At 45.5% G+C, this 57,671-nt stretch carries 48 protein-coding genes (1 of these 48 running past the window's edge); 21 read left to right on the forward strand and 27 right to left on the reverse strand.

Annotation, left to right across the window (positions count from 1 at the left end; genetic code table 11):
• From QUA70_RS14920 to QUA70_RS14935, 4 genes are all read left to right on the forward strand, one after another.
• Positions 1–457: adenylate/guanylate cyclase domain-containing protein (locus tag QUA70_RS14920; RefSeq protein ID WP_333348222.1), on the forward strand; the 457-nt coding region annotated here is incomplete at its 5' end.
• Positions 458–666: 209 nt separating this feature from the next.
• Positions 667–1,650: a GntR family transcriptional regulator gene (locus QUA70_RS14925; RefSeq protein WP_333324068.1), complete on the forward strand. Its 984-nt coding sequence runs from the start codon at positions 667–669 to the stop codon at positions 1,648–1,650.
• 121 nt (positions 1,651–1,771) lie between these two features.
• On the forward strand, positions 1,772–2,446 hold the full coding sequence (locus tag QUA70_RS14930; protein ID WP_333324066.1) for a nitroreductase family protein: 675 nt from the start codon (positions 1,772–1,774) through the stop codon (positions 2,444–2,446).
• A gap of 159 nt (positions 2,447–2,605) precedes the next feature.
• Positions 2,606–4,495, forward strand: a complete 1,890-nt coding sequence (locus tag QUA70_RS14935) for a hypothetical protein (RefSeq protein ID WP_333348219.1) — start codon at positions 2,606–2,608, stop codon at positions 4,493–4,495.
• Positions 4,496–4,554: 59 nt separating this feature from the next.
• Here the strand turns inward: QUA70_RS14935 and QUA70_RS14940 are convergent, their stop codons facing one another.
• Positions 4,555–5,193: a Uma2 family endonuclease gene (locus QUA70_RS14940; RefSeq protein ID WP_333348216.1), complete on the reverse strand. Its 639-nt coding sequence runs from the start codon at positions 5,191–5,193 to the stop codon at positions 4,555–4,557.
• A 159-nt stretch (positions 5,194–5,352) separates the two neighbouring features.
• Positions 5,353–6,132 (reverse strand): ABC transporter permease, encoded by a 780-nt coding sequence (locus tag QUA70_RS14945; protein ID WP_333348213.1) that lies wholly within the window; start codon positions 6,130–6,132, stop codon positions 5,353–5,355.
• Between the two features lie 127 nt (positions 6,133–6,259).
• Between QUA70_RS14945 and QUA70_RS14950 the strand changes: the two genes are divergently transcribed.
• From QUA70_RS14950 to QUA70_RS14965, 4 genes are all read left to right on the forward strand, one after another.
• On the forward strand, positions 6,260–7,417 hold the full coding sequence (locus QUA70_RS14950; protein ID WP_333348210.1) for a DegT/DnrJ/EryC1/StrS family aminotransferase: 1,158 nt from the start codon (positions 6,260–6,262) through the stop codon (positions 7,415–7,417).
• Positions 7,418–7,822: 405 nt separating this feature from the next.
• Entirely contained in the window at positions 7,823–9,499 is a 1,677-nt protein-coding gene (locus tag QUA70_RS14955) for an AarF/ABC1/UbiB kinase family protein (RefSeq protein ID WP_333348207.1), read from the forward strand.
• 211 nt (positions 9,500–9,710) lie between these two features.
• On the forward strand, positions 9,711–10,085 hold the full coding sequence (locus QUA70_RS14960) for a hypothetical protein (RefSeq protein ID WP_333410484.1): 375 nt from the start codon (positions 9,711–9,713) through the stop codon (positions 10,083–10,085).
• A 193-nt stretch (positions 10,086–10,278) separates the two neighbouring features.
• Positions 10,279–11,229 (forward strand): NAD-dependent epimerase/dehydratase family protein, encoded by a 951-nt coding sequence (locus QUA70_RS14965; protein WP_333348201.1) that lies wholly within the window; start codon positions 10,279–10,281, stop codon positions 11,227–11,229.
• Between the two features lie 14 nt (positions 11,230–11,243).
• On the opposite strand, the gene QUA70_RS14970 is transcribed toward QUA70_RS14965, so the two are convergent.
• The 10 genes from QUA70_RS14970 to galE all read right to left on the reverse strand — a co-directional run bounded on the left by QUA70_RS14970 (position 11,244) and on the right by galE (position 23,173).
• On the reverse strand, positions 11,244–12,266 hold the full coding sequence (locus QUA70_RS14970) for an Npun_R2821/Npun_R2822 family protein (protein ID WP_333324049.1): 1,023 nt from the start codon (positions 12,264–12,266) through the stop codon (positions 11,244–11,246).
• A 157-nt stretch (positions 12,267–12,423) separates the two neighbouring features.
• Positions 12,424–13,296, reverse strand: a complete 873-nt coding sequence (locus tag QUA70_RS14975) for an Npun_R2821/Npun_R2822 family protein (RefSeq protein WP_333348199.1) — start codon at positions 13,294–13,296, stop codon at positions 12,424–12,426.
• Positions 13,293–14,267, reverse strand: a complete 975-nt coding sequence (locus QUA70_RS14980; protein ID WP_333348197.1) for an Npun_R2821/Npun_R2822 family protein — start codon at positions 14,265–14,267, stop codon at positions 13,293–13,295. The genes QUA70_RS14975 and QUA70_RS14980 overlap by 4 nt, the downstream gene beginning before the upstream one ends.
• A gap of 160 nt (positions 14,268–14,427) precedes the next feature.
• A complete protein-coding gene (locus QUA70_RS14985; RefSeq protein ID WP_333348194.1) occupies positions 14,428–15,375 on the reverse strand; it encodes a glycosyltransferase family 10 domain-containing protein in 948 nt (315 codons plus the stop codon).
• Positions 15,376–15,482: 107 nt separating this feature from the next.
• Positions 15,483–16,697, reverse strand: a complete 1,215-nt coding sequence (locus tag QUA70_RS14990; RefSeq protein WP_333348191.1) for a glycosyltransferase family 4 protein — start codon at positions 16,695–16,697, stop codon at positions 15,483–15,485.
• 77 nt (positions 16,698–16,774) lie between these two features.
• Positions 16,775–18,778 (reverse strand): ABC transporter ATP-binding protein, encoded by a 2,004-nt coding sequence (locus QUA70_RS14995; RefSeq protein ID WP_333348189.1) that lies wholly within the window; start codon positions 18,776–18,778, stop codon positions 16,775–16,777.
• A 92-nt stretch (positions 18,779–18,870) separates the two neighbouring features.
• Positions 18,871–20,022, reverse strand: coding sequence for a glycosyltransferase family 4 protein (locus QUA70_RS15000; RefSeq protein ID WP_333348186.1), 1,152 nt, complete (start codon positions 20,020–20,022; stop codon positions 18,871–18,873).
• A gap of 280 nt (positions 20,023–20,302) precedes the next feature.
• Complete coding sequence (locus tag QUA70_RS15005; RefSeq protein WP_333348183.1) at positions 20,303–21,139, reverse strand: glycosyltransferase; 837 nt, start codon at positions 21,137–21,139, stop codon at positions 20,303–20,305.
• 29 nt (positions 21,140–21,168) lie between these two features.
• Positions 21,169–22,092, reverse strand: a complete 924-nt coding sequence (locus QUA70_RS15010; protein WP_333348180.1) for an alpha-1,2-fucosyltransferase — start codon at positions 22,090–22,092, stop codon at positions 21,169–21,171.
• Positions 22,093–22,171: 79 nt separating this feature from the next.
• Positions 22,172–23,173: a UDP-glucose 4-epimerase GalE gene (galE, locus tag QUA70_RS15015; RefSeq protein WP_333348177.1), complete on the reverse strand. Its 1,002-nt coding sequence runs from the start codon at positions 23,171–23,173 to the stop codon at positions 22,172–22,174.
• A 625-nt stretch (positions 23,174–23,798) separates the two neighbouring features.
• Here galE and gloB point away from each other — a divergent pair.
• Complete coding sequence (gene gloB / locus QUA70_RS15020) at positions 23,799–24,572, forward strand: hydroxyacylglutathione hydrolase (protein WP_333324031.1); 774 nt, start codon at positions 23,799–23,801, stop codon at positions 24,570–24,572.
• Positions 24,573–24,574: 2 nt separating this feature from the next.
• On the opposite strand, the gene QUA70_RS15025 is transcribed toward gloB, so the two are convergent.
• A complete protein-coding gene (locus QUA70_RS15025; protein WP_333324029.1) occupies positions 24,575–25,414 on the reverse strand; it encodes a glycosyltransferase in 840 nt (279 codons plus the stop codon).
• 641 nt (positions 25,415–26,055) lie between these two features.
• On the opposite strand from QUA70_RS15025, the gene QUA70_RS15030 reads away from it, so the two are divergent.
• The 3 genes from QUA70_RS15030 (at position 26,056) to QUA70_RS15040 (ending at position 34,695) form a co-directional block, all read left to right on the forward strand.
• Positions 26,056–31,155 carry a PAS domain-containing protein gene (locus QUA70_RS15030; protein WP_333348174.1) on the forward strand — a complete coding sequence of 1,700 codons (5,100 nt, stop codon included), beginning with the start codon at positions 26,056–26,058 and terminating at the stop codon, positions 31,153–31,155.
• A 262-nt stretch (positions 31,156–31,417) separates the two neighbouring features.
• The gene (gene rplI / locus QUA70_RS15035; protein WP_006634794.1) at positions 31,418–31,876 is read left to right on the forward strand and encodes a 50S ribosomal protein L9; all 459 of its coding nucleotides are present in this window, start codon (positions 31,418–31,420) and stop codon (positions 31,874–31,876) included.
• Between the two features lie 206 nt (positions 31,877–32,082).
• The gene (locus tag QUA70_RS15040; RefSeq protein WP_333348171.1) at positions 32,083–34,695 is read left to right on the forward strand and encodes a replicative DNA helicase; all 2,613 of its coding nucleotides are present in this window, start codon (positions 32,083–32,085) and stop codon (positions 34,693–34,695) included.
• 94 nt (positions 34,696–34,789) lie between these two features.
• Here the strand turns inward: QUA70_RS15040 and QUA70_RS15045 are convergent, their stop codons facing one another.
• A complete protein-coding gene (locus QUA70_RS15045) occupies positions 34,790–35,377 on the reverse strand; it encodes an FKBP-type peptidyl-prolyl cis-trans isomerase (RefSeq protein WP_333324024.1) in 588 nt (195 codons plus the stop codon).
• A 278-nt stretch (positions 35,378–35,655) separates the two neighbouring features.
• Positions 35,656–35,982, reverse strand: a complete 327-nt coding sequence (locus QUA70_RS15050) for a phasin family protein (protein ID WP_006634797.1) — start codon at positions 35,980–35,982, stop codon at positions 35,656–35,658.
• 215 nt (positions 35,983–36,197) lie between these two features.
• On the opposite strand from QUA70_RS15050, the gene QUA70_RS15055 reads away from it, so the two are divergent.
• Entirely contained in the window at positions 36,198–36,554 is a 357-nt protein-coding gene (locus QUA70_RS15055; RefSeq protein WP_333324022.1) for a zinc ribbon domain-containing protein, read from the forward strand.
• Positions 36,555–36,758: 204 nt separating this feature from the next.
• On the forward strand, positions 36,759–37,724 hold the full coding sequence (locus tag QUA70_RS15060) for a BadF/BadG/BcrA/BcrD ATPase family protein (RefSeq protein WP_333348168.1): 966 nt from the start codon (positions 36,759–36,761) through the stop codon (positions 37,722–37,724).
• On the opposite strand, the gene QUA70_RS15065 is transcribed toward QUA70_RS15060, so the two are convergent.
• Positions 37,714–37,878: a hypothetical protein gene (locus QUA70_RS15065; protein ID WP_333348165.1), complete on the reverse strand. Its 165-nt coding sequence runs from the start codon at positions 37,876–37,878 to the stop codon at positions 37,714–37,716. The two genes, QUA70_RS15060 and QUA70_RS15065, sit on opposite strands and share 11 nt — an antisense overlap.
• Positions 37,879–38,031: 153 nt before the next feature.
• Between QUA70_RS15065 and QUA70_RS15070 the strand changes: the two genes are divergently transcribed.
• Positions 38,032–38,688 carry a hypothetical protein gene (locus tag QUA70_RS15070; protein ID WP_333348163.1) on the forward strand — a complete coding sequence of 219 codons (657 nt, stop codon included), beginning with the start codon at positions 38,032–38,034 and terminating at the stop codon, positions 38,686–38,688.
• A gap of 103 nt (positions 38,689–38,791) precedes the next feature.
• Complete coding sequence (locus tag QUA70_RS15075; RefSeq protein ID WP_333348160.1) at positions 38,792–39,193, forward strand: MgtC/SapB family protein; 402 nt, start codon at positions 38,792–38,794, stop codon at positions 39,191–39,193.
• A gap of 681 nt (positions 39,194–39,874) precedes the next feature.
• On the opposite strand, the gene QUA70_RS15080 is transcribed toward QUA70_RS15075, so the two are convergent.
• Positions 39,875–40,087 (reverse strand): hypothetical protein, encoded by a 213-nt coding sequence (locus tag QUA70_RS15080; protein ID WP_333076781.1) that lies wholly within the window; start codon positions 40,085–40,087, stop codon positions 39,875–39,877.
• A gap of 50 nt (positions 40,088–40,137) precedes the next feature.
• The gene (locus QUA70_RS15085; RefSeq protein ID WP_333324015.1) at positions 40,138–40,368 is read right to left on the reverse strand and encodes a hypothetical protein; all 231 of its coding nucleotides are present in this window, start codon (positions 40,366–40,368) and stop codon (positions 40,138–40,140) included.
• A 374-nt stretch (positions 40,369–40,742) separates the two neighbouring features.
• Here QUA70_RS15085 and QUA70_RS15090 point away from each other — a divergent pair, with 374 nt between their 5' ends.
• Together QUA70_RS15090 and QUA70_RS15095 are read left to right on the forward strand one after the other, a co-directional pair.
• Positions 40,743–42,494, forward strand: a complete 1,752-nt coding sequence (locus tag QUA70_RS15090; protein ID WP_333348157.1) for a hypothetical protein — start codon at positions 40,743–40,745, stop codon at positions 42,492–42,494.
• Between the two features lie 738 nt (positions 42,495–43,232).
• Positions 43,233–44,084, forward strand: coding sequence for a hypothetical protein (locus QUA70_RS15095; protein WP_333348155.1), 852 nt, complete (start codon positions 43,233–43,235; stop codon positions 44,082–44,084).
• Positions 44,085–44,101: 17 nt separating this feature from the next.
• On the opposite strand, the gene QUA70_RS15100 is transcribed toward QUA70_RS15095, so the two are convergent.
• From QUA70_RS15100 to QUA70_RS15140, 9 genes are all read right to left on the reverse strand, one after another.
• Positions 44,102–44,578, reverse strand: coding sequence for a hypothetical protein (locus tag QUA70_RS15100; RefSeq protein WP_333348153.1), 477 nt, complete (start codon positions 44,576–44,578; stop codon positions 44,102–44,104).
• A gap of 180 nt (positions 44,579–44,758) precedes the next feature.
• Positions 44,759–45,643: a PhzF family phenazine biosynthesis protein gene (locus QUA70_RS15105; protein WP_333348150.1), complete on the reverse strand. Its 885-nt coding sequence runs from the start codon at positions 45,641–45,643 to the stop codon at positions 44,759–44,761.
• Between the two features lie 104 nt (positions 45,644–45,747).
• Positions 45,748–47,295, reverse strand: coding sequence for an anthranilate synthase component I (gene trpE / locus QUA70_RS15110; RefSeq protein ID WP_333348147.1), 1,548 nt, complete (start codon positions 47,293–47,295; stop codon positions 45,748–45,750).
• Positions 47,296–47,315: 20 nt separating this feature from the next.
• Positions 47,316–48,176 (reverse strand): GNAT family N-acetyltransferase, encoded by an 861-nt coding sequence (locus QUA70_RS15115; protein ID WP_333348144.1) that lies wholly within the window; start codon positions 48,174–48,176, stop codon positions 47,316–47,318.
• A gap of 164 nt (positions 48,177–48,340) precedes the next feature.
• Entirely contained in the window at positions 48,341–48,766 is a 426-nt protein-coding gene (locus QUA70_RS15120; protein ID WP_190737724.1) for a photosystem I reaction center subunit II PsaD, read from the reverse strand.
• Between the two features lie 299 nt (positions 48,767–49,065).
• Positions 49,066–49,566 carry a peptidoglycan-binding protein gene (locus QUA70_RS15125; protein ID WP_333348140.1) on the reverse strand — a complete coding sequence of 167 codons (501 nt, stop codon included), beginning with the start codon at positions 49,564–49,566 and terminating at the stop codon, positions 49,066–49,068.
• Between the two features lie 590 nt (positions 49,567–50,156).
• Positions 50,157–52,145 (reverse strand): DICT sensory domain-containing protein, encoded by a 1,989-nt coding sequence (locus QUA70_RS15130; protein ID WP_333348137.1) that lies wholly within the window; start codon positions 52,143–52,145, stop codon positions 50,157–50,159.
• A gap of 473 nt (positions 52,146–52,618) precedes the next feature.
• A complete protein-coding gene (locus QUA70_RS15135) occupies positions 52,619–52,930 on the reverse strand; it encodes a DUF2973 domain-containing protein (protein ID WP_333348134.1) in 312 nt (103 codons plus the stop codon).
• Positions 52,931–53,537: 607 nt separating this feature from the next.
• Complete coding sequence (locus QUA70_RS15140; RefSeq protein ID WP_333348131.1) at positions 53,538–53,867, reverse strand: DUF2605 domain-containing protein; 330 nt, start codon at positions 53,865–53,867, stop codon at positions 53,538–53,540.
• 438 nt (positions 53,868–54,305) lie between these two features.
• On the opposite strand from QUA70_RS15140, the gene QUA70_RS15145 reads away from it, so the two are divergent.
• The 3 genes from QUA70_RS15145 to QUA70_RS15155 form a co-directional block, all read left to right on the forward strand.
• The gene (locus QUA70_RS15145) at positions 54,306–54,434 is read left to right on the forward strand and encodes a hypothetical protein (protein ID WP_333348129.1); all 129 of its coding nucleotides are present in this window, start codon (positions 54,306–54,308) and stop codon (positions 54,432–54,434) included.
• Positions 54,427–56,256: a threonine--tRNA ligase gene (thrS, locus tag QUA70_RS15150; protein ID WP_333348126.1), complete on the forward strand. Its 1,830-nt coding sequence runs from the start codon at positions 54,427–54,429 to the stop codon at positions 56,254–56,256. Before QUA70_RS15145 ends, thrS begins: the two co-directional genes overlap by 8 nt.
• A gap of 133 nt (positions 56,257–56,389) precedes the next feature.
• Positions 56,390–57,671, forward strand: partial view of an AIPR family protein gene (locus QUA70_RS15155; RefSeq protein ID WP_333348123.1) — the 5' portion only. The gene runs 503 nt beyond the window's last position; the window shows 1,282 of its 1,785 coding nt (coding positions 1–1,282); the start codon lies at positions 56,390–56,392; its stop codon lies off the right edge, out of view.

Below are 57,671 nucleotides of genomic sequence, written 5' to 3' on the forward strand. Positions count from 1 at the left end.
TATTGACAGGATGTTCCTTTATATCTTGCCCTTTTTGTCAAGTACAATTTATACCAAATTAGATGAGCTTACCCTGCCCATTGAACGTCCAGACCACGCAGAGGCGATCGCCGAAATGGCGCTGGATATGCTAGCAGCAATTAAGGAATTAAATGTGAAGCTAGACGCGAAATTTGATCTCCGCATCGGGATTAATAGCGGGCCGGTGGTAGCGGGGGTAATCGGCACTAAAAAATTCATTTACGATTTGTGGGGAAATGCCGTGAATACAGCCAGCCGCATGGAATCTCACGGCATACCAGGTCGCATTCAAGTCAGCCACTATACTTATGAGTTGCTGCAGGATAAATATGAATTTGAAGATCGTGGCGAGATCGAGATTAAAGGTAAAGGGGAAATGCAAACTTATTTCCTGATGGGCCCAAAAACAGCAAGCGATCTCAAAATTGCAGAGTAAATAAAACTAAGACTTGAAAGTACCTAATTGTTGAGGGAAATTCCCGAGGCTGCGATCGATCGCCTCGCAGGCGCGATCGCCCTGTGGCAGAACGGCTGCTGCAGATCAACCAAATAAGATTATGCTATAGACAGAGATATCGGAGCAATCCTAGGCGCGGTACTCGACGTTATATAAATACTAAGTTGAAGTCGTCGGAGCCTTTAATAATGGTTCAATTTCATATTCAAACAGATAGCGATATTCCAGCATCCACCCAACTATTCAATCAAATCAGGTTTGCGATCGCCTCGCGACAGTTTCCGCCCGGACACCGCTTGCCCAGCACCAGACAGCTAGCCATGCAGACAGGTTTGCACCGCAACACCATCAGCAAAGTATACCGCCAGCTCGAAAATACCGGACTCGTAGAAGCCCAAGCAGGATCGGGCATTTACGTCCGCGCTCAAGGCCACGAAGGCGGCAGCAAACTCAAATCCCCGATCCTCGAAGAATATCCCCTTGCCAACAAAATAGTGCAAGAAAGTATGGATCAACTGCTGGGACAAGGCTGTACGCTCAACCAAGCGAGGGAATTATTTTTGGCCGAAATTGACTGGCGGCTCAGGTGCAGCGCCCGCGTGGTCGTCACAGCCCCCACAGAAGACATCGGCGTGGGTGAGCTGATGGCGAAAGAACTCGAACAAGCTCTTCGCATTCCCATACAGTTGGTGCCGATGGAAGAGTTAGGTACTTTTCTGGATCAAATCTCTTCGGGAACTGTGATTACCAGCCGGTATTTTATCGGAGAAGCAGAATCGATTTCGGCACCGCGTTCGGTGCGAGTCATTCCTGTAGACATCTACGACTATGTTCAGGAGATACAGTTAGTGGGGGGTTTGCCGAAAGACAGTTATTTGGGCTTAGTCAGCCTGAGCCCGGGTATGCTGCGATCGACCGAAGTCATCATCCACAGCATCCGGGGAGAGGATTTGCTGGTGATGACGGCATTGCTGTCAGACGCCTACAAGATTAACTCGATCGTGCGATCGGCCAGAACAATTTTTTGCGACCAACCGAGTTTTGCTACAGTAAAAGCTGCCATCAATGCGGCTAGAGAAGATATTATTCGTCCCCCGCAACTGATATGCTCCGAAAATTACATCGGCTCTAAGTCGATTAATTTGCTCAAGCGCGAGTTGGGCTTGGGGTAAGTCAGTTGACAGTTGACAGTTGACAGTTGACGGTTGACGGTTGACCGTTTGCAGTTGATAGTTGTTGTTCTAATTTCCAATAACCAATTCTAAATTCTCGATTACCAATTACCAATTATCCATGACAATTGAAATCCAACCTTCAATTAATGTTAAAACCGCGATCGAGAGCCGCCGGGCCGCCCGCAGCTTCAAACCCGATGTCATTCCCCCAGCAATATTGGCAGAGATTTTGCGGTTGGGAGTGCGATCGCCTTCCGGTTACAACTTGCAGCCTTGGCGGTTTATCGTACTTCAAGACCCAGCCAGCAAGGAAAAATTAAAAGCTTGCGCTTTCGATCAGCGCCAAGTAGTAGAAGCCCCAACAGTATTAATCTGCTGCGGCGATCGGCGCGCCACCCAACCCGAAAACACCGAAGCCGTCATCGAATTGGGCAAAACCGCAGGCGGAATGAATGACAATTTAGCCGGTTATATGCGGCAAGCAATCCCGCAATTGTTCGAGAACCGCCCGTGCTTCGAGTCCCTAGAAACTTGGACAAACAGGCATACAATGCTCGCAGTAGCTCACTTAATGATTGCAGCTCAAAGCTTTGGAGTAGATAGTTGTCCGATGGAAGGTTTTGTGGCGGCTTCGGTGAAAGAAGCCTTTCAAATTCCCGCAGAAGTAGATGTTTGCTGTTTGCTGCCGCTTGGTTATGCAGCAGAACCTTTCAAACAATACGGCGGACGTTTTGACGTGACTCAAGTGTATTACAGCGAAAGTTATGGACAGACCTTGCAAGTTGAGATTTGAGAGTTAAGATTGTTTGGAAAATTGAATTTTAAGAGTTAAGATTGGGAATGAATCGGGGCCCAAGTTCAAACAAATCAAAAATCCCGACTCTTCTGCAATCTAAAATCTAAAATCCAATAATCTAAAACCGAAAGTGGTGATATCAGACAGAGGAAAAGTATGACAGTAGCAGCGCGACAAAGCAACGCACAAATTCTCGAAGTTGAATTGCAGAAGCACTTGCAAGCAGCCGGATTTAAAAATTTACCGCTTTATATCAGTTGCGATTTTCGAGATGACTCTTTAACGGTTGTAGGAGAACACCCGCGCAGTTTAGTTCTCAAAGCTAAACCGACTTTTGCGGTGCTAGAAGCAGCAATTATCGAAATAGAACCAGAATCTATTCAACAGATTGGACTTTGCCTAAAAATTACCGGGCAAAAACAGCCTTATGCTTTCCATTCTTTTACGATGCACCAGCCTGTTTTGTCAAGACCAAAAACAGTGCAGTTGTTCAAAAAAACAGAGAATATCCCCGCAGAAGAAACCGGGATAGTCTTAACAGAAAATGTGGCCCAGGCGGCGGATGTAGAGGAGGAGATACCGTTAGAAACGGATGGGAAAGATGCGTGGGATGAAGAATATTTCCCCAATTTGTCTGAGAGTTCCAGCAATTCCGATCCGATCGCCTTTAAGGTAGCTGCAATCCCGGCAGATATTGCAGACAATCCCTTCAATCCGCTGGATATGGAAGCGGTAACAGTTGCCCAAAAACCCAAGCATTCACCGTTTGCGATGCTGGCTGCAGCAGGAATCATCAGTGTTGCCGCGCTAGTTTTGGCAGGCGCTTATTATATGCTGAGCCGGCCCTGCGTCATCGGAGGATGTAGTGCTTTAGCTAATGCCAAACAGTTGAGCGAGAATTCGACGAAGACGCTGAAAACGTCAAAAGTTGCCAACAGCCCCCAAGAAGGGCAGCGACAGTTAAAACAGGCGATCGCCCTTTTAGAACCGATTCCCTCCTGGTCAATTCATCGCGGTGAAGCTCAAAGCGCTTTGGAAAGCTACCGTTCGCAAAATCAGAATTTAAACTCTGCGATCGATGCAGCGCGCCTCGCACAGTCAGCAGCCCAGAAAACCCAAAATCCGCCTTATTCTGCTGAGAACGGGCAGGAAGCGCAAGCTCTGTGGCAAAGTGCGATCGCCGAACTCGGAGAAATCCCCACAGACAGCCCAGTTTATCCGTTTGCTCAGAGAAAGACAAAAGAATACGGGAAGAATTTAGCAACTGGAAATCGGCAGTTAAGCACAGAGAAAAAAGCCGAAAAAACGCTGCTCGCCGCCAAAAGTACAGCTCAAATAGCAGAAGCTCGCGAAGCAGTAGCTCAGACAGCCGAGACTTGGGCTCAAGTGCAAGCAGGTTGGGAAGAATCCCTCGACATCCTATCAGAAATTCCCACGAGCACGACATCTTACCAACAAGCTAAACTGCTAGTTCCCAAATACGAAACCAAACTTTCACAAGCACGCGAGCGCAAAAGTGTCGAAGGAATTTCCGAAAATGCGTATACTCAAGCTGTGACTTTAGCAGCGGAAGCTCAAATTTTTGAGGGCAAAAACGCCTGGTTTAAAGCATCTGAATCCTGGCGAAGAGCTTTGAGTTACGCGGAGCAAGTGCCGGCGGCAACTTCCTATTCCCAGAAAGCCCAACCGCTGCTCGCTTCCTACAAAACTTCATTGCAGCAAGCAGAAGTAAAGTTGCAGGAAGAAAGGAACCTGCAAAAAGCCCGCACCGATTTAGATAAAACTTGCAAAGGCAACCCCAAGATTTGCGACTATACTGTTAGCAAAGGTTTGATTGCCGTGCAGATGACTCCAGGTTACGTGCAGAAATTGCAACAAACTTTCATCCAAGCAAACAACAACAATGCTGTGAAGAATCGCCAAGCTGTAGAACAGCACGTTCAAACATTGCAAAAAGCTTTGGAGGCGATCGCCGAAAACGCCAAAATCCCGATGCAGGTGTACGATGGCGAAGGCAAGCGGATTGGGAGTCACGAACCGAAGTAGTTGTAGTTGTAGGGTGCGTGAGGGCGAAAAATCTGTCAGAACGATCGCAATATTTACACTCACGCATCGCCAGCAATTTTATCCGCAGTCAATCCAGCTTGAAAAACTTGTTGCGCCGTCAAATTCAACTCTGGAAAAGTTGGCGACTCAATCCTATCATCTCCCCGAAACTGACTAACTTCATACTCACCATCAACCAACCGATAAATCGAGATCGTCGGTTGTTTAGGATTGCCAATAAACCTGCGGCCACCCAAACCGAGATAATCCACAATCCAGTATTCAGGAATCCCGATTAGTTCGTATTCGCCCACCTTCCTGATGTAGTCATTTTGCCAATTCGTGCTAACTACTTCAATAACCAGCGGAATTGATGCGCCTTGACTCACTGTTGAGCATTTTTGCCACAGAGGTTCTGATCCTAAATTTGGGCGATTTAAGATCAGAATATCGGGCGAATAGGCTGATTCGTTTTCCGGCGGCTTAACTAATGCTTGTTTTGGGATTAGGTACGGAAGGTTTAGCCTGACAAATTCAAGAGTTAATTTCGAGGCTAAGAAACCGATAACTTCTTCATGTTTTCCCGGTGGCTGAGCGATTTCAATAATCCCTCCGTTGTGCAGTTCGTAACGTCGGTTTTCTGGTTTCCATTCGACAAATTTTTCAAAGGTTACTGGTTGATTTGGAGTTGGAATCATGGCTATTTATCCTTGATGACCAGGGCGGGCTCTTCGGCCCACCCCACAAGAAAACTCACTCTTTGTGGAACAGGGATCTTGCCTGTTCATAAAAATAGTGCAAAATGTAAGTTATTACCTACATGATATTAGCAATTACCAATTACCAATTCCACATTATTACCATTTGATCAATTGTGCATCTTGATTGAAAAACTTCCGGGACAATCCCTCAGTCAAAAGCAGAGTTGCGATTACAGTTGCCAGCGCTAACACAAACATAATCAAAATCTGGTAAGATGCTGCATCGAGAGGATTGACACCGCTCAGCATTTGACCTGTCATCATTCCGGGTAAAGTCACGATTCCTACCACCGTCATTGTATTTAAAAGCGGGATTAATCCAGCTTTGATGGCATCTTTGCGGTACTGCTTTACTGCTTGCTGCGGCGTCGAACCTAAACTTAAATGGGTTTCTATTTCTAACTGGCTGCTATTAACTGTACTCACAAGTCTTTCGCCCGCGATCGCCCCGGAGTTCATGGCATTACCCAAAATCATACCCGCTAAAGGAATCAGGTATTGCGGTTCGTACCAAGGGTCAGGTTGCAAAATTAGCAAGTTTGTATAAGCGAGAGTCAAGGCCGTACTGATAAAAATTGAACCCCAAACTAAGGGCAGTAAGTTCTTGATTTTTTTGCTGATGCGGTTACTGGCAACCATGCTAGCTGTTGTCAGCATGATCGCTAAAACTGCTAAAACCAGCCAAGGATTTTTCCCCTCGGGATCAAATATGACTGCGAGCACGTATCCGACTAAGATTAGCTGGATCAGGGTGCGCCCGGAGGCGATCGCGATCGCCCCCTCCAATCCCAATCCCTGCCACGCCGAAAGCCCGATCGCGATCGCCACCATCCCCAAAGCCCAACCCAAATCTGTAAAATCTAGCTCAATTAACACCGGGCCACCCTTTCGATAACGTGATTGTTTGCCTGTCCAAATATAAGATATTGCAATAAAGGTTTCTGGAAAACAGTTTTGCTGCAAGAATTTGCTTTGATAATGCTTGAAATTTATGGTGTGAAGAGTGAATAATGTTCCCCCCCTCGATTTAACCCGCCAATACGCGCAGATTGGCGACGAGATAACCGCTGCGGTGCAAAAAGTTCTTGCCTCTGGCGGCTACGTAGGCGGCCCCGCCGTGAAGAGTTTTGAACGAGAGTTCGCCGACTACACTGGAGTTTCCGAGTGCGTTGGCTGCAACTCCGGCACCGATGCCCTGATTTTGGCCTTGCGAGCTCTCAACATTGGCCCCGGCGATGAAGTGATTACCACTCCTTTTACCTTTTTTGCTTCGGCTGAGACAATTAGCGCCGTCGGCGCCACTCCAGTATTTGTGGATATTGACAGCGAGACTTTTAATCTGGATGTCGAGCTCCTCGAAGCGGCAATTACCGACAAAACCAAGGCAATTATGCCAGTGCACATCTTCGGCCAACCGGTAGACATGACTCGGTTGATGGAAATTGCGACTCGACACAATTTAGCCGTAATTGAAGATTGCGCCCAGTCTGTCGGGGCCGAGTGGCAGTCTCGAAAAGTCGGCAGCATTGGCCATGTCGGCTGCTTCAGTTTTTATCCAACCAAAAATTTAGGCGCTTGCGGTGACGGTGGCGCGGTGACGACAAATGATCCAGCCCTCGCAGCTTCGATGCGAGTGCTCAAAGAACATGGACAGTCTTCTAGATATTTCTACGAAGAAATCGGCTACAACAGCCGTTTAGATGCCCTGCAAGCGGTGATTCTCAGCATTAAATTGCGGTATCTCGACAGTTGGAACGCGCAGCGGCGGGAGAAAGCGGCACTTTACAGCGAATTTCTCTCCCGCGTGCCCGGAGTTGCCGTCCCCAAAGAATTGCCGGAAGCAAAAGGAGTTTGGAATCAATACACGATCCGGCTGACAAGTCCCGAAGACGCGCAAAATCCCTCTGGCGATTTTCGAGATTGGATGCGGGCTCAGTTGCAGGAATGCGGCATCGGTTCGATGGTTTACTATCCGTTACCTTTGCACCTGCAACCTGTTTACAAATCTTTGGGCTATATTGTCGGTCAGTTGCCACAGGCTGAGCAAGTTTGTCGCGAAGTCTTGTCTTTGCCGATGTTCCCGGAACTGTCGAGGGATCAACAAGAGCGGACGATTTATGGTCTGAAAGATTGCTTGGCAAAGGCCGATCGCATCCGGTAGCTTTGGCGCGATGGCATCAGCGAGGGAAAAGCAGGAGGAGAAAAGAATTGCAGGGTTGCAGTGCTGTAAAAATATGCACCGGTCAGGGAGAGCCGTTAAGTATTTTGACCGATCACTTGTACTTTTATGTACTATATTTAATGAAAAGAAACAAATTTAGGCTAGCAATCCGCATCGAACGGGTGCATTTTCCGCTCGCCTAAAACTTGCGATCGGTCAATGATGAAGAAGGAAGAAGGAAGAGGGAAGAAGCCCGATGGAAGTCGGAAGAAGGAAGAAGGAAAAATAAAGAATGTTTGAATTTTCGACTTCCCATCCCCGATGCCCGATGCCCGATGCCCGATGGCCGATGCCCAATTCTCAATTTAACCTGTAATTTTCAGAAGATAAGAGGAAAATAAACGAGTGCCTCAGTATCAATTCACTCAGGCTAGACGCTACGATCCACAAGCGATCGCTCAGTATTACCGCAACCGTCCTTGGAAAGCAATTTGGCGCGCAATTACCGTTATTTGGTCTTTTGCGGGCTTCGTGCTGGGGATGCTGTGGGACAGTTGGCAGCACGAAGTCGCAGTACACCAGCCAGAACGAGCCACCCACCTGCGACAAATACTCACTCGCTTGGGCCCCACTTTCATTAAAGTCGGCCAAGCCCTTTCTACCAGACCGGATTTGATCCGCAAAGACTTTCTCGAAGAATTGATCAAACTTCAGGATCAATTGCCGCCGTTTGACTCAGTGCGCGCTTTCGAGATTATTGAAGCGGAACTCGATCGCAAAATTAGCGAAACCTACAGCGAAATCTCCCCCGAACCTGTCGCCGCGGCAAGTCTGGGTCAAGTCTACCGAGCTCGCCTCCTCACCGGGGAAGCAGTAGCAGTCAAGGTTCAGCGACCGAATTTGCTGCCAGTCTTGAGCCTCGATCTTTATTTAATGCGCTGGGCGGCTGGATGGTTGGGCCCCTTGTTGCCGCTGAATCTCGGTCACGACCTTTGTTTAATAGTCGATGAATTCGGTATCAAATTGTTCGAGGAAATTGATTATATCAATGAAGGCCGCAACGCCGAGAAATTTGCTACAAATTTTGCCGACGACCCGACGGTAAAAGTTCCGAGTATTTACTGGCGTTATACTTCAAAATGCGTTCTCACTCTCGAATGGATTGAGGGCATCAAGCTGACAGATATAGAACGTGTTAAAGCCGCAGGTTTGGATACCGATAGTTTAATTGAAGTCGGAGTCCGCAGCGGTTTGCGACAGTTGCTGGAACACGGATTTTTTCACGCTGACCCCCATCCGGGAAATCTGTTTGCCTTAGCGGACGGCCGCATGGCTTACATTGATTTTGGGATGATGGATCAGATGGAAGAAACAACTAAAGAAACTTTGGTTGATTCTGTCGTTCACTTGATCAACAAAGATTACTTAGAGTTAGCTAAGGATTTTGTCAAACTTGGCTTTTTGACTCCAGATACAGATATTATGCCGATCGTTCCGGCGTTGGAATCTGTACTAGGCGATATCGTCGGCGAAAAGGTGTCAGATTTTAACTTCAAGACGGTTACAGACCAGTTTTCGGAGTTGATGTACGATTATCCTTTCCGAGTGCCGGCGAAATTTGCCTTAATTATTCGCTCTCTGGTGACAGAAGAAGGTTTGGCGCTGACGTTGAATCCCGATTTCAAGATAGTTGAGGTGGGGTATCCTTATGTAGCGCGGCGTTTGTTGAACGGAGAATCTCCGGCACTGCGGCGGCGTCTGATTGAGGTATTATTCAAAGATGGCAAATTCCAGTGGAACAGGTTGGAGGACATGATCGCGATCGCTAGGTCCGATCGTAGTTTCGACCTGCTACCCACAGCACAACTAGGCTTGCAATTCTTGCTGTCCGAGGAAGGGTCGTTTTTGAGACGCCAGCTAATGTTAGCTTTGATTGAGGACGATCGCCTCCACACCGAAGAAGTTCGCAGCCTGTGGAACTTAGTCAAGGAAGATTTGCAGCCCGGTCGCCTGTTCAACGTTGCTCTAGGCGCTTTAACGGATTTTTCCACAGCAGGAGCAGCGGCGTTAACTCGATTTTAATTAGAAGGAAGAAGGAAGTTCGGCAACGGATTAGCAAGGGCGGATGTAACGGATGTAACGGATGTCAGGAAGAAGGAAGAGGGAAGAAGGAAGAAAAATAATTCTACTCTTGCCAATTCCCAATTCCCAATTCCCAATTCCCAATTCCCAGATCTCAATTACCCACTTCCAATTCCCAATTACCCAAATTACCCCAATTAAGGAATTATTCGTGTATTATTTTCCAGAACCTCCCTATTTTTTAATGTCGGCTGGATTACTAGCAGGTATGGCCTCCGGTGTAGCATTTGAAGCAACTCTCAAACAATCCGTACAACAGTGGTCTAAAAATCGTTCTACTCGCACCTTGGCTAACCTGCCAAGGCTGCAATTGGTCATACCTTTTCTGGGAATGGCGGCCGGAATTTGTGTATTTTTAGCTTCGGGGATGGAGATTTTTGGCTTCCCAAAACTACTTTCTTATGCCCTAGCTTTGCCACTGACGTTACTCACTGGGTGGCTGGTTTGGACTCAGTTGGGTAAGCTTTTGATCGAGTTAGAACGGGGAGGTTCCCAAGCGCTGGATTTAGATTCTTTTGAACAATGAAAGTTAACTATCAACCTCTTTTTATCAGAAGGAAGGGGGTTGATAGTTCTCTAGTTATCTAGGATTATCCTAATTTGAGGCTTTTGGAACCGCCGAGAACGCAGAGGAAGAGAAAGCATAAAATGACAACTTAGGCAATAATTTGTGTAAAAGTTTTAAAATCTAAAATCTAAAATCTAAAATCTAAAATCGAATGAGTATTTTAATTGTTACGGGTGCGGCGGGGTTTATTGGTTCTAACTTAGTAGAAACTCTTTTAAATCGAGGCGAGACGGTGATCGGTGTTGATGAGTTCAACGATTATTACGATCAGGATCTCAAGCGCAAGAATATTGCACGATTTGAAAAGTATCCGGGTTTTGAATTGGTGGAAGGCGATATTGTGTCTCTAAATTGGCGATCGCTTTTATCCGATGCTAAGGTAATATTTCATCAGGCGGCGCAAGCAGGAGTTCGTGCTAGCTGGGGTGACGGTTTTCGCAGCTATACGGAACGCAATATTAACAGCACCCAAGTATTGTTAGAAGCTGCAAGAAATGCGCCCAGATTGCAAAAGTTTGTCTATGCTTCTTCTTCTTCTATTTACGGCAATGCTGAATCTTTTCCCACGAATGAAAACGCTTGTCCGCAGCCGGTTTCTCCCTACGGAATTACGAAATTAGCCGGTGAACGTTTGTGCGGGCTTTATTACCAGAATTTCGGCCTTCCGACTACTTCGCTGCGCTATTTTACTGTTTACGGGCCGAGACAGCGCCCCGATATGGCTTTTCACAAGTTTTTTAAGTCGATTTTGTTTGACGAGGCAATTTCAATTTTCGGCGACGGATTGCAAACGCGAGATTTTACGTTTATCAGCGATTGCGTTGCGGCGAATTTAGCGGCGGCTGAGGTTCCGGAAGCTGCGGGGGAAGTTTTTAATATTGGTGGGGGAAGTCGGGTAGTTTTGAAAGAAGTTATTGATACAATAGAGAAAATTGTCGATCGACCTATTCGGATAGATTTTACTGAAGCTGCGAGGGGAGACGCGCGGCACACTAGCGCGGATGTGTCTAAAGCCAAGAAAATCTTAGGTTATCAGCCGCAGGTTGCTTTAGAAGAAGGTTTAAGGCGCGAATGGGAGTGGATTCAGTCTGTGTACAGTTAGAGTACAGTTAGATGCTATCTATCCCAGAAATTCCGCAGCTTAAATTGAAAATTGTTAACTTTTTGACTTCCCCAACTTTTGAGATTTCTCTGCAAGCAAACCAACCAATTTGGAGGCGCGAGTTTTGGCTGTGTTTCCGGCGAATTCAAATATCGGTAGTGCAGAAATACGTCTCGGTAGGGAATCTCAACATCTTCGCCAGCACACAATCGAGTAAACTTTGCAGCAGAAATACTCATGTAGTGCAAGTAAGTCAACCGCCGCCCTTTATCGTATAGAACATAATCTATCACATCAAATTGAGAAGACCAATGATTGCCCGTTACCTGTGCAGGTTGATGATAAGCAAAGTTATAACAAGAGATGCCGCTGCGGGCGACTAAATAGTTAAATAAAGGTTGGTCAGTTCCCCGCAAAGACAAAGTTTGTGCTTCTCCTGAAGTCAATTTATCTAAAAGTTGGCTTGAGTTATTTCGATTTAAAATACCTTTTTTTGAACCAAACCAACCAGCACAAAAAATATGAGATTGTAGTTGACCAAGATTGAAAATTTCGGCTAGTTTGGGAGATGATAAATCAAATACATAATTGAGGTCAGATTTGTATTGAAAATCGTTGGCTACCCAATCAAATTCATCAAGTTTTTGATAGATGTAATCCAGAGAACCCATTAGCAGAGTGTCCGCATCAAAATAGACAAATTTATCAAAAGGGCCGTCAAAACAGCAAAATTTTCGGTGCATTCTCAAACAGTGAACTTGCTGCCAACCTTTGGCTTGCCAAACTTTTTGAGCCTTGCGGTGAGATGTCCAAACTTGAGTCGCAAAGTCTTCCCAGAAATGGATGGAATCGGTATTTTCAAACAGGGTGACATTGTGTAGGGTAGAAAAGTGCGATCGCACTTTTTTCAAGTTATCATCGTAGGGAATGATGCAAACAGGAATATTTTTGGCCCCATTGACTTCGAGACTGTTCAATAAAGCGACTAAGTGGTCAAAAACAACATCGTTTGCTAGAATATAAATGCCATCAGCCATCGGATTTTAGATTTTAAATTTTAGATTTTAGATTGAATAATTCTACTCGTTACTAGGCCGGTATGGAAACCAGTTAATTTATTACTCCGCGTGGAGTTGGTTTGTGTGCTTGCGTTGCTAGAGATTTCAATCGCTGTGTGAGTACAAACAATATTATTTATCCATGCCAATATCGAAATATTTTTTGCACTAAATTTGGTTGTTCCTCATTGAGATAACGATAATGTTTCCAAAGTTTCCAATAAGGACTACCGGCTTTAATTGGTATTCCAGCCCAGTGAAGATATTTTAACCTTTTGCCTTTGTCATAAAGAACATAATCTATTTCTTGAAAATGCTTGGAACCAGCCCAGCTTCCAGGTTCGCTTGGTGAAGCTTTAACAAGATTGCCGCGCTGGGGAATCAGCTTAAGAATAATATAATTTAGTATAGGTTGGTCTGTGACATTTTGAGTGAAGTCAAAATATTCTCGATGCTGCGAACATTCTCGCAAAATCTCATACATTTGCGATTCTGTAATAGTTCCTTTTCTAGAAGCCCAAAAACCGCTGTTGAATACATCTTGAAGCTGTGAGTCGGTAAAGATATTCTGTTCTTTTACAGCGGGTGAAAATACATTTCGCAGTTTTTCGCTGAGGTGGTGATAGTCGCAGCAAAAAAAGTCTACTTCTGATAGTTTGTTGAGGTTAGCTGCGATGTCTTCAAAGACGATGATATCGGTATCGATGTACAGAAATTCGTCAAGCGGGCCAAACCAGGCGGCGAGTTTTCGCATTTTGTTGGGGAGGGCTAAAAAGTTGCGATCGAACATTTGGCCAATTTCTCTGGTAAACTGTTCCACAAACTCCAGATTTGGGAACAATCGCACCCCGTGGAGACGGCTGAGGGCGGCTGCGACTTGCTGATAATTGTCGTCGAAGGGAATCAGAAAAACAGGTACTTGACAATTGTACAGACGTATGCTGTTTAAAAGTGCGATCGCACTTTCGATCACCTTATCATTCGCAACAATATAAATACCGCAACTCATACATTTATCCTCAACCTTCTCAATACCCTTTTTAACAAATTCGGCGCAGAAACCTCAGTATAAGACTTTGGGGCTTGGGCAAAAATCGGACGCTTGGACGGTTCGCGGAGATAGCGGTAATGCAGAAACAAATCGCGATAGGGAAACTCAATATTTTCGCCCGCACAAACTCTCCGAATTAAATCCGGCGGCACACCAATATAATGAATGTAAGTAAGTCGGTTTCCCTTGTCGTACAAAATCCTATCTTGCTCTTCAAAATGTTTAGAAGTGACGCTACACCCAGTTTTTTCGCCATCCGGGAGGCTATAAGCAAAATTATAGCTATTCATCCCCATTTTCATCACCATATAATTGAGCAACGGCTGTTCTCCCGCACCTTCATAGAGAATTTCCGCCTCGCCAGATTGCAGTTGAGCTAACAGCCATTCCCTAGTCTCTGGCTCAAACACTCCTTGCTTGCTGGCGTAAAATCCCGAACAAAATATTTCCGAGTCTAGCCGATTTTGCTCAAAAACTTCGAGCAGTTTTGGTGACTGAATATTGTATACTTTAGTTGGGGATAGAAATTGAAAATCATAAACCACAAAATCCGATTCCTCTAACTTCTGAAAAACCGCATCAAGGGAATTCATCACCAAAGTATCCGCATCCATGTAGATAAACTTGTCAAACGGGCCGTCGAAAGCGCAAAAGCGCCGGTGTGCGCCGTAAAGCCGAAATTTTTTGCGGTTCAAACGCTCTGGTGCGGCTGCTTGCATGAATTTATCCCATCGCTGAATAGATGCGCTATCTTCATAAACAAAGACGTTGGGGCGGTTGACAATTTCTGCTTTGATTTCTTGTATTTGGTCGTCGAAAGGATAAATGCAGACAGGAATATTTGAGCCTAAGATAATTTCAATACTGTTGAGTAAGGCAATTAGGTGGTCGTAAACTGTATCGTTGGCTAGGGTGCAAATTCCATTCATATCTATTAGTCTCTTAGAGAGGGACTTGGTTTATCTAGTTGCGGTTTCAACCGCCGAATTATCTAAAGGGTAAAATGGTAGAGAAGAGTCTGGCGGGAAAATTAGGATATGGGAAAAACCGACGCTAACGCAACGCGAAAACCCCTGAATCCCCACCCATCTACCCAAAGTTAGACAACCACTGGAGCAAGTTTAATTCATGGAGAATGATTTGTCGGGCTTCGGCAATTTTCTCCCTCGCTTCATGCCAATAATCCGCACTCGCAGTAACCTCTTTAATAAATTCTACTCCTTTCTCATCCAAACTCGGCAGCCTCAGAAAACTCCCCGCAGGCAACAACTTATCCGCCGCCGAACCGCCGTAATAAATCGGCAAACACCAAGCTAACAAAGCATCCCAAAGCTTCTCGCTGACATACCAATCGTTTTCGGCATAATTTTCTATAGCTAAGTTGTAATAGTATGGTGCGACGGCGTGCCATTTATTGTTCACAGTGCCGTTCCCACGCGCCCAAATTGGCAAGTTTCGCCCGTAAAGGTCAAAATCCAATTTTTGCGATTGCAGCAATTTGATAAAGTCTAATCGGCGTCGGTGATTGGCAGTGCGACTAACACCTGAAGTAATCCAAGAACAGGATTTAGTTTTCGGCGGCGCAGGCATTTCATCTAGTTCTCGAAACGAGTTAGAGTGATACCAAATCGCGGGCATATAATCTGGTTTTGGGGCGAAATCGTCGGGCCCGGAAACGTAACCGCAATAAAGTTTGGCTTGTTCGTAGTTGGCTTTGGTAATTTCAATAACTTCTGGTAATGGTGGCTCGCGGATCAGGTATATTATGCGTTCCTTGGGGACACCGCGCAATTTTTCTCGAATGTCGTTTTCTAGATTTTGATGCCTGTAGCGACGTATTTTATCAAGCCACGATTGCTTTTTGGGCTGTTGGGGAAAGTCGAATTGATACATGAGTAAAAAGTCGGGTTCGGGGTGGTTGGCGAGCATTTGAATGTTGCCCCATTTGCCGAAGTTTTGGGGAGTTTGTTGCCACAGCCAGTCGCTTTGGTTCATGCCTGGGTAGGTGGTGATTGTGCCGATAATTTTTTGTTTCATAATTAGTAGTATGTAGGGTGCGTCAGCTTGGGTGATTTTCGCAATAAGTGATAATTTAAAAGCTGACGCACCGCACAGTTAATGGTGCGTCAGTTTTGATAATTTTATCAATTGTCTGTCGCCTCCGGACTGACGCACCCTACCAATGACTCATCCACATAACTCAAAATTCTCTCTATCCTATTTTCCCACGAAAATTGCTTGACAAAATCCAGTGTTTCTGCATAGCCTTCGCTTTTCCTCGGATATTGGGTTAAACAATCTCGAATGCTTTGCGCGAAATGGTGCGGGTTATCCGGTTCGCACCAAGTTGCTGCTATATTTCCCGATTGAAATTCCATTAAAGATGCAATCTCCGTCGCTACAATCGGAGTTCCCGATGCCATGTAATCAAAGAATTTTAAAGGAGATGTGAACGTCGCGGCCTCTGTCAAACAGTGCGGGTGAGTCAAAACATCGGCTGCTTGCAGCAAGCTAGCCAGTTGATTTTGAGGGAGGTAGCCGAGAAATTTAATGTTGTCAACTTGCTTGGATTTGGCTAACTGCTGGTAGGCTGTTACTTGGGATGAATCACCGCCCGCGATCGCAAATTGAACCAGCGGCAACTCCTTAGCCACATCCACCAACATATCAACACCTTTAAACGGGTAAAGTCCGCCTGCATAAACTGCTAAATGCCGTCTGTCATCTTCTAATAATTGCTGTCGCCAATTCTGGGAAGCTTCTGTTTGTCTGGCGAGAAACAAATGGTTAAAACCGTTATGCAGCGTAATTACTTTTTCCGGCGGCATCCCATTCAAAATCATGCTGTTTCGGACAGTATCGGCAACAGTTACACCAATTTGAAATAGAGGATTGCCAACGATTTCTGGTTCAAAATTTTTGTCTTCGTGGTGGTGCTGTTCGTAGATAGCGGGAATTCCGTTTTTAACTGCTGCTTTGACAAAGTTCCAGTCGCGGGTGTGGACAATTTTAGTGGATTTAAGCAGGTGAATTGGTAAATAGTATTTTGATACTATTGTACTCGCATTCGTCCACTTGCTGTCCCAAAGGTCGATCGGCCACGGCATCGGTAAATCTGCTACTTTTAATTTATCTTGAATATTGTAAATTTTGGCAAGTTTGTCATCCGGTTTCTTCGGTTGAAAAGGAAAAAGCAAATCAACCGGGTTCAAAGCACTCCAGCCTTTACGGAGGTATACCAAAACTGCTGGATAACCGAGATTGGCTGCGGCATTTGCAGAGTGTGCAACTTGAACTAAGCTCGCTACATTGGGTTGTGGTAAGATATTTCTGGTAAAAAATACATAATATTTAGACATGGTAATTGGCAGTTGGTAATAGGTAATTGGTAATTGTTAACTATGTAGACTGTGGACAACTGACAACTGACAAATGACTACTTTTTTACAGCCTGACGCTTAATAGTCTTTTCTATAAATTCTAAAGTTGTGAAAATATTAGCCGCCGAGTGAAATGATTCTCTAATTAACTCGTCTCTTTCTTCGGGAGAGTCTACCATTTCATCTACTAGCAATTTGAGGTAAGCTATCATGGGAGTCAGGCGAGTGCGAATTTCGTAAGAACCTCTAATTAGAGCTTCATCGCGAGCGGTTTCTTCGGCAAATTGCACTGAATACAAGCGAGTGTAGTAACCTCCTTTTGCTAGCAATTCTTCGTGGGAGCCAATTTCTACTACTTGTCCGTGATCGATCACGGCGATTTTGTGGGCTTTTTGGACTGTGGAGAGGCGGTGGGCGATTACCAAGGTTGTGCGATCGCAGCTCAATCTCTCGATCGCCGCTTGCACGTACCTTTCCGAAACCGTATCCAGCGAACTCGTTGCCTCATCTAAAATTAAGATTTCCGGGTTTTGCAGCAAAGCTCTAGCAATTGAAATTCTCTGACGCTGCCCTCCCGATAATATCACCCCCCGATCGCCAATTTGAGTATCCAACCCATCCGGCAATAGTTGGATAAACTCATAAGCATTCGCTCCCTTCGCCGCTTCCACAATTTCTTCCTCAGTCGCTTGAGGCCTAGCGTAAGCAATATTTTCGCGAACTGAAGCATTAAACAAAAACGTATCTTGGCTAACAATACCCATCGCTTGCCTGAGACTTTTCACCTCAAATTCGCGCAAATCCCTGCCATCGAGCGATATATGACCTTCAGTAGGATCGTAAAATCTCGGCAGTAAATCTGCCAAAGTTGACTTGCCAGAACCCGAAGTTCCTACCAAAGCCAAAGTAGTGCCGTGAGGTAGAAATAAATCAACTCCTTGAAGAACTAAATTTTTGTGATTGGGATAACTAAAAGATATTTTATTAAAATGAATTCCCGATCTCAAATGAGTGTAAGGCACAGAACCGTTCAACATAAATGGCTTGTCATCGCAGCTCAAAAAATTATTAACCACCTCTACACTAGCCGACGTATTAGCAAATTGACTGCGCCCGGTATTCAACTGAGAAATTAAAGGAATTAACCGAAAAAGTACCAATAAATAGGTTAATAAAATTGTCGAAATAGACTCTATCTCATTCGCAAATATTGTGCGACCTATAAATACAATCAAAATTATAACTATCAAATTAACAACTTCGTTAATTGGGGCGATCGCCGCATAATTTACCTGAGCCTGAAAATCCGCTTGTTCTCGCCTGTGAATTAAATGCTTGATCCGCTGATACTCCCTTTCCTCGTTCCCCGTTGACTTGACCAGCCGAATCCCAGTAATGGTTTCCAGCACCCTAACCGAATAATCTTTCGACATTTCAGAAAGCAGGTAGCCAAAATGCTTGGAACGGTTAATAATATATTGATTTGTCCAAGCAACTAACGACAGCAAAACTGTAGCTGTCACCGTCAGTTTCCACGAGATCGAAAGTAGCAGACCCACAAACACCAAAACTGTTATTGAGGTAGTAAACATTCCGATCGCCGTGCCAACTGCACTAGCAGTCCGACCAATCTCTCCCCCCAATCTATTAATTAAATCCCCCACTTTAGTTTTAGAGTAAAAATCTAAATCTACTTCTAACAACAGCCGTAAACCTGCTTCTCGCAAATCAAAAGTCAGAGATCGCGTCAGAGAAGTAGCTACTAAAGTATTGATATAACTCGCAACATTTTTTAAAAAAATTGCCAGCACAACCGCCCCGGTCATCAACATTAAACGCTGATTTCCGGGCATTCCCTCAAAGGGATACATCAAAGTTTTAATTAGAGGTGGAGCACCACGCAGCTCGATAGCTTCCTCTAAAAAACTTAAAAGCACTGGTACAATCAGAGTAGTGCTGATACCGTTGAATAAAGCGCCAGAAAAACCCAGCATCACAGTTAAGAGAATCCTGCCGGGATATCGTCTGGCAAATTTTAGGAGTAGCTTATTGGCAGACATGAAGCATTCCCAGCTAAACAGTACGGCATCTCAAAATATTCTTTAATAACAGCCAGTTTTTCTTCCTCCCGTGAGTTGTTTTAAAATAACCTTTACCTACCTGCGATTATATCTGAAAGTATCGGTTTTATTGCTTGAATACTATATTTTTTCACACATCTTTCCCGAGCTTTCATTCCTTGTAAATTAGCCGCTGTCCAATTTTGAAATATCCATTGAATTTTTTGTGAAATTTGAGCGGGAGAACTCGGATCGACTAAATAACCCGTTCCCCCTAAAATTGCTGGAATATCCCCCACTCGCGTAGACAAAACAGGCTTAGCCATTGCCATGCCATCTGTCAGCTTGAGCGGAAACTGAGCCACGGCTGTGAGAGTTTCTCGCTGAGGAACAACGACAACATGAGCCGCCGCTACAACCGACGGCATCATCTCCACTGGAAACCTTGGCAGTTTAATAATCCAACGCCCCCATTGTTTCACAAGTTTATCATCATAATCATCATAAGGACTCCCGCCGACGATCGCTAATTTTAAATCCGGCTCATTTAACTGTTCAAGGGCCATCAAAACATCCTCCACGCCTTTATGAGGTCGCGGTGCCCCCGGAAACATCAGAACTCTATACCCGGACAAGCCGTAACGCTGTCTGCTCAATTCAGGATTGTATTTAGCAGGGTCGAACATTACAGTATCCTTACCATTCGGCAAATATACACCACCAAAACGCTGTTTTAAAAACTCCGTATGAACAGTGACTGCATCAGCACCGTGGATGAGACTTTCCATCCACTTTACATAGAGGGGATTATCTGGTTCTCTCAATTGACCATTGTGTTTAAAAATATCTCGATAAAGTTGTTTAAAAGAAGGACGGTATTTCCATTCATCTCCGCCGTACCAGCTCAGTTCCCAGTCGTCTATATCTAAAATTATAAAGTGGTGATTAGCCAGTTTTTTTAGCAGTGATAACCCAAAGCTTGTAGGTTTAGGTTTGACTGCATAAATAATATCCCCATCTATTTTTTTCCAAAGTTTTTGAGCATCCATCAAAAACCCCGGATAATTTTTACCCGGTATCGCACATACCGGGATGTCTCTGGGAGGAGTAGCATAAAATTCCTTGCCAAACTGAAATCCAACAACTTCTACATCACATTTAAGCTCTATCAAGACTTGAGCTAAGAAAAAAGCACGAATTGCACCTGCTCCTGACAAATCGCTCACTACTAATGAAACTTTCACTAAGTATTTTGTTTATAACATTTGTTTGATTTTCCTGCTTAACCGAGCTTTTGTCAAGGCGATGGGGACTCACGCACTCCCGACCAAAGCAACCGGGTTTTTAACCATGGCAAAGGGCAGCAACGAAGTATTTTGGTAAAAAAAACCCAGTGATGAATCCAGGACTGTTATTCACTCCAGCAATAATTCTCCTAGGTAAATTTTCGGATATGTTGAGGCTATTTTTTTTATTGTGGGCTGAATTTTGTTGTTTTTGATGCAGTTTACCCACAAACTTTAATTATTTTAAACGCCAGGGATTGTTAAGTTGATTTGGTAAAAATATTTTAGCCGTGCGATCGACTATTCTAGTAAAGAGCGATCGCGTCACGTTCTTGGCGTACTGAGGGCGGTAAGGATAAGTGCAGTGCATTACTTTAATCGGTTTGTCGATCGTATAAACATCTTTCCACTTATCCAAGTAGTTGTAAACCGGGGACAAAGTTTTCATTTTCGGCTTCACAGATTCAAAAGCCGCCGCAAAAGCGCCCTGGTCTTTTAAGAGTAGCACATTTTGATGCGCAACTACCATCTCGAAATATTTCTTAAAGTTTGTGAACAATTCCTGAGTTTTACTGGTTTTCGTAAAAGCGATAAATCCGCTATTGTATTGAATGCTATTTTCATTTAGCGGCAACCCGACAGACTGCAAAGTTGACAGAATATCCTGCTTGACTCTTAATAAATTTGCAGCTTTAGCAATCGCAGGCTGCACATCTTCCGTCACCAACAAATCCACCCCGTCAAGAAAATCAAAAACCTCATCTATTGGCGACAGCAAACAAATATCACAATCCATATAAATAGTTTTCTCAAACAGAGATTCCCGGTACAAAGCCAGCTTAGCTAGCCGCGACGCTAAAACAGGATTTTCGTGAGACGGTGCAGGTTTCAATATGACATTTCCGAACACCAGAAGTAAAGGATATAAAATTTGAGGAACTCTATCTATTAAAACAATAATGGGTTCACGGTGAAACTTCCTGACAGACGCCAGAAAATGAACGCAATCTTGGAAAGAGTAAAGACCGGTTAAAATAGTAATAAATCCCTTAAGTTCTAATTTATTTGAATTCATTGATTTAATTATTGATGTACTTATTTCCCTCAGTGTGTCCACTCCCAAAAGCTCTCACTCCAGTCATCTCGACCGTGAAAAATTCCTTGCCATTCATAAAAAGGTACAAAATCTTTCAGGTTAATTGTTTTATTGACATTGCGGATCATATAAAGAGGTTTATCTCCATAAAAAGAAGCCCACATAGTATAACTGCTAGGCGGCCCGACAACATAGTCGCACTCAGCCAGAGCATACATATCTTCTATTAAATGGCCGCTGCCAAATCCCCAGTTAAAATTATCAAATAAACTCGGATTTTGCGGAATATTAGAACAAATCAAAAACTTGATTTTTTTTCCTTCAAATAGCCTTACCACAGAATTCATGACTTCTAAATATTGCTCAGTGGTGTAAAAGTATCTTCCCTTTTGATGCTGAGCATAATCCCCTTGACGGATGTGAATTCCGACGAGCATATCAGAGTTATTTTTTAAATTCAATATCAAACGCTCTACATTGATTCTATATCGCTCTAATGGTTCAAAGTAGGCTCTAATCGGGTCGGCGTACTTGTGTAACTTTGGCACATCATCTACAAACCAGCCATCTCGAAATAGCCAGCCTTGAAAACAAACAATTGAACCGTGCTTGATTTGTTCGATATCCTGATCTTTAACCCAACTAAAAGGTTGTTTTCTGGTTATTTCTTGCGTTTTTAATATTTTTTTGTTGCTTAAATACTTAATAAAATTATAATATTTACTTCGGACAAACTTGTTACCTGCTGCGGTAAAAGATGGAGGAGGATAACAACACAAAAAATCCCCAGCCGTTCCCACAAAGAATTCTGCATATTCCTCAAACGCCGGATTGAGAACAGTCAAATTATGCTCGATCGCCCAAGCAATGAAATTAGCAAAAAGCAGCAGTCGGTTGCCGAGTTGTCCCGATTTAGCAGATATTATTAGCATACTCGCTGTTTTTTTTTAATGTCAGGTGCTTAGGGCGTACCCTACACAAGGGTAAGGTGCGCCCTAAGCACGCTACAGACTAAGAGTTGTGGCGTTTTTGGTGCCACTGCCAAGCATGGGAGATAATGTTCTTAATGTCGGGATATTCTGGAGACCAACCCAAGGTTTTGATGGCTTTCTCGCTGCTACCAACCAAAGAAGGCGGGTCTCCCGGACGCCGTTCACGCTCAACAGCCTTAATCTCTTTTCCCGTCACTTGGCGAGCCGTTTCTATCACCTCTTTCACCGAAAAGCCGCCGCCGTTGCCCAAATTAAAGAAATCAGATTTGCCACCATTTAGCAAATATTCTAATCCCAAAATGTGAGCCGATGCCAAATCGTTAACGTGAATGTAATCCCGAATGCAAGTACCGTCAGGAGTATCGTAATCCGTGCCAAAAATCGCGATCGAATCTCGTTTCCCCAAAGCAGCAAACAACACCAGCGGGATTAGGTGAGTTTCTGGATTGTGATCCTCTCCTACCAACCCGTTAGGGTCAGCCCCAGCCGCGTTAAAATAGCGGAAACAAACAGACTTGAAATCGTACGCAGCGTCAAAATCCGACAAAATCCGTTCTACCATTAACTTAGTAGCACCGTAGGGATTGATCGGGTTTTGTGGGTGGTCTTCTGTGAGCGGAATTTTCTGCGGTACGCCGTAAGTCGCGCAAGTAGAAGAAAACACCAATTTATTCACCCCAGCACCAATCATTGCTTCCAAAAGGGTAATAGTACCGATGACATTGTTGCGGTAATATTTAGCTGGGTCGGTAACAGATTCGCCCACGTAAGCGTAAGCAGAAAAGTGCATTACCGCAGCAATATTGTGCTTAGCGAACAGGTTGTCAAGAAGAGTGCGATCGCTCGTATCGCCAACTACCAACTCCACCTGCAAAGCCCGATCTACTAAATCTCTGTGACCGTAAACTAAATTATCCAAAATCACCACACCGTAACCGGCGTTTTTCAGCGCTAATACCGCATGAGAGCCAATATATCCAGCTCCGCCAGTCACCAAAATAGTTTGTTTTTCTGCACTCATTGTATTCTGCCTGTTTTTGTAGCTGGGATTGCCAAGAGCCTTGTTAATTTGAGACTGCCACATCTGACGCTTTCACACTCGGCGTGAGCCGGAGGATTCAAGCGAAATATATAGGCTTTGCTGTGCGGGGCGATCGCACTCCTAAAAAAACGCTTTTTACACTCCAGATAGATGCTGAGTGTGCAAGTCTTTCTGTTCAATCGATAAACTTGAGGCGACCAATTTGGATATAATCAAATATCCGATTAATCTGATGTCGATCCTCTTCTGAAATTTTATCATCTGACAGGATAGCAGAAGTCAAAACTAAGTGTTCCCGGCGAGTGATCTTGCCAGACGCTACAATCCGGTCGACCATTTGAGAAATTGTTAAGTTCGATTTGTTGTGAGATGTTCGCATTTATTCGACCGCTTGTATGCTAAAATAATTAAAGCGGATTGCACTTATTGACCCAAAAATAATGCGTACCCGACCGTAAATCAATTTGCTCAACAGCAGAAATAAGGTATCAGAGTTTTACTTCCAAAGATAGATATGCGGACTTAATAAATCTGCAATCAGCCTTCGGATAGCGTTCAGAACTAATTTAATTATATAATATTTTTCCTAGAGAGGCACTTTTATATGCAGGTTTATCGGCTTCCGGTACTGTCAGACAATTACATTTTCTTGCTGCACGACCCCGATCGCCACACTGCAGCCGTCGTCGATCCAGCACGATCGCAGCCAGTATTAGAGCAACTGCAAGCACTCGGAGCCGAATTAACAGCAATTTTCAATACCCACCACCACCGCGACCATATAGGTGGCAATCAGGAACTAATCGATCGCTTTCCCCAAATTAAAGTTTACGGGGGCGCAGAAGATAGAGGCAGAATTCCGGGACAGCAAGTCTTTTTACAAGCGGGCGATCGAGTTTCTTTCGCCAACAGAACCGCCGAAGTCTTCTTCGTACCGGGCCACACAAAAGCTCACATCGCCTACTATTTCCCCCCCAGCAACCCCAGCGAAATCGGCGAATTGTTCTGCGGCGACACCTTATTTGCCGGAGGCTGCGGCAGGCTCAAAGAAGGCACTCCCACCCAAATGTTAGCCTCTCTGGGACAACTGCGAAACTTGCCCGACAATACCAGAGTTTGGTGCGCCCACGAATACACGCTGAACAACTTGCAATTTGCCTTGACTGTAGATGGCGACAATCCCGATTTACAGCAGCGCTTCGCCGAAGTCAAGGAAGCGCGCAGTCGATCGCAACCTACAATACCATCATCGATCGGCATCGAAAAAAGCACAAACCCATTTTTGCGCTGGGATTTTCCCAACCTCCAATCAGCCGCCAACACCCGTGATCCAGTGCAAACCTTCGCTCGATTGCGTGGCATGAAAGACCAATTTTGACCTTAAAGTTTTTGTTTTTTCAGATAACTCTTAAACTTGAGTATTGGTTCGCTCAACCACCTGTCAAGTCTTTTGTATTTTACCTTAAAGCTAGACAGCCCCTTAAACTTATTTGGAATTTTTTCCAGTTCGTCCTTAAACGGTGTCTGAGACAACATATCGAGCCATAATTGATTGGGGGCGGAGCTTTCCCAGGGTTTCGGTCTTGATATAAAGTGCATCACTTTACTTGACATATCATCAGTCTTGTGGTTATTCCATCTTTGGTCTAAGTGCTTCCACCTTCCCACTAAAACTGAATTTAATGCACCTTGATCGCGATCGCCCCAAACGTGAACCCTAGCATTTTGGAGCAGCTTTTCCGACAGTTGCTCTTCCTCCCAAAGCTTCATGTTGTAAACTAAAACACCACTATTGAAATAAGGGTTTAGATCGTGATAATTGTTGGGATTTCCCCAGACGTTGGCTGCGGCTGCTATCGGCAGAGTTTGAAAATCTAGGTTCCACAGCGGCTCTAAGCTCCCCAGAACGATCGTATCGCTGTCGAGCCAAATCAGCCTTTCTGTTTCTTTGGTATATTTTCGCGGCTCCAATTTAACGTAAGGAAGTTTAGAACCTGATACCGAAAGAAGTTGGTCGTAATTAGATTGCAATTCTTGCCATTCAATCTGGTATTTGCAGCAATTCTGTAACTGTTCCTTTTGCGGTGAATATATCCTGGTAGATACAACGCTAATTTTGACCTGCTCCTCCCCAGATTGGCTAACATTGAGATCTACAGACTTGAGAAGAGCTGCTAACCCCAGAATATAGGTGCGATCGGCTGCTGTGAATATGTGCATAAAATTAAGTTTGTGAGATGAACAGCAAAAAGGCGCACGGTCAAACGTGACACAAAGGCTGCGACTGCAGGAAGCAGCCAGCCCTGTATTGAGGTAAATGCGATCGCCCGTTTACCGTTAAGACGAACATACTCTTGCCTAAATTTCTGATCGCGTTTACACAAAGAAACGGGGTTTCTAAGTAGGTAGGCGCGAATAAAGTTTATAATGTAACAGAATGTAAGGCGGGCGTAACAAGATCGATCGCTTCGTTTCATTCGCTCCCAGAGAGACCTTATGTATTTTCAATCTTCATCCACTTATTTACCGGTGCACAAGTTTCATCTGTTCGCGCCCGAAAACCAGCAACCGCCGTTGGTAATATGCAGCAACGCGAAAACTTATGAGACTGACTGACCTCGCATTTGAAACAGCGAGAAATTTGCCTGTCGCCTGTGCTGAATCTTGCAACTGGTTAAGACGTGGGATTCTACTATAAAATAAATTGTCTCGCTCTGGCTATTACCGCAGGACGATCAGCATCCCCCAGAGGTTTGAATTGTCAGCCTGCTTAAATCAAAAGTTCCTCTGATTATTTCCCCAGGATTATTGATGAGCACGATTGGCTTGGCCAAAAGTAAAATGAGCGTTGTTAGAAACCGATGCAAAACCCACGCAATACTGAACCCCAAGCAAAAATCGACCCCTCTGTTTCGACGGATTCTAACAAAGCGTTCTACCCAGCCGCGCCTTTGCCAACTGATGTAGGGATGGTTCTCCAATTGGCAGATGGCAGCATTCAGGGGTGCAATTTTCACGCCGAGGCTCTGTTGGGGATGACAGCAGAACAGATGCTCTTATGCACTTCAATAAATAGTCTGTGGCAGACTGTGCGTGAAGATGGCTCGGATTTTCCCGGCGAGACGCATCCGGCGATGGTGGCGCTGCAAACCGGGCAACCATGTTTAAATGTGATAATGGGCTTTTATCGGCCACAGGGAGAATTGATTTGGTTGACACTCAATTCTCAACCTTTATTTCAAAGAGATCGATCGACTCCCTATGCAGTAGTAACAACGTTCACGGAACTCGCTCAACAAAAGCCCGAACCAGTCACTCACCCGCCCGCCCAACAACTGTCAGACACCCTCGAAAGTATTTCGGACGGGTTCTTTGCTTTGGATCGAGACTGGCGATTTACCTACCTCAATTTGCAAGCGGCGCGGTGGCTGAATCGACTGCCGGAAGAGGTGATTGGCAACACTCTTTGGGAAGAGTTTCCCGAATCTGTGGGCACTTTGTTCGAGCAGGAATATCGCCACGCCGCCACCTTCCAAGTTACGGTGAGTTTTGAATCTTTTTATCCGCCGCTCAATGCTTGGTATGCGGTACGAGCCTATCCGATCGCATCGGGACTTGCCGTTTATTTTCAAGATGTCACCGAGCAGAAGGCGGCGAGGGCTGCTTTTATTCAACAAGCGCAAACGGCCCAGCAACAACTAGCAGAAATCGAGGCGATTTATGCTAGTGCGCCGATCGGACTTTGCTTCCTTGATACTGAGTTGCGGTTTGTCCGCCTCAACGATCGCCTAGCAGAAATCAACCGAGTTCCAGCCGCTGCCCACATCGGCAAAACATTGCGCGAAATCTTGCCAGAAATGGCAGATGATTTAGAGCCGCTTTACCAGCAAGTTATTGAAACTAAAGTTCCCCTCCAACAGCTCGAAGTTCGCGGGACGAACTCAGCACAGCCGGGAGTCGATCGCGATTGGCTGTTGAGTCTCTATCCGCTGACGGCCGAAGACGATCGCGTCCTGGGAGTGAATGTGACGGTGCATGAAATTACAGAGCGCAAAGCTACCAAAAAAGAAATTCAACGGCTCAACCAAGAACTAGAGCGACGAGTCAATGAACTGGAATCGATACTTGATGCTGTACCCGTCGGTATTACGATCGCTGACGATCCACAGTGTCAAGTAATTCGCGCTAACCGGTTTGCCCTGTCGATGTTGAAAGTGTCGGCCGATACCAATGTTTCTGGAACAGGAGAGCAAGCGGCAGTCCTTCCGTTTAGACGACTCCGCAACGGACTAGAAATTCCGGGAGAACAACTCCCCATGCAACTAGCCGTGGCTTCCGGCGTCCAAGTGCGAGATATGGAAATTCAAATGGTGCGCGAGGACGAGGAGACCTTTGATTGGTTGGTGAATGCGGTACCGTTATTTGACGAACAAGGCGCAGTTCGCGGCTGTGTGGCGGCGTTTATGGATATTAGCGATCGCAAACAAGCTCTTGCTGCTTTGCACCGCTCTGAGGAACGCTATCGCACTTTGTTTGAGTGCCTAGACGAAGGCTTTTGCGTCATCGAAATGCTGTTTGACGAAAACGAAAAGCCGATCGATTACCGCTTTTTAGAAGTCAATCCAGCCTTCTTGAAACAAACCGGACTCGAACAAGCTGTGGGTAAAACGGTGCGACAGCTCGTTCCGGATATCGAAGATTATTGGTTTGAGATGTACGGCAAAGTCGCGCTGACGGGGGAACCCCTGCGCTTCGAGCATGGCTCGGAAGCCCTGAACCGCTGGTTCGACGTTTCGGCGTTCCGCACTCCTGAGCCGCACAGTCGCAAAGTCGCCATACTTTTTACAGAAATCAGCGATCGCAAACAATCGGAGAATCTCCTGCGGCAACAGGAAGAGCAACTGCGGCTGTTCGTCAAACATTCGCCTGCGGGGGTGGCGATGTTTGACCGCCAGATGCGGTATATGCTGGTGAGCGACCGCTGGCTGTCAAGTTACGGGCTCGGCACTCAAAACATTGTGGGCCGATCGCACTACGACATCTTTCCCAATTTGCCCGATCGTTTGAAACAAATCCACCAGCGCTGTCTGGCGGGATCAGTCGAAATCTGCCAAGAAGATCAGTTTCTCCGCCCTGATGGCTTAATCGACTGGGTGCGCTGGGAAATTCATCCTTGGCGAACCAACGCCAATGAGATTGGCGGCATCATGATTTTTTGCGAAATCATCAGCGAGCGCAAAAACGCTGAACTCGCGCTGCAAGCGGCCAACCAACAAGTGAGCAATATTATAGAAAGTATTACCGATGCCTTTATGGCGATCGATTCACAATGGCGCTATACCTACGTTAATGCCACAGCAGAAAAACTGCTTTCTCGATCGAGAAACGACTTGCTAGGTCGATCGATTTGGGAGCTATTCCCCGCCGAGGGAGAATCGAATTCGATGCTATATCAAGAATTTCATCGAGTCGTTAACGAGCAAGTTTCTGCCAAGTTTGAAGAGTTTTCGCCTTCACTCCAAATGTATATAGAAGTGAGCGCCTATCCAGCGGCCGAAGGACTTACGGTTTATTGGAGCGATATTAGCGATCGCAAACGCACTGAAGAAGAACTGCGGCAAAAAAATGCGATTTTGAACGTGATTAACGAGTCAGCGCCCACGCCAATTTTTGTCAAAAATCGAGAAGGACAGATTATTTATGCAAATCCAGCCACCCTGGAAATAATGGGCAAATCTGCTTCTGAAGTAATTGGTGGTCGCGATCTGGATTTATACCCAGTAGAAGAACTTGCAGTCACAGTCACGGAAAACGATCGGCGCATTATGGAATCCGGCCAAACAGAAGTCCTCGAAGAATCTCACGATGGCATTCGGACATTTCTGGTAATGAAAGCTCCCTATCGCAATCAGGCGGGAGAAGTCATCGGTCTCATTGGCATCTCCAGCGACATCACAAATCGCAAACGAGCAGAACTCGCCATGCAAGAACAAACTAAGTTACTACAAGTCATCATTGACAGCATTGGTGATGGTTTAATTTTGGCAAACCAACAAGGGGAGTTTGTGTTGTTTAACCGAGCCGCCGTAGGAATATTCGGTCAGCTATCGAATGAAAAATCTTGTGAGGAATGGTCCATAACATACGGACTATTTATGGCAGATAAAAAAACCTTCTTCCCCGACGCTGAACTACCTCTTGCCAGAGCAATCAAAGGTGAATATGTCAATGATGTAGAGGTATTTGTCCGCCCCGAAGATTCCGAAGGTCGCTGGATCAGTATCAGCGGTTATCCGGTAGTTGATACTAGCAGCGAAATCAAAGGGGGAGTGATTGTCTGTCGGGATATCACAGAACGCAAACAAGCCGAAGCAGCGCTGCAAGAAAGCGAAGAACGATTCCGCACTATGGCTAACAACGCTCCTTTTATGGTATGGGTAACAGACTCCACAGGCTATTGCACTTTCCTGAGCGAAAGCTGGTATGAATTCACAGGTCAAACTGAGGAAACTGGTTTGGGATTCGGTTGGGTAAACGCGGCGCATCCAGAAGACCGAGAACAGGTCAAAAAAGCATTTTTGACCGCCAACGAACGCCAGGAACCTTACCGCGTAGAATTTCGCGTCAGGCGCAAGGATGGCGGATATTCTTGGGCGATCGATGCGGCTGCTCCCAGATTTACCGAAAGGGGACAATTTGAGGGTTATATCGGCTCTGTTATCGACATTACAGAGCGCAAACAAGTGGAAACCGAGCGCGATATGGTTCTGCAATTAGAACAAACTGCCCGCGCGGAAGCCGAGCGAGCTAACCGCATTAAAGACGAGTTTCTGGCGGTGCTTTCTCACGAGTTGCGATCGCCCTTAAATCCGATTTTAGGCTGGTCGCAACTGCTCGTCGGCGGCAAGCTGAACGCGACTCAAACTGCTAAGGCCTTTGAGACGATCGAGCGTAACGCTAGACTACAATCTCAATTAATTGAAGACTTGCTTGATGTGTCCCGGATTCTGCAAGGGAAACTCACATTGAATGTCGCTCCGGTGAATCTGGCAACCATTATTCCGTCTGCCGTGGAAACCGTGCAATTAGCAGCCGAAGCTAAAAAAATTCAAATCCAAATAATCTTAAATCCCGATGTCGGGCAAGTTGTCGGTGATACAAGTCGCTTGCAACAAATTGTGTGGAATTTGTTATCAAACGCGGTGAAATTCACGCCCGAAGGCGGTAGAGTTGAAGTTCGATTATCGCAAATCGCACGCCAAGCTCAAATTAAAGTCACGGACACGGGTAAAGGCATTCTTCCCGATTTCTTGCCTTATGTTTTCGACCATTTTCGACAAGAAGATGGCGCCACAACTCGCAAATTTGGCGGCTTGGGATTGGGATTGGCGATCGTCCGCCAACTCATCGAACTTCACGGCGGAACGGTGTTTGCAGAAAGCGCAGGAGTTGGTCAAGGAGCGACGTTTACGGTGAGATTACCGCTATTAAATGATGATTCTAGAAGGCAGGAGGAGGAAGCTGTCAAAGGGGCTGATCCTCGCGATATCTCATCCTTGCCGCTAGCTGGATTGAGAATTTTGGTGGTAGATGATGAACTCGACTCGCGAGATTTTGTCGCTTTCGTGCTTGAGGAAGCGGGTGCAGAGGTGATTTCCCTGTCATCTGCTGCTGAGGCGCTAGAGTCGATCGAACAAACTGCACCGGATTTGCTCGTAAGCGACATCGGAATGCCCCAGATGGACGGATATATGTTGATAAATCGCATCCGCACTCAGCTTGCGCCTGAGTACCGGCAGTTGTTGGCGATCGCCTTAACGGCCTATGCTGGAGAAGCGAACGAGCGCCAAGTTTTGCAAGCCGGATTTGACAAACACTTAGCCAAGCCGATCAATCCGACCCAGTTAGTTGCTACTGTAGCGCGATCGATCGTCGCCCAGCGCCTTGAAAATAAAGCCTGAGTGCTCGGTAAGACATTGCACTGTAGTTGATTTGGCTCATTAGAGCACCCCCGTTTTGCGTAATTTCAAACTGAATTTGCCCGTTAAAAATATTATCCCTGTTTCTTCCCTCGAACCTCGAATCTCAACATCCATCCGTTAAATCCGTTAAATCCGCTACATCCGCTACATAATCCGTTGCCGAACTTCCTTCTCCCTTGCGATCGCCCCTCAAACTTCGCTATTATAAAAAGTTGCAGTTAAAACCCCACAACCCAAGATCATGGCCAAGCGCGTTCAATTAGTTTTAAATAAAGATGTCAGCAAACTCGGCAAAGCTGGCGACGTAGTAGAAGTAGCCCCAGGCTACGCCCGCAACTACCTAGTACCCCAAGGAATGGGATTTAGAGCCACTCCGGGCATTCTCAAGCAAGCAGAGCGCCGCCGTGAAGAAGAAAGACTGCGCCAGCTAGAGCTCAAGCAGCAAGCTGAAGTCCGCAAAACCGCCCTCCAATCGGCTGGGCCTTTCATTATTTCCAAGCAAGTTGGCGAAGCAGACGCGATTTTTGGTACTGTCACCAACCAAGAAGTAGCAGAACTGATTTTCAACTCTACCAGTCAAGAAGTCGATCGGCGCGGCATCACCCTACCCGAAATTCGCCAAACTGGTACATACAAAGCTGAAATCAAACTTCACGCAGAAGTTACCGCTGAAGTTGATATTCAAGTTGTTCCGATGTAATTGCTAGTCATCAGTCATCAGTCATTAGTTGTTAGTCATTAGTCATCAGTCATTAGTTGTTAGTCATTAGTCATTAGCTAAGAACTGAGTACCGCTAACTAAGGACTGAGGACTGCTAACTAAGGATTCAAAACTGACGACTAATCACTGGCAACTAATAACTAATAACTAATGACTGCGGACTAATGACTGAGGACTATTGACTAATGAGCGATTTGATGCCGACAAATATAGAGGCAGAAGAAGCAATTTTGGGCGGGATTTTAATTGACCCCGAAGCTATTTCCCGAATTGCCGAACTTCTGCGGCCGGAGTTTTTTGCCATCACCGCTCATCAAGTCATTTATCGATCGGCATTAGGGCTATTTTTACAGGGTCAACCTACGGATTTAATGACGGTAACAACTGCGCTAACCGACCGCAACCAGTTAGAGCAAGTAGGAGGACTAACTAAATTAGCACAATTAGTCGATCGCACAGTTTCCGCAGTCAACATCGACCAATATGCAGTTTTAGTTGAAGACAAATATCAGCGCCGCAAATTAATCGAAGCTGGCAACAACATAGTACAATTAGGTTACGAGACAGCAGTACCGCTAGAAACAGTTTTAGACCGCGCCGAACAAGAAATTTTCAGCATAACTCAAGAACGTCCGCAACAGGATTTAGTGTCGATCGGCGAAACGCTAAACCAAACATTTCAAGACCTAGAAAATCGCAATGAAGGCCTCACACTTCCCGGCATTCCCTGCGGTTTTTATGACTTAGATGCTATGACAGGAGGCTTTCAGCGATCGGATTTAATCATCGTTGCGGCTAGGCCGGCGATGGGCAAAACGGCCTTTTGTACCAACATCGCCCACCACATCGCCGCCGGACAGCAGAAATTGCCGGTTGCCGTTTTCAGCTTAGAAATGTCGAAAGAACAGCTAGTGCAGCGTATCCTGTCCAGCGAAGCCAAAATAGAAAGTAACCGATTGCGATCGGGTAGAATCAGTCAAAACGAATGGGAACCTATCAGTACAGCCATTGGCAATTTATCAGAACTACCACTATTTATTGACGATACTCCCAATATTACCGTCACAGAAATACGATCGAAAGTCCGCCGCCTCCAAGCAGAACAAGGCGGAACCCTAGGATTAGTCTTGCTAGATTACCTGCAATTAATGGAAGGTACCAGCGACAACCGCGTGCAAGAACTATCTCGAATTACCAGAAGTCTTAAAGGTTTAGCCCGCGAACTCAACGTGCCGATTATTGCCTTATCTCAGTTGAGTCGGGGTGTGGAAGCGAGGACAAACAAGCGGCCGATGATGTCTGATTTACGCGAAAGCGGCTGCTTAACAGGTGATAGTTTGGTAATGCTAGCAGATACTGGTGTGCGCGTACCCATTCGTGAATTAGTAGGGAAATCTGGCTTCACAGTTTGGGCGCTCAATGAAGCCAGCATGCAGTTAGAAAAAGCCGTTGTTAGCAATGCCTTTGCTACAGGTGTTAAGCCTGTACTACGACTGCAAACTCGTTTGGGACGGGCAATTAGAGCCACTGGCAATCATAAGTTCTTAACCATTCAGGGCTGGCGGCGATTGGACGAGTTAAAAATAGGCGATCGTATTGCCCTACCTAGATACATATCAAGTTCCTTCATCCAATCGATGGACAATGCCCAAATAGCCTTGCTAGGACACATGATTGGAGACGGATGTACTCTACCTCGACACGTTATTCAATACACTACTAGAGAGGAAGATTTAGCCAATACAGTTGCAAATCTTGCAATAGAAGTCTTTGGAGAGCGAATCATACCTCGTATTTGTAAAGAACGTGATTGGTATCAAGTTTATCTTCCTGCTGCCTATCATCTCACACATAATGTGAGGAATCCTGTAACTGAATGGCTAGATGCTTTAGGTGTTTTTGGTCTGCGTTCTCACCAGAAGTTTGTCCCCAATCAAATATTTGAGCAGCCTCAAGAAGCAATAGCTTTATTTTTACGCCATCTTTGGTGTACTGATGGTTGCATAAAAACAGGTAGGGGTAAATGTCATTACCCTAGTGTTTACTATGCTTCCAGTAGTGAAAAATTGGCAAGAGATGTTCAGTCACTCTTACTCAGACTTGGTATCAATGCCCGCTTATTTTTAAGCCCCCAGCCAGGGAAAGGGCGAGATCAACATCAAGTTTGGGTTACTGGAAGACCTGATTTAGATAAGTTTATTCATTTGATTGGTGCAGTAGGTAACTACAAACAGCAAGCTCTGACAGAAATTGCAGAATACATTGAAATTCGTTCTAGCAATACTAATAGAGATGTCATACCGCGTGATGTGTGGAAAATGTATGCTGTTCCTGCTATGCAGCAATTTGGTTTAACTACACGCCAGATGCAAGCACAGCTTGGCAACTTATATTGTGGTACAACCCTTTACAAACACAACCTTGGTCGGGAACGAGCATTCAGATTAGCTACAATTGTTAAATCTGATGAACTTGCCCTCTTATCTAAGAGCGATATTTACTGGGATGAAATCGCCTCAATAGAAGTTGATGGCGAAGCTGAAGTTTACGATTTAACCGTGCCTGCACTGCATAATTTTGTCGCTAATGACATCATAGTTCATAATAGTATCGAGCAAGACGCGGATTTAGTAATTATGCTCTACCGCGATGAATATTACAACCCTGATTCGCCCGATCGCGGAATTGCAGAAGTAATTATTACCAAACACAGAAACGGGCCCACAGGAATCATCAAACTATTATTTGACGCCCAATTTACCTGCTTTCGCAATCTGGCATCTCCGAAGCGATCGTAAATCAACCAGAACATACACAGAAACCCGGTTTCTTAATAAAAAAACCGGGTTTCTAAACACCGTAAAAGTTTTACGTTTAATTAGGTTGAGCTACCTAGCCAGCGATTTTCAACAATTCCACATCAAAAATCAGCGTAGCATTAGGAGGAATCACCCCGCCCGCACCGCGAGCGCCGTAACCGAGTTCAGGGGGAATAATCAACTGGCGACGGTCTCCAACTTTCATCGTACCGACACCTTCATCCCAACCCTTAATTACTTGACCCACGCCAATTTTGAACTGAAAAGGAGAATTGCGATCGCGCGAACTGTCAAACTTCGTGCCATCCTCCAAAGTTCCAGTGTAGTGTACCACAACTGTCTGGCCAGTTTTTGGAGTCGCCCCATCACCCTGCTTCAATTCCACATATTTCAGACCTGAATCTGTGGTGACAGTTTTCTCAGTATTATCAGTCATGTTATTGCCAGCGATAGTAGCTGGTACCTCCGGTAAAGTAGCATCAGCTACTAGCAAGTTATTTTCATTCAAAGACTGCGCTGACAAGTTCTCAATAGCAGTCTCTGGTAAAAGATTGTTCAATTCGGCTGCAACTGCTTGGGACCCAGAACCGCCCATTTGAGCGACTATCAAAAACACAAAGCAAACCAGCATTACTCCCAAGCTGACTAGAACTCCTCGCAAAATTAATCCTCCTGATACTTTTAACCGCGATATCTTAGATATCTAAGACATCTAGTACAACAAGAACTACCAAATTTTATCTGAACTTTTCCACCAAAAAATGGCAGGTTCCAGATAATTTTAAAGGCAAAAGTATGAAGTCAGAATGTTTGTAATTCTACATAAGTGGCTTCTACATAAGTGCCTTTTTTAGCCTTCTGCCTTCGGCTGACAATCTTATCACAAGATAGCAGCGAACTTCTCGCGGGCGTTAGCGAAGCCCTCGAAGAGGATCGAACTCAGCGCCAGTTACGGTTTTCTAAATCCCGCATCTGACGTTCCAAACGATCGAGCCTTCCCCGCAACTCATCCATTTCGGACTGTCGGGGAACTCCCATATCTTGGAGAATATTCCGCAATTGCCGCTGCAACTGCGTATCCCAATTGCCCTGCTCAGACTTGAGGTGCTCCGTCATGTCATCGACAAAGGTTTTGGCTTGCTCAGGATTGATTTTGCCATCTTTGACCCATTGCTCGCTAGCTTCCTGCAATTTCTCAGCCACCAGGGAGGTAGTACCAATGCCCAGCATTACCAGTTGTTTGAGTAAGTTGCTATTGTTATCCATAGATTTTTCCTAATGTTTGCCCTTTCATACCCGATCTGCTCAGGTCGCCTGCTGTCGCCGCGAAACCATCTGTAAACTTAAAGTTACATCAGCGCTGACCTACCTTTCTATTTTGGAGCATCCACCCGCCTGATGGCGAGTCGATCACGCTAATCGGCGTTCGGAAAACCCGCTAATGAGCCTACCCACCACATTACCCCATCACCCTGCTGTCTATGCCTGATTGCCCCCGCTGTCACCAATCTGTAGACGCCCAAGCGCTTGCCTGTCCACACTGCAAAATCCCCCTCAAAGCTTTCGGTCATCCGGGTATCCCTCTTTATCGATCAAAACCCGAAGAATTTCTGTGTGCTAGCTGTATTTATCACGCAGACGACACTTGCAACTACCCGCAGCGTCCCTTTGCCAAAGAATGCACACTTTATCACAATCAAGCTGAGCCACTTGTGCCACAGACGAGCCGTTACATCAGCGGCGGCTGGCCTCAATCAATCAAAAATTGGTGTCAGCGCCATCTTGTTTGGTTAGCTTTATTAGGTTTAATTATTATTAGCATTGCTCTGTCGATTTAATCTCACATCTTGCACCATTCTCGCTTAACAGGCTTTCCGGCCTGTTCCACAAAGAGGAGATTTTCTTGTGGAACAGGCCGGAAAGCCTGTTCATAAAATGCTTATTGACAATGGTGCAACATCTCAGTTTAATCGGATTGTACAAAGCGTAGAATAGAGATATCTCTGTTAATCTGGGTTGCTCTATTATTCTCTAAATTATTCATGAGCTACGTATTCGGCATCGACGGTGGCGGCACTAAAACTATCTGCCTTTTAATGGACGACAACCACCTTGTTTTAGGACGGGGTGAAGCAGGGCCGTCAAATTATCAAACCCTGGGAATTGAGACAGCAAAACAATCCATCCAATTGGCGATCGAACGAGCAGTTCTGTCCGCTCAGGTCGAGACGAATAGCAATCTCAACATAGAAGCAATTGGTCTGGGACTAGCAGGCGTCGGGCGTCCAAAAGATCGTGAAATAGTGCAATTTGTAGTGCAGAACTTGCAGTTGACGAATACTTTACCAGTAACCCGATCATTCCTCCCCAGGAATATCGTAATTTGCAGCGACTGCGCGATCGCACTTGCTGGCGGTACAGGGCATCCAGTGGGTATCGCCGTTATTTCAGGAACCGGTTCGATTGTTTTTGGGCAAAACCGTCAAGGGAAAACTAAACGAGTCGGCGGTTGGGGATACATTTTAGGCGATGAAGGCAGCGGATATAACATCGCTCTTCAGGGTTTGCAAGCTGCTTTGAAGTTCTATGACGGACGCGAAGATTTTACCGTGCTTGCGGAAAAATTTCAAAAGCATTTAGGCCTCACTAACCTAGAAGAATTGGTAGAAGTCGTTTACGGGCGCGGTTGGGGAGTCAAAGAAATTGCAGCTTTAGCGCCGATTGTCGATCAAGCCGCAGCAGAGGGCGATCCCGTCGCTGACTGCATTATCAATACTGCTGTGGCAGAATTAACCTATTCAACAAAAATAGCCATTTCAGCGCTATTTAACCAAACAGAAGAGTTTGAAATAGTTATCGTAGGAGGTGTGTGGGGCGGCGAGGCAAATTGCCGGGGTCGGTTTGAAGCGGCCATAAGTGCGATCGCCCCAAAAGCTCAGGTTATTTCGCCCCGATACGAACCAGCTTTCGGTGCTGGATTGTTAGCCTTAAACGCTCTCAACAATTAATTGTGGACTGTTGACTGCTGACTGTTGACTGCTGACTGTTGACTGTTGACTGTTGACTGTTGACTGTTGACTGTTGACTGTTGACTGTTGACTGTTGACTATCTTCCTTATCTTCCCGATCGCCCCTGTCTTGCCGATTTTCTCGATTTTTCACAATTTTCAACTTCTGGATTATCGACCTTATCTTCCCAACTTGTAGAATTCCAGTCTGCCATAATCAAAACATCAGATGAAGGCGAAACGAGAAACAAATTTAGCAGTAGTGCGTTCCTAAGTAAACCAAAACCGAAGCAAGGAGACAATTTATATGATTACTTCTCAAAAATGGCGTTCAGCAACAGCAGCAATCCTCGCACTGGGCATTACAGTGGGAACCAGCGCCCCGCTCGTGGTAGCTACTCCCGCAGAAGCTCAACAACGAATTTCCCAATTTAATAGCATCACAATTCCATCGGGCAGTGTAATTCCAGTTAGCTATGAAAAAGACAAAATAGTTGTCACCCGCGAAGAAACTGCACCTTTAACTTTAACAGTAGCGCGAGACATCCGCACACCTCAAGGCAGAGTATTAATCCCCGCAGGCAGCCAGATTGTCGGGGCATTGCAACCTGTCAGAAGGGGCAATCAAAGTGGTACTCAATTTGTTGCCAGAGAGTTAATTATCAGCCGCCGCCAACGCTATCGGATTGATGGCTATTCGGGAATTATTACCCGAACCGAAAGAGTCCAAAAAGGTGCTGGCGCAGGTTCAGTAGGGCAAGGTGCAGCATTGGGTGCAGCAGCAGCAGCAGCGCTAGCAGGCATTACCGGCGACAAAGCGATCGCGACTGAAGAAGTATTAGGAGGCGCTGGGATCGGCGCTTTAGCTGGAGTCTTGTTGGGGCGGCGCAGCGTTGACGTGCTCGTGATTCGCCCGGAACAAGATTTGGCAGTGAGATTGCGATCGGACATCGTACTCCGCTAATATTGGAATCTTCGGATTAATTATTTGCAGTAAAACATTGTCGATCGCTAACTTGTGGTCTCCCGATAATTGGCTAGGCATACTATTAAGGTTGTGCCTAGCCATGTTTGTTGGCGGAATTATTGGATGGGAGCGCCAACTCCGGCACAAACCAGCGGGATTGAGAACTCATATGCTAGTTAGTATGGGTTCTGCACTGTTTGTTTTAATACCGCTGGCAATGGGTAAAAATGAAAACGGAGGAGATGCTGTAGCGCGCGTAATCCAAGGCATTGCTGCCGGGATTGGGTTTTTGGGAGGTGGAGAAATCCTGCGACAAAATCAACAGGAAAGAGGCAAACCGGAAGTTCACGGGCTTACCTCGGCCGCAGCTATTTGGGTATCCGCAGCTTTAGGAACTGCCGCAGGATGCGGGTTGTGGCAACTGGCATTAATTGGCGCTTTAATGTCGCTGTTTGTTCTGAGAGTAATTAAAGAGTTAGAGCGTCGCCGTCCTAGGAAATAGTCTTATTGAGTATATAAAACTTGGTAAAATAACCGTTACAACGTTGGTAGTGATGCCGGAAGTCAGAGTTCATTTTATGAAGATAAAATTCCTCACTACGAACAAATTTGATAACGGTTAATCTAGGATAAATAATATTAGTTGTTTCCCAGCAATTCGAGTTGATCACATATCATGAATTGTGAGTTCTCCTCCCCGCCACACCTGTCCAGGTAGTGAAAAAGTGGCTCAAACGCTTGAATTTTCTGCTTCGGGCGATAGATGAATATTGTTAATGGGAGAGATAATTAATATCAAATCCGGTAGCATGGGAATTAATGTTACCCACAGTCAGGACACGGCACTGCCGTGTCCTCCATATCATAAGGAGTGCAACCGGAATTGATATAACAAGAAATAACCTTTCAATAATAATGCTCAACGGTTAGTCAGCAAACAGGGTGATAACTATGGTCATCCCAGCCTTGCCTTTGAGGAGTCAAGTCCTGACTACAAACTTAAACATTTATTGTAAAAAATATTTAAATTTGAGTTTACTTGCTTACTACCGAGTGAACCCAGATAGCAATTTTTGTCAAATTAATTAGTATATAACTTAGTTAAATTCATTATTAAATAAGCGTTTTTTTGTAATCGATTAATATCTATTTTTGCAAATAGCCCATGAATGAATAAAGCTAGTTAATTCGTTTCGGGAAAACTTGGCATTTTTATCAATTCCAAAGACTCTTGCCTGACGCGACCCGCCATCGCAGCTAACTGCAAGCTCATAAAAGCATTCAAATCTTCCAAATCACACTTGGCTGAGGAAAAAATCTTCTGCATTTCATTTTCCGCTTCCAAACTCAGATATCCAGCGGCAATAGCTTGTTTTACAACTTCACGAATCTGCATGGTAGAAATGTCCCTCACTAAATTTTAACTAATCAAAAGCCAACTAATTACTAACAGGAAGTTTCGGAAGCCGTCTCGCCAAAAATTTCAAATTTTTTCAGCTCGCGAGACTCTTGTTTCACTCCTCCGGACATAGCTGCTAGTTGCAAAGCCATAAAAGCATTTAAGTCTTCCAAGTCATACTGGGTGGTCGTTAACATCCGCCGCAGTTGATTTTCGGCTTCAAGGGTTAGATAGCCTAGAGTCAGAGCTTGGTGGGCGAGATCGCGAATTAGTACCATAACACTTCGGGATTTTATTGGTTCAAGCCTCAGTATCAACTGTTTTCACAGAATCAGCAGTGACGGCTATTGCTCGATAGGTGTGACATTGTTACGGGCCACTCGTGACAGCCGGAGTCGCAGAGTGTGACTAAGTATTTGCACGGTTGTGACGGCGATCACGCGGGGGATGCCAGAGGAGGAGCGTCCGAGTGGGGAGTCGGAGAGTGTCCGGGTGTCTGGGTGGGGGAGTCGGAGAGTGTCCGAGTGGGGGAGTCGGAGAGTGGGAGCATTTTTCTTCTTCCCTGGGACTAATGACTAATGACTACTGCCTTCTACCTTCAGAAGACGCTCAACGTCTATAATCAGCAAGTTAAATATTTACGGCAAGACATATGGAACTAGCTCATAAAGATTTGCTACAACAAATAGCCCGACTATCGGAAACTTATGCTAATTTGGCCGATCGCCTGTCTCAAGCAGCAAAACAACTGCAAGACTCCGGTCTTCCTCCCTCTGACAGCTTGCTGCAAGAAGTAGCCGCCTACAGCCGCAACTTTGCTGCAGTCCAAAAACAAGCTCTCGAACTCAACAAATCCGCGATCGCACCGGGGGAAATTGCTTCCCTCAAAGACATTCAAAACTTAGTCGAGACTGCCGCAGCTTCTGAAGGTAAAGCAGAAATTCGCGATGCAGCATTGAAAGTGATCGATCGAGTATTGGCGATCGCCCACCGCGAACAAAGCGACTTCGCACCCTTACAATCAGTTCATGCCAAAGCCCGCGAACTGCAACGCGCGATTTCCGAATCAACCCCAACTCAACTGCATTCTGACGCAGAATCCTTAGTCAGCGGCAAACACCCAGTTTCAGCAGTGCTCGCCCTGGTGGAACAGCAAGACAAATTAGATGACGAACAGTGGGTAATTCTCGAAGAAACAGTCAGCGCCGCTTTTGGCAAACAAATAGCCGTAGCCATATCCAGAGGCAAATTAACTATTGCTGAGATGGTAAAAGCAGCACCTGCAAAAGTCGAACCAGCATTTAAAGCAGCGCCAGAACAAAAAATCAGCGCCGAACCTTTGCCAGAAGTGATTGTCATCCCGTCAGGAAATGTTGCACCGAAACAAGTTACAGTTGCGCCACAGATCCAGATTTTGGAATCCCCCGCACCTTCTGTCCCCATGCACGAGGTAATTATTGTTCCCAGCGTGGAAGTACCTCAGTCTCTTCAGACAACCGGTTCGGGGAACATTGTTTTTGGGGCACCCCGGAACATTCAACCAACGGTGGCAGCAGAGGGCGGTTTGGGAATCAAAGTTTTGGTGCACATTCAGGGAATTGGCGATCGAACTTTCGGTTCTCAAGAATACGCGGGTTCTAAGGGTCAAGGGCGGCGCGTCGAAGGATTTGCGATTAATATCGATCCGCCAATTCCCGGCTTAAATGTCGAGTACATGGCTCACGTCGAAGGTGTTGGCGATACTCCTTGGCTTAGCGAAGGAGAATTGGCAGGTTTTCGGGGTCAAGCGAAACGAATTGAGGGATTTGCGGTGCGGTTGAGCGGGCCGCAAGCTGATAATTACGACGTATTTTATAGCGCTCACATTCAGAATATCGGCGACACCGATGTGTCCTCCAACGGCGAATATTGCGGCACTCGCGGCAAAGCTTTGAGAATCGAGGGCATCAAAGTTTGGATCGCGCAGTCTGCGAGTTCCCAAGTTGTGGCGCCTGTGGGTTTAAAAGTGTTGGCGCATATTCAAGGAATTGGCGATCGAACTTTTAGCGATCGAGAATATGCAGGCACTCGCGCCAAAGGCCTCCGCGTGGAAGGATTTCAAATTAAAATAGAACCTCCCGTGCCAGGTTTAAATTTGCAGTACATGGCTCACGTTGAAGGAGTTGGCGATACTGCTTGGATCTCGGAAGGGGAGTTAGCTGGATTCCGGGGCAAAGCCAAGCGGATTGAGGGATTTGCCGCGCGGCTGACAGGGCCACAAGCTGATAAATACGACGTATTTTACACAGCTCACATTCAGAATGTAGGCGATACTCCTGTTACTACTAACGGTCAATATTGCGGCACTCGCGGCAAAGGTTTGAGGGTTGAGGGGATGACGGTTTGGGTTGAGGCGAAAGCGTAAAAATTGAGAATGAATGGAAAATTGGTAGTTGCATTTTCCATTCATTTTGTGTTGTTATATCATGTCCGGTTGGTTCGTTTTTGTATAATGTGCGCTCTCCTAGGAGCAGGTTTTATAAACCATTTCCGCCAAAAACTAATAATCCCATAAACCCGCCCCCTCTCAACGGTAAACCTCAATGTACATTTGTTCCATTTGATAAAAGTCAAGGTTGATATAGGTTATTAGTTGTGGGGGGCGGGTGTATGAGATGCTCCCAAGCTTGCATTAACAAGCTTAGTATTCAATTGCCTGTCAGTTCTTTCATAAATCGGAGTAGAGCGAGAGCAAACAATGACACCAACAGTCTTAGGTATAGACATCAGTAAAAAAGACTTTCATGTCTGATTACTGAAAGAAAGTCGTCGTGCGACTCAACCCAAAAAGTTTACGAACAATACTCAGGGCTTTGAGAGTTTACATAACTGGCTGACACAACAAAGTGTAGTCGAACTCCATGCAAGCACATGGAAGCTACTAGCATTTAGGGGTAAGCTTGAGCAGAATTCCTTCATGGGGAAGGTTTTCAGGTTTCGATCCTAATTATTTGACTGCTACCCCTTGACAGGTAAAGACAGTATCTACCAAATAACGACAACAACCAAATCGGATTTTGTCGATCTGTTGTAGGGCGGGCGGGTTTATGTAGATTCTTTGTACTTATTAAATATTGTTGGTAAAACCGGCCGCTACCAGATAATGAAAGGAACAGAATTCGATTTTGTCGATCGCCAAACGGGAAGGCACTTGCTAGATGCCCTGTATGAAAAATTTGCCAAACCCCAACTGCACGATACTTTTAAACCCAATAACCCGTCTATTTACATTCGGCACGAGTCAGGGCAAGTTGTTGATGGAAATTATATCATAGAAAAAGTGTTTGAAGACTCTCGCACTGGTTTTTATGCTGAAAGTCGCGTTCCCATTTCTGGCAATAATCCGCCTGTTTTGGTGATTCGCGGATATGGTTCTTGGTATCCTTTTGAGCACGTTTTGGAAGATACGCCAGATGTATTTATGGCCAAACTAGAACGCCAGTTAAAATCCGCGCAAACTGCGGGTGCTATTGATTGGATAAAGCAGCAATTTCACAGCGGGAATCCGCCCGATGTCATCGGAGAAAGTTTGGGCGGCAAAGTTGCTCAGCAAATAGCCGCAAAATACCCGGATTATATTCGATCAACGGTAATTTTTAATTCTTTAGGCGTTTCGGAAAAGTTAGCTAAAACTTCCACGGCTAACAATGTTTTTCACTACTTTACTTTAGGCGAAAGGTATGCTTTCTGGGCAAATGAAGGCGATTATATACCGGGAACGATTTTTGTGATTTCCCAGAAAGGCAACAACTGTTGTTATAACATCGAAGAGGCGATCGTCCGAATGGCGCGTTTTGAAGGCAAGTTTCAGAAAAGACGAGCCCTGGTGGTAGTATTGGCTCAGTTGCTTTTGGTAAACAGACACAATGCGATCGTCCTGAACAAGAAAAAGCCGGTAGTCGTTCAGATCGATCGCACTCAATTGCAAATTTTCCGAAAAAAGCGCTTTGTTTAAACTCAGACAGAATTGCTTCAAGCCACAGATGGCTGGTTTTCTCGCGCTGCCACTGCCAGAAGCAGACAAAGTGCTGCGATCGCTTTTTCCCATTCTTGCTTTACAGCGGTGGGTTGAACTTCCTCAAAGGCGCTAACTAAACGAGGAATCGCTCGTTCTAATGCCTCTCTGGGAATTGATTTGTGCAGATCAACTAAACGAGTTAAACTTTCTTGATTCTTCAAAAAACCGACTACCCATTTCGTAGTATGATCGGGACTGTTAGGGACGTTTTTAATTCCTAGTTCTGTTTGCAACCAGTCGTAAAAAGGCGGAAGCTTTTGAGCTAAAACAGTTCCAGCAGTTAGCAAAGTTTCTTTGAGCAAACCACTATCCAGACTTCCCAAGATTTGATTGAATTCCGGTGAATCAAGCAAGCTGGTTAATGGCAGTGAAAGCAGGGCTTCTGAAGCGTCAGGGGATACATTTAAAGTCCGCGAAAATGTTTGCAGCATGGGAAAGTCTCTGGTAGGGATGACTTTTTTAGCCTAACAATCACGCGAATCAATGAATATGAGCTACCTCATATTAGCAAAATTGTAACATCTCGATCGCCAAACAAGCATCTAAATCTAGCTGTACATATCTGCGTAAATCTGTGTGCATCTGCGGTTAATAATTCTCTGTTAAAAATTCTACACAAATTCTCCCTTAGCAACCATCACCACCTTACCACCCACCAAAACTGCTATTTCCCCTTCATTTTGAACTGCTTGTAACAACAGCAAAGAACGTCGATCGATTTCATAACCCTGCTCAACTCTGACATCAATCTTTGCTAACCCATAATAAGCATATTCTACCAAATATCCAGCCAAACAGCCGTTAGCACTGCCAGTCGCCGGATCTTCTGGAATTCCTAATGAATGGGCAAAAACTCGCACGCTTAAATCATTAAGGTCGCTGTAGGTTTCTGGGCAAAATATCAAAATTTCTTTCGCTTCCATTGTATCAACTAGCTCAAAATATTTATCTAAGTTGACTTGAGCTTTTTTGAGCGAGGCGAGAGTTTTTAATGGGACAATTATAAACGGCACTCCCGTAGAAACTTCTTGAATAGGGAAGTTGGCATCAATTTCATCTGGTTCTAAATTCAAGACATTTGCCAGACTTGCGGCTGATAAAACTTGACCAAAACTAGGCGGGTTTTGTCGCATCCACACAATATCTGCCGATTCATTGTGATAATTAAAAGTAACTGGAATTTGACCGACGGCTAGATTGAGAATTACTCGATCGACCTTTTCGCGAATAATCTCTTGCTGCAACACAAACGCAGTTCCCAAAGTCGGATGACCGGCAAAGGGCAATTCCTTCTTGGGCGTGAATATCCGCACGTCATAGCCGCCATCTCGCGGATCGGGCGATCGAATAAACGTAGTTTCTGAATAATTAATTTCCCTCGCTATCAGCAGCATTTGGGCCTCAGATAGTTCGGCAACTCCCGCACCGCAAAATACAGCTAGCTGGTTGCCAGCATATTTTGACTCGGCAAACACGTCAACTATATAAAAATTCACATTTCCCTCGTTCAACAGTAGTTTGTGTAGCAGCGGTTTCAACCGCCGAGTATTTCTTGTTACCAGGCTCTGCCTGGTAACAGAGATCCAGAGGCTCCGCCTCGCTACTTCAAACAGCGAATTGCCTCCAACATTCCCCTGGCTTTATTGAGCGTTTCCTCATATTCCATATCCGGGTTAGAATCAGCCACCAAACCAGCGCCTGCTTGCACAGAAACCGAATGTTTATCGCCTCCTTGAGATCGAACAACCATAGTCCGAATTGCGATCGCACTATTCAATTGTCCCTCAAAATCATAATACCCATAAACCCCAGAATACGGCCCCCGGCGACAACCTTCCAACTCGTGCACAATCTCCATCGCCCGAATCTTCGGAGCACCGCTAACCGTACCCGCAGGAAAACCAGCTTTCAACAAATCCCAAGCTGTCTTATCCTCAGCCAATTCTCCCACCACATTGCTCACAATGTGCATCACATGAGAATAACGCTCAATTCCCATTAATTCGTCAACTTTTACAGTACCGTTTCGGCAAACTCTGCCTAAATCGTTCCTACCCAAATCAACTAACATGACGTGTTCCGCAATTTCCTTGGGATCTTGCAGCAATTCAGCAGCCAAAGCATCATCTTGTTCGGGGGTTTGACCCCGGCGGCGAGTGCCGGCAATCGGTCGCAAAGTTGCAATCTTTTTGCCATCAGCAGTATTTTCCGCCTTCACCATAATCTCGGGACTCGAACCGATAATCTGCCAATCTCCGAAATGAAAATAAGCCATGTACGGAGAAGGATTAATCAGACGCAAAGAGCGGTAAAGTGCAAAAGGATCGCCACTGTATTCAGATTCCAAACGCTGGGAAATAACTACTTGAAAAATATCTCCGGCTTTGATATAATCCTTAGCCTTTAAGACATTGGCACAATACTTTTCACGGGTAATATTGCTAGTATAAGCCAATTCTGTATTTCCGGTTGTGGAACGGGCATCTTGCCCGTTATTGGGAGGTGTCCATTCTATGAGAGTAGATTGCCGGGAAAGCGGCGATTGCAGCTTCTGAACTAACTTACCAACCCGATCGCACGCTTGCTGATAAGCCTCTGCCAAATCAACGCCAACCTCGCGCAAATCCGCATAGGCGACAGCCCAAATTTTCCGCTTCACCTGGTCGAAAATCAGCAAATTATCCACCTGCATCCACAATCCATCCGGCAAATCATTCTCGCTGGCTGGATGCACGGGAACTCGCGGTTCTATCCACTTAATTAACTCGTAACCCCAAAAACCGAATAGCCCGCCAATTCCCGGCGGTAACTGCGGCAATTTCACCGGTTGATAAGACTCCAAACATTCAGTTAAAGCTACAAACGGATCGCCCGTAAATACTTTTTCGGAACCGTCACGGTAAACTTGAGTTGTACGATCGCCCCTTGCCTCCAAAATCCACAACGGATCGCACCCTAAGAAACTATAACGCCCAAGTTTTTCCCCACCTTCCACCGACTCCAGCAGAAAACTGTAAGGTTGACCCGCACAAACCCGATACCACGCAGACACCGGCGTATCCAAATCAGCAACCCATTCTTGATACACGGGTACAAAATTGCCTTGTGTCGCCAGTTCCGAGAATTGTGAGAAATCGGGAAATATCATATACTAACTTCGCTATACAATCAATAAACAAAAGACGGAAACCAACATCCCTCCGGCGATCGATACTCGCCAACTGCCATCACCGCCATCGGCTTGAGGGCGCGCAGCCCCTCTTGCAAGCACCAGCGAAACAAACTTGCGTACCTCAGCGGCAAGTGAAAAGAAAGCGATTCTTCGGAACTGTACGCAGCAGCCCCCAACAGTAAAGCCTGCATATCGGCTTCAGTTTCCGCGATGCTGTGGCTCAAAGCCGACACCGCACAAGTATAAGCCACAATCCGACCTTGTTTACAAGCAACCCAAGGAGAATAGAAATTCAGGGCGTCTTCAATCTCCGAAGTTCGATCGCACCCGCACAGTTTTTCGCACAAAGCCGCACATTCACCAACATCCTCACTACTCATCGGGCGCACCTCAAACCCATGCGGAGGCTGGCTGCGAAACTTCCCTTCCATTAACACGAAAGGTTCCTTCACCTCAAAACCCAAAGAAGCGTACAGCGACAGCGACGCCATATTAAAAGATTCCTGAACCAAACGGATACCCACAGCGTCCTGTCCCCGTTCCAGCAAAGCTTTCATGATTTCGCGCCCCGTGCCGCAGCCTTGAAAAGTTCGATCGACACTGACGGGCCCGATACCGCGAATCGGGTTGCGTTCGTCCATAAACCCGCACCCGACAACGGCACCAGAGCTCTCGGCTACTATGCCAAAAAACAACGGACTTTCGATCACAAGACCAATAATTTCAGTGGAAAACTCCAGCGTCGGAAAATCTGTAGGGAATTGATGGCGATCGGAAATACCTTTAAAAGCTTCATAATTAATGCCAGCGCAAACATCGATATCAGAAGGCTGCGCTCGCCTGATTGCGACATTCATTATTTAATGTAACGATTAACTTTTAATAAGATTTGAAGTTTGCAGTAGTATTTTGGCGCTGCGGGCTTAGCCTCCCGCGCCCGAATACTACTGCAAAAACAAGTTTACAAGCTGAGCCTTACAGGGAATATTACCTATGTTTTGCTCAGCCATGCAGTCACGATCTAAGGATCGAAAGTCTTCTTACCGGTAAACTTCAGCTTGGCCGGATTGGTATTGCTGCCAATATTGCGGTCAATCTTACCGTTGTAGGGACGACCTTCGTTCACCTTCTCAGGGAACACGCCATCCTTGGGATGCAGGTACTCAGTAGTACCGTCGGGAAACACGCGGTAAATTTTGTAGTTCGTGATTTTGAATTTAGCCCGCAGTTGCTGGCCGCCCAAAGCGATGCACTGCTCCTTCCGGGGCAGATGCAGCAAGTTGTCGCCTTGACGCATAATCGCAGCGCCACCAGTAGGCATTTCAAAAACCTGCTCCTTGGGGCTAGTCCAAGTGATAGCGTACTTCTCTTCAACTAGCGCCTTGGTCAGCAAGCCGCCTGTGCTGCCGCCGAAGATTGGGGGTTGTCCAGTAAGTTGTTCGGCCATAGATATATCCAAAGGATTTTTACGGCATCGTATCATCGAGACTGCACGCTGTTCTCGAAATTGTAAGGAAAATTAACAGTTTTTTGGCGATCGATCTTTTTTGATAATTGATAATTAGTAATTAATAATTCATAATTGGTAATTTCCACCAAAGTTAGAAAACAAAATTAGGCAGCACGAATCCCGAAAAAATAATCAAAAAAAAACAGCAATTATTCTGGTGCTTGTGGGGCACCAGAATAATCGCACATTCCCCCAATTTCCCCCCACATACGATCGCACAATTTACCGCGCCAACCCTAAGTCAAGAACCAATTAGGGTCATAGCCTCGCGGAATTTGGCTCAAAGCAGTCCAAGTTTCTCGATCGACAATCCCGTCGGCGTCAATCCCAAAGCTTTTTTGAAATGCGCGAACAGCTTTGTCCGTCAAAGTAGCAAAGTCGCCGTCAATTTTACCGCCATAATGCTGGGAACTTTTGAGAACTTCCTGAACAGTAGCGACTGCTTCGCCCGAACTGCCGAATTTGAGTACCGGCATATTAACTGGAGCTCCAGTATAAAGCGCCTGCCAAGTCAGCGGCCCGACAATTCCGTCCGGCGACAAGAAAACCCGAAACTGAAACAGTTTCACAGAAAAATCAACGGCTTTGTTAAAAATTCCTTTAGCAGGGTGCCGATAAAGTTGCAACTTGGTTAGCAGTTGTTCGAGTTCCAATACCGCTTTACCTTGGGAACCTAATTGTAGTTGTGGCTTTTTGGCCATAGGTTGAGTAGATTTCATCTGGGTTGTAGGTGACATAATCGATTTTGCTAACCTCTAGGTTGGAGTATTCTTATGGGAAAAAACTTTTTCCGGGCGAAACATTTGCATCATCAAGTTTTCACGAATCAACACTGGCGCCGGCAGTGCCTCAACAGATTCGATCGACTTTTACCATCTCAGGACTTGTACACGGAAGACTTATTCTCGGAATATCCCTACGTGTTCTGTAGCCCAACGCTAAATTTTGTTTAACAACTGGGTTTAAGACGGCCACCGCGTCCTGAATCTGCTTTGATATTTTCTATCCTAAAGCTGAACACCGTCACGCCGCATCACCTGTAAGGCTGATGTAAGAGGGTGAGGGTTGAGGGTAAGACGGGGTGTAGCAGCGGAGGTGGCTTCTGCGGTGAAAACTTTTCTGTGCGATCCTGTATCGATCGATTAATTCGATCGATACTTGCGCGCTCAGACCCCCACAAACCCGGTTTTTTACAATATATTCCATGTAAATGTAGTACGGAGAAACCGGGTTTCTTGAACAGAATCAGTAAGGATGCGAGAACTGTAAAGAAACCGGGTTTCTGGGGTGTACTTCATAAACCTTGAATACGGTGTATAAATTGAGTCTAAACAGTGGGAATAGTAAAGTGAAATTCACTTCCTCTATCTTTTCCTGCGGAATCTACCCAAATTTTACCGCCCCAACCGGCAACAATCTGTTTGCAAATTGCCAATCCCAAACCGGTACCGCCGGCGCTGCGGCGCAAAGCTCCTTCTTCTTGATAAAATCGATCGAACACTACTTTTAAACTATTCGCCTCTATTCCCCTCCCCGTATCGGCTACGAGCACTTCCACCATCCGAGAACCGTTGCATTTCGCTCGCACTGTCACGCTTCCCTGGGGTGTGGTGAATTTGCAAGCGTTGTCTAGCAGTTTGGAGAGCACCTCCACCAACCACTCTCCGTCAGCTTGCACTAAAGGCAATTCTGCGGACACCTCGGCGATAATTTCCGGTAACTGTTGATCGACTGTGCGCGATCGCACGCTGCTGAGGGCTAAATCAACGCATTCTTGCAGCGTCAGCGATTCTACATTCCACTGGACTCGCCCGCTTTCTAAGTGAGAAAGAGTTAAGAAATCCTGCACGAGTTTCCGCATTCTATCGGCATCGCCGAGGGCAGTTTCTAACATGATTTGCCGCAATTCTGCGGGCATATCTGGTTCGGAGTTCAAACTTTCCAAACACACTTGAATCGTAGAAAGTGGAGTGCGAAGTTCGTGTCCGGTGATGGCAATTAGATTGCTACGAGTGCGGTCTAATGCTTCTAATTGTTGGTTGAGTTCTTCTAAATGAGCGTAGGTTTCTGCTTGAATTAAGGCGGCTCCGAGTTGGGTGGCGATCGCCTCTACTAAAGCAATTTCGTCTTCTTCCCAAGCCAAAGTCGATCGACACTGGTGCATTTCCACCATTCCCAAAACCCGCCCCTGATAAAGCACTGGCACCATTAACCAAGAGACAATTTGCCAATTTTTTACAGCTTTTCCCAGGAATTTTGTATTGACAATCAGCGGGTGTTGTGATGTGTCTTGGATGTAAACTCGCTCTTGCCGCGCCACCGCGTCGCTCCATATTTGATTTTCCTGCAACAGCCAAGTCTGATCCAGCATGGAACTAGCGCCCGGACGCAAAAACTCGCGATCGATTTTGACCGCCACATCTGCGGCCTTGCAGCGATAAATCAAACATCGGCTTGCTGACAGGGCTGTTCCCAGTTCATGCACTGCGACTTCGACGATTTCTTGCGGGTTGAGAGACTGCCGCATTGCCGTTGTAATTAAATTTACGAGGCGTTCTTTGCGTTCCTGGGCGGCAATGGCGCTGTATGCTTTGAGCAGTTTGTGCTGGCCTGCTTGCAAGTAGGTTACTAAGCGTTCTGTAAAAGCGTCGCTCAATTTGGGATTGGGAATTTTTGAGTTTTTTCTCGTACTTATGTCGGGTTTGGCGGCTTTGGAAGTGGCGGATTTCCTCGTTTTTTTCGGTGTTTTGAGCTTGTAAGTAGTTCGCGCTCGATCGATCTTTTCGGCCAATTCCGGGCGATAAGTGACAATTCTATCGAGCAACAATGCGGCTGCTTTGGAGCTTACCTCGCGATCGAACGTCCAAATTCCTTCAAATCTGCGAGCTTGATCCATCAACAGTGGCCCGCGATCGTCCTGGTTGTCGATCGGCACAATTTTTTCTTGACAAATCAGGCAAGTTGAGTAGTGTTCCCCCAGTACCACTAAGTGCCACTCTTTACTTAATCCGTCCTCCGGTGCAAACGCCACAGTTTCGTGACACTCCGAAGAATTTTTAAACTCAGTTTCCGGTGCTGCCAGCACGTATACCTGAGAGGATCGTGAGGCAATTCGCCGGTAGCGGTGAGCTTCCTGGCGGTAGAAGCGCTCTCGCTGAAAGCTGGCAATCACTAGCGGTTCGTCGTCGGAACCCGCCAAAACTAAGTCTTCCATCGCGTGAGACAAGGCTGTCATGGAAGATTTGAAATAAATTTGTGCCCGCAGTTGGGGCAAAGCATGCAGAAGTTCTGCCAGTAGCGAAATAGGGACGATCATCTAGCCTTAAACGTGCATTTTTGCCGATGACAAAACAGGATCGATAGGAGGTTTAGAGCGATCCTTCTTCAGTATCTAATAGATTTACAGCACTTGGTAAGTAAAGTACAAAAAAATTGGTTTCGCTCTCCTGGGGTACCCCGGTGTTGGCCCAAATTCGCTCCGCCGTGCCCGCCCAGATTCCTAGTTTCCCTGTACTTGAGTGTCAAACTATCCTCGCTCTATTGGATATCAGTGCCATAATTATCGCTTTTTGGCGATCGATCTGGTTAATCGGTAATTAAACTTTAAAAAAGCGCAAAAAATTAGCCATTAGTTAAAAACTAACGACCAATTATTTTGACGACCGATCCCAAGAAACCCAGTTTTTACCCACAATCTATGAATAAACCGGGTTTCTGACACCTAACGTGTAAGTCCTATATTTTTTTGAGGCATCGCGCCTGAGTATAAATGCTGCGGCTGTGGTTTGATCAGGCTAGTTCGCCCCCTTCGTCGTTGCCGCCCGGAGATGATTTGTAGAGAGCATCTAATTGTTCGCGGGCGTCTTGGACAGTCAGCGAACGCATCACTAACAGTGGCTCATTGACTATGTTCCCTTGTTCATCTAAAAGTTCTGGATGCGGTACAGATTGAGAACCCGGATAGGATGGGTGGCGATTATTTGCCCTGAATTGTTGAGGACGCTGGGACTCCATACCTACGGTGACGAGACTGCGGATTAAGTTACCGACTGCCAGAAAGGCAAGAACGGTAAAAGCTAAAATATAAAGCAGGTGCAACATTATCTTCTCCTCCGGGCTAAACAGCCACACAGCAATTTACAAATGTGTTTCAGCAAGTATTGACACTCCCGGCCGTAAACGCGGGGATTCTTGGTTCACTGACATACCTTTAAACTATTCATCCCTTTGGCAATATTTAAACCAAAAACCCGTCCAATTGAACGAAGCTTCGAGCCTAATTTGAATAGTCCCAGAGGGCTTGTCTCCCCAAGCGTTAAGGGCTCATTCCCTTTGTTCCCGTATGCCCTTGGCGTACATCTAACTACTAAGATTTTGAGTTTTCTGGTATGGGTGCGCGATGGCTACCCTAGCTATGTTTTTGTGGTTTTCGCCACCCACGAGACATTATTGTTTCCTAGCCAGTCATTTTGGGGTTGGTTATCCATTCGATGCTCGCGGTTATTCTACCTGTATCTATTTGTAGTATAGGGTACTATTTGGGAAACTTATAGAACTTTTTGGAAATAAAGCCTTCCTAAAAGGACGGGATTTAAAACCCAATTTTCTGATAACTTATTAACTGGAAATCTGTTTGAGGTTGTCAAGTGGGCCGCCACATTTCCCAATGTTGGGGATTTGACTGCAAATTTAACTTGAACTCGCTTCCTTATTTTCCAGGGGGAGCTGACTGCAATGAGCGAAAGCGCGCCGATACTTGCCAGCATTCGGCGAGCAGTCTGTGCCACGGCATCAGTGCTGCTGTTTCAATCCCAACTTGACCTCCGGTTGCTTGAAATAGAGCTTTAGCCGCGCCTACTTCTTGCTGAGCCTGTTTGACTCGCGCCAGCAAGTCAGATTGATCTTCGTCGCTGAGAAAGGGAATTTCCTCAGTTTCTAAGAGGTTTGCCGATCGATCGAACCAGTAATTGAAATCCTCTAACAGCGGTTCCAGTAACGCTTTGAGCAATTCTGGCTCGGGCAAGTTGGAATTAAGCATGGATTAAAAGTGGGTTATTTATCTATTATAGTCTTAGACGGTCTTTACAAATTGTAACATATTTTTAACAAAAATTCCATAATTTAATAACAATTAGCCGGTGGGTGTGAATAAATTTAACTGTGCCAGCAGCGATTTTGGAGTGGAAATCCCCAAATTGTGCAATATCGGCTCAGACTCGCTAGCAATAGCTCATAGCAGAAGGAAGTTCGGCAAGGGATTCGCTTTCTTCGGATGTAACTCACATCTTGCACCATTCTCAATTACTTCTTTAGGAACAGGCTTTTCGGCCTGTTCCACAAGAAAACTCATTCTTTGTGGAACGGGCCGGAGAGCCCGTTCTTGACAATGGTGCAACATCTGAGATGTAACGGATGTAACGGATGAAAGGAAAAAGAAAGAAGCAAGAAAAAAACTATGCCCAATGGCCAATGCCCAATGCCCAATGCCCAGAATGACCTAATTTCTCGGAGTGTCCCCCAGTCGGAAGTCGGCGCTTGCTGTCCCAATCTGAGTAAGATAGAAGCAACTGCAACTAAATTAATTGCTAATTCAGCCGATGTCTAGCTCAGAATCCATGTCCGCTCCAGAAGAGTCCGTTAAGATTGAGTTGCCCCGCACCAGTGAGTCGGAGGCACTAAAAAAAATTCGCCACACCACCTCCCACGTTATGGCGATGGCGGTGCAGAAGTTATTTCCCAAGGCGCAAGTGACCATCGGCCCTTGGATTGAAAACGGTTTCTATTATGACTTTGACACTCCCGAACCTTTTACGGAACAGGATTTAAAAGCCATTAAAAAAGAGATGATCAAAATCATCAACCGTAAATTGCCTGTAATTCGGGAAGAAGTCAGCCGCGAGGAAGCGGAACGCAGAATTAAGGAGATTAATGAACCTTACAAATTAGAAATTTTAGAAGGTTTGAGCGAACCAATTACTCTTTACCATGTGGGGGAGGAATGGTGGGATTTGTGCGCCGGGCCTCACTTGGATAATACCAGTGAGTTGAATCCAAAGGCGATCGAGCTAGAAAGCCTAGCAGGCGCTTACTGGCGCGGCGACGAAACCAAAGCTCAGTTACAGCGCATTTACGGCACTGCTTGGGAAACTCCCGAACAATTAGCAGCATACAAACACCGCAAAGAAGAAGCCTTAAGGCGCGATCACCGTAAATTAGGCAAAGAATTAGGCTTGTTTATCTTTGCCGATCCGGTGGGCCCTGGTTTGCCTTTGTGGACGCCGAAAGGCACTGTTTTGAGAAGTATTTTAGAAGATTACTTGAAACAAGAACAAATCAAGCGCGGTTATTTGCAAGTTGTGACTCCCCACATTGCCAGAGTCGATTTGTTCAAAATTTCCGGCCACTGGCAGAAATACAAAGAAGATATGTTTCCGCTGATGGCCGAAGATGAGGAAGCGGCAGCAAACGAACAGGGTTTTGTGATGAAACCAATGAACTGCCCTTTTCACATTCAAATTTACAAAAGCGAATTGCGTTCCTATCGAGAATTGCCCATGCGCTTAGCGGAATTTGGCACAGTTTACCGCTACGAACAATCGGGAGAATTGGGCGGTTTAACGCGGGTGCGCGGCTTTACGGTGGATGATTCCCACTTATTTGTCACGCCGGAACAGTTGGATGCTGAATTCTTGAATGTGGTGGATTTGATTCTGTCAGTCTTCAAGAGTCTGCAACTGAAAAACTTTAAGGCGCGTTTGAGTTTCCGCGATCCGAACAATTTAGAGAAATACATCGGTTCCGATGAAGCTTGGGAAAAGGCTCAAGGTGCAATCCGCCGCGCGGTGGAAACTTTGGGAATGAATTATTTTGAGGGAATCGGGGAGGCGGCTTTTTACGGGCCGAAACTCGATTTCATTTTCCAAGATGTTTTGGATAGAGAATGGCAGCTAGGAACTGTTCAGGTAGATTACAATTTGCCCGAACGTTTTGATTTGGAATACGTCGCTGAAGACGGCACTCGCAAGCGCCCGGTGATGATTCACCGTGCTCCTTTCGGTTCTTTGGAACGCTTAATCGGGATTTTGATCGAGCAGTATGCAGGGGATTTTCCGCTGTGGTTGGCGCCGATTCAGGTGCGGTTGTTGCCTGTCAGCGCCGAGTTTTTGCCGTTTGCGAAGGAAGTGGCGGCGAAGATGAAAATGCTCGGAATGCGCGCTGAAGCTGATGAGAATAGCGAGCGTTTGGGCAAGTTGATTCGCAATGCTGAGAAGGATAAAATTCCGGTGATGGGTGTTGTGGGTGCGAAGGAAGTTGAGGCGAATAGTTTGAATATTCGGACTCGGGCTTCTGGGGAGTTGGGGGCGATTTCGGTTGATGAAGTGATTAGGAGGTTGCAGGCGGCTATTAGTAGTTACGGCGATTTTTAGATATTGCAAAATTCCACCCTGCTATAATAGAGTAATCTATTGTGGGGTGGATATTCTACTTGCTCGCTCAATCCTAAATTTCAAATAGCCGCACAACTGTAATTATTCACTTTTAAGGGGAGTTATTCAGAACATGACTTTTTCATACCAAACTGCCTTTGATGCTCGCACTGATTTAAAAAAGTACAAGGAAAATGCTTTAGCTCTTTTTGCATTACAGCTTAGATTTCAAATAGAGGATATTGACACCGTAGCCGCCACCTCTCTCACAGGAGGTGGTGATGATAAAAAATGCGACTTAATCTATGTGGATAAGGAGGCCGGATATATTATTGTTATACAAGCCTATATGGCTGATTTAATTAAAAATCCCAATAAACAGGCTGCATCATCTGATAAAGCTTCTGATCTTAACACCGCAGCAGCCTGGCTATTTAATTCTCCTCTACAGAATCTACCTGAAGGAATTCGCTCTGCTGCTGTAGAAGTTCGGTCTTCACTCAAAGCAAACCAGATTAGATTCGTACAGTTTTGGTATGTACACAACTTACCGGAATCAAAAAATGTTAAAGATGAACTTCAAATGGTAGAACAGACAGTTAAGAATGCCCTGAGAACACAATTTCCCAATTCAGAGGTTGAAAATGTAAGTACCCTAGAAGTAGGTCAAAAAACACTGGATGAGTGGTGTCGTGCTTTAGAGGCTCCTATCTTAGTTACTGATAAGTTTACTATTCCTATATTAGGAGGGTACACTATATCTGGCAATGATTGGGAAGCCTTTGTAACAGCTATTCCTATTACCTGGCTATATGAAGTATTTCAAAACTATTCTGACAATCTATTTTCTGCCAATGTCCGAGGATATCTGGGAAGTAGAAAAAGTGACAACAACATCAATAATGGCATTAAAAGCACTGCCAAGGATGAGCCAAATAATTTTTGGGCTTTTAATAATGGTATCACAGCTTTAGTATCGGAATTTACATTTAAGGATGCAGAAGCTAACCAATCTCAAGAAATAGGTAGTGCTGATACACTAGAAATTAGCGGAATTTCTATAGTGAATGGAGCGCAGACAACCGGAGCATTGGGTAGTTTAGATACTTCTCCTGACGGTACAGGATATGTACAAGCTAGGTTTGTAAAATGTAATAATATCAGCACGATCAGAAAAATAATTGAATACAACAATAGGCAAAATGTAGTCGAAGCATCTGACTTCCGCAGTAACGATTCAATCCAGCGACGCTTGCGTCAAGAGTTTGCAAATATTCCAGATACAACTTATTCTGGTGGCAGAAGAGGTGGCTCTACAGATGTGATCCGCCGTCCATCTAACTTGTTACCATCTGATACAGTTGCTCAAGCTCTTGCAGCATTTCATCAAGATCCGGTAATTGCATATAATAACA

It is taken from the genome of Microcoleus sp. LAD1_D5 (genome assembly GCF_036702115.1).
Lineage (GTDB): Bacteria > Cyanobacteriota > Cyanobacteriia > Cyanobacteriales > Microcoleaceae > Microcoleus.

Excerpts from the sequence above, each read along its gene's own strand:
- QUA70_RS14930 (WP_333324066.1), top strand. The coding sequence starts at position 1,772 with ATGACAATTGAAATCCAACCTTCAATTAATGTTAAAACCGCGATCGAG.
- QUA70_RS14975 (WP_333348199.1), bottom strand. The coding sequence starts at position 13,296 with ATGAGTTGCGGTATTTATATTGTTGCGAATGATAAGGTGATCGAAAGT.
- rplI (WP_006634794.1), top strand. The coding sequence starts at position 31,418 with ATGGCCAAGCGCGTTCAATTAGTTTTAAATAAAGATGTCAGCAAACTC.
- QUA70_RS14935 (WP_333348219.1), top strand. The coding sequence starts at position 2,606 with ATGACAGTAGCAGCGCGACAAAGCAACGCACAAATTCTCGAAGTTGAA.
- QUA70_RS14995 (WP_333348189.1), bottom strand. The coding sequence starts at position 18,778 with ATGTCTGCCAATAAGCTACTCCTAAAATTTGCCAGACGATATCCCGGC.
- QUA70_RS15070 (WP_333348163.1), top strand. The coding sequence starts at position 38,032 with ATGATTACTTCTCAAAAATGGCGTTCAGCAACAGCAGCAATCCTCGCA.
- QUA70_RS15040 (WP_333348171.1), top strand. The coding sequence starts at position 32,083 with ATGAGCGATTTGATGCCGACAAATATAGAGGCAGAAGAAGCAATTTTG.
- gloB (WP_333324031.1), top strand. The coding sequence starts at position 23,799 with ATGCAGGTTTATCGGCTTCCGGTACTGTCAGACAATTACATTTTCTTG.
- QUA70_RS15075 (WP_333348160.1), top strand. The coding sequence starts at position 38,792 with ATGTTTGTTGGCGGAATTATTGGATGGGAGCGCCAACTCCGGCACAAA.
- QUA70_RS15095 (WP_333348155.1), top strand. The coding sequence starts at position 43,233 with ATGAAAGGAACAGAATTCGATTTTGTCGATCGCCAAACGGGAAGGCAC.
- QUA70_RS15085 (WP_333324015.1), bottom strand. The coding sequence starts at position 40,368 with ATGGTACTAATTCGCGATCTCGCCCACCAAGCTCTGACTCTAGGCTAT.
- QUA70_RS15120 (WP_190737724.1), bottom strand. The coding sequence starts at position 48,766 with ATGGCCGAACAACTTACTGGACAACCCCCAATCTTCGGCGGCAGCACA.
- thrS (WP_333348126.1), top strand. The coding sequence starts at position 54,427 with ATGTCTAGCTCAGAATCCATGTCCGCTCCAGAAGAGTCCGTTAAGATT.
- QUA70_RS14990 (WP_333348191.1), bottom strand. The coding sequence starts at position 16,697 with ATGTCTAAATATTATGTATTTTTTACCAGAAATATCTTACCACAACCC.
- QUA70_RS14965 (WP_333348201.1), top strand. The coding sequence starts at position 10,279 with ATGAGTATTTTAATTGTTACGGGTGCGGCGGGGTTTATTGGTTCTAAC.
- QUA70_RS15140 (WP_333348131.1), bottom strand. The coding sequence starts at position 53,867 with ATGCTTAATTCCAACTTGCCCGAGCCAGAATTGCTCAAAGCGTTACTG.
- QUA70_RS15060 (WP_333348168.1), top strand. The coding sequence starts at position 36,759 with ATGAGCTACGTATTCGGCATCGACGGTGGCGGCACTAAAACTATCTGC.
- QUA70_RS15130 (WP_333348137.1), bottom strand. The coding sequence starts at position 52,145 with ATGATCGTCCCTATTTCGCTACTGGCAGAACTTCTGCATGCTTTGCCC.
- trpE (WP_333348147.1), bottom strand. The coding sequence starts at position 47,295 with ATGATATTTCCCGATTTCTCACAATTCTCGGAACTGGCGACACAAGGC.
- galE (WP_333348177.1), bottom strand. The coding sequence starts at position 23,173 with ATGAGTGCAGAAAAACAAACTATTTTGGTGACTGGCGGAGCTGGATAT.
- QUA70_RS15030 (WP_333348174.1), top strand. The coding sequence starts at position 26,056 with ATGCAAAACCCACGCAATACTGAACCCCAAGCAAAAATCGACCCCTCT.
- QUA70_RS14970 (WP_333324049.1), bottom strand. The coding sequence starts at position 12,266 with ATGGCTGATGGCATTTATATTCTAGCAAACGATGTTGTTTTTGACCAC.
- QUA70_RS15050 (WP_006634797.1), bottom strand. The coding sequence starts at position 35,982 with ATGGATAACAATAGCAACTTACTCAAACAACTGGTAATGCTGGGCATT.
- QUA70_RS14980 (WP_333348197.1), bottom strand. The coding sequence starts at position 14,267 with ATGAATGGAATTTGCACCCTAGCCAACGATACAGTTTACGACCACCTA.
- QUA70_RS14940 (WP_333348216.1), bottom strand. The coding sequence starts at position 5,193 with ATGATTCCAACTCCAAATCAACCAGTAACCTTTGAAAAATTTGTCGAA.
- QUA70_RS14925 (WP_333324068.1), top strand. The coding sequence starts at position 667 with ATGGTTCAATTTCATATTCAAACAGATAGCGATATTCCAGCATCCACC.
- QUA70_RS15100 (WP_333348153.1), bottom strand. The coding sequence starts at position 44,578 with ATGCTGCAAACATTTTCGCGGACTTTAAATGTATCCCCTGACGCTTCA.
- QUA70_RS15115 (WP_333348144.1), bottom strand. The coding sequence starts at position 48,176 with ATGAATGTCGCAATCAGGCGAGCGCAGCCTTCTGATATCGATGTTTGC.
- QUA70_RS15010 (WP_333348180.1), bottom strand. The coding sequence starts at position 22,092 with ATGCTAATAATATCTGCTAAATCGGGACAACTCGGCAACCGACTGCTG.
- QUA70_RS15080 (WP_333076781.1), bottom strand. The coding sequence starts at position 40,087 with ATGCAGATTCGTGAAGTTGTAAAACAAGCTATTGCCGCTGGATATCTG.
- QUA70_RS15005 (WP_333348183.1), bottom strand. The coding sequence starts at position 21,139 with ATGAATTCAAATAAATTAGAACTTAAGGGATTTATTACTATTTTAACC.
- QUA70_RS15135 (WP_333348134.1), bottom strand. The coding sequence starts at position 52,930 with ATGTTGCACCTGCTTTATATTTTAGCTTTTACCGTTCTTGCCTTTCTG.
- QUA70_RS15055 (WP_333324022.1), top strand. The coding sequence starts at position 36,198 with ATGCCTGATTGCCCCCGCTGTCACCAATCTGTAGACGCCCAAGCGCTT.
- QUA70_RS15125 (WP_333348140.1), bottom strand. The coding sequence starts at position 49,566 with ATGTCACCTACAACCCAGATGAAATCTACTCAACCTATGGCCAAAAAG.
- QUA70_RS15025 (WP_333324029.1), bottom strand. The coding sequence starts at position 25,414 with ATGCACATATTCACAGCAGCCGATCGCACCTATATTCTGGGGTTAGCA.
- QUA70_RS14985 (WP_333348194.1), bottom strand. The coding sequence starts at position 15,375 with ATGAAACAAAAAATTATCGGCACAATCACCACCTACCCAGGCATGAAC.
- QUA70_RS15090 (WP_333348157.1), top strand. The coding sequence starts at position 40,743 with ATGGAACTAGCTCATAAAGATTTGCTACAACAAATAGCCCGACTATCG.
- QUA70_RS15145 (WP_333348129.1), top strand. The coding sequence starts at position 54,306 with ATGCCCAATGCCCAGAATGACCTAATTTCTCGGAGTGTCCCCCAGTCG.